The organism is Citrobacter sp. RHBSTW-00671, assembly GCF_014103415.1.
Taxonomy (GTDB): domain Bacteria; phylum Pseudomonadota; class Gammaproteobacteria; order Enterobacterales; family Enterobacteriaceae; genus Citrobacter.
Map to the genome: position 1 here is coordinate 4,777,494 of NZ_JABXPR010000001.1, position 54,396 is coordinate 4,831,889.

Consider the following 54,396-nt stretch of genomic DNA (forward strand, 5'->3'; position numbering starts at 1 on the left):
CGGATTCCAGAGCACTTGCCACCGTTAACCAGTCATTATTACCTTTGCTAATTTCAGGAATAATATGGTTCCACCATTCTGATTCATCGTCATTATAAAGTTCGTGTACAACGGCATTTGCTCCTTTTTCATTTATCATCTGCAGAAGCTGAGGTGCAGTATGCTCTGTAGCGCAGGAGGCACCCGAAAGCATAAATAGAAAGAAGATAATAATAAATTTCATTATCTTACCACCAAAATTGTATCACCCGAATCGTAAATGGTTTGGCGCTTATCTTGTCCATTCATAATGATACATCCTGCAGATGCCGTTCCCGGTGGCAGCCCTTTTTTATCACCATGAATTTCGAAATGATCTCTGCCAAAAGTATTGGTCCCTGCAATAGGTTCGAGGATAATAGCGGAGGGACTTTTGTGATTATTCCATCCTGCAATAAAATAAACACCTCGTGGAATGGGCCCCTTGTTACGAATGTGTTCACAGTTCGGTTTATCCTTTGATTCACCGGCACCACTGTAACAATAAGCAATTAACTTACCGTTATGACTCAGTATACCTGTCGATACTTTATATTCCCATGTCATATGATTTTACACCCTTTAAAATATAATAATCACGCTTATCATATTTAATCATAAAATTAAATTTGTTCATAAGGTCACAATTATTAAAATTCAGAATATTTATAATTTATATTTTTTCATTCCTCGAACAAATAAACCATATTCTGAATAATTAGATAAAGGTGAAGCAGCAGGCAATCCGAAAAACGCCCGGTGGCGCTACGCTTACCGGGCCTACAAATGGCACTTTCCCTTAGGCCGGATCAGGCGCAGCCGCCATCCGGCACTCACTGCCCACTCACTCGGTAATCACAAACCGCGTCGCGGCAAAGCAGTTCAACACCCGGTGCACCAGAAACACCATGGTGAGCGTTGCCACCAGCGCGACGGTGACGGAGGTGATGCGGTACAGATCGCTGAACACCAGGTCCTGATCCGGGTGCAGGTTCTGACCGAACATAATGCCAATGGTGGTGATACTGGCAAAACCCACGCCCGCGCCGACTTTTTCCATTACGTGCAGGCGGGCGCTGAACGCCAGCCCGAGACCGATCAGCGGCATCATCAGCAGCATATGGTTGCTGAAATCATAGATAAGCAACTGCACCAGCAGAATATACAGGCAGGCCAGCACCACGCCGACCACGCGCCAGACCGAGCTGATCACCGCCCCGCGATAGTGCATCGGAAACAGGATCAAAATGCCTGCCATCAGCGCCGACAGCGAATCACTCAAATCACAGATCTGGAAGACCACAAAAATCATCGTCGCCACTGTGCCGGAAAGCAGCGATTCATGGCGCACCCGGGCGGCATCTTTCTCTATGCGCGGCGGCGGCTGGCGCGGCTCCACGTCCGGGATCAGATAATGCAGCAGCGCGCTCAGCGCCACCGCCATGACGCAGGCTTCCATATTGGAGAACATCAGCGTATGCCAGTTGGTGGTGGGATAGCTCATAAAGTTGAGCATCGTGCTCTGACACACCACACCCATCGAACCAAGCAGAAACAGCGGCCCTTTGCTCATAAAACGAAAACGCATCACGTACAGGCCAAACACCACCAGCGTCATAATCAGCGGCCACTGTGAGAGATAGCCGACGATTAGCACCATTTCAACGCAGTTCACCGCCGCGCTGAACACGAACTGGGTTGCCACATGGCGGTTGAATACCGGCACCAGCGACAGCAGCATCAGCGGATAAACCACAAAAAACACGCCGTACTGCACGTTGTAAAAGGTCGAGATACTCAGCGCGATTGTCCCGGCAACGGAGATACGCAGGGTCTGGCGAAAATCATTGGCGGTGTAGACAATGTTCCCGTGCGGGGTAAAAACATGGGCCAGGGTGTTAATAGACATAGTGCAGCCAGCTAACGAGATGGATCTGCGCCCCGGCAAAGGTGCGGGCGAACATGCCCTCGCTGTTATACAGCTGTACCGTAGCGCGCGCCCCGGTCGGTAACGGCGTGTCGAGCGGTTCGTTCAGCGCCACATGAATACGCATACGCTGCGCATCGCGCACCCAGCGGGTGGACTGTTCCGGTTGCGACAACTGACCGTTAACCTGCTCCTGACCCGCCAGAGTACCGGCATCACTGCTGGTAACGCGAGCAGAGAAAACCTTGCCCGGCATGGCGTCAAACACCACGGCGGCATCAGTATCTACCCGAGTGTGACGCAGGCTTTTCTCACGAAAATCGGCCACGATATCCGTCTGATGGCTGACCAGCGCCAGCAGCGGCGTAGCCGCAGTGGCATACAGTCCGGGGTTGAGCTGGAGGTTGCTCACCGTGCCATCGGTTTCTGCATGCACCTTCGTCCAGCCGAGATTCAGTTGCGCCTCGTCCAGCGCATTGCGATATTTTTGCAGCGTCACGTTACGCTTGTCATCGCGCTCGCCGCGCTGGATCAGCAGGTTCTGAATACTGGCACTCAGCGCGGCAACCGACTGTTCACTGGTCTGCCAGGTGGTACGCACCTTATCGAGATCGGACTGCGAGACGTTCTGCATGGCGCTCAGGCGCTGATAGCGGTCAAAGGTGGTCTTATCGTTGCGGGCAGTGAATTGCGCGGTGCGCAGGTTGGCGCGGGCAGAGGCAATCTGCGCGTCCAGCTGTTGATTGCTCAATTTCGCCTGCTCAAGGGCAATTTGCGCGGCTTCGACCTTATTGATAAACGGTGTCGGATCCAGCTCGTACAGCAAATCGCCCTTCTTCACCTGGCTATTGTTATGTACATGCACCTGCGAGACGTAGCCGGAAACGCGTGAGGAAACGGGTGTTACCACACGCATTACCGTGGAGTCCGGCGTCAGCGGGATCCAGATATCGGCAACGATAAACCAGGCGAATATTACCAGGAAAGCGGCAATACTCACCCTTACCCAACGGGCAAATTTTTGTTCTGGGGTCATCATAGTTTTTTAGTGTTGATTGTCTTCTTCGCGGATTGTCCGCAAATTGCAGGCGAGTTGATTTAAGGTCGCGCTGAAGGAGGCAAGCTCCGCTTCAGGAATGGTGCAGGTGACGCGATGTTGATAGTTATCAATCACCCGGTTTAGTTCGTCCAGCCTTGAGCGGCCTTGCGCGGTCAGCGTTAGCAGGCGGATGCGTTTGTCATAAGGCGATGTAGAACGCAGCAGATAGCCCTGCTTTTCCAGCTGTGAGAGAGTGCGCATCAGCGGCGGCAGTTCAATGCCCTGCATTTGTGCCAGTTCACTGACCGAGACGTTGTCTCCCAGTTGATACAGCTGCATCAGTACCGTCCAGCTGGACTGCGTCAGGCCAGTATCGGTGATGGCAGCATCAATAATGGCCCGCCACTGGCGCACCACCATCGCCATGCGCATCCCCATTGGACGGCGGGCAAACAGTTCATCTTCAGTCATGTTTCTTTTCCCTCATCGCTGAGAAGAAAATAATACTTATCAGGGTAAGTATCAAGAAACGGACCAACCAGAAGCATGAATTGATAAATGTCGTGAATGTAAAAGAGGCCGGGGCGATACCCCCCAGCCTCTGTCGATAAAAGAAAATCACTCCACCTGATCGCGTCGTAGCCCGACGTCCCGCAGCCGCTCATCACTCATCTGATGCAACACACGTCGCGTTTGCGCCCGTAGTCGCCACCGTTTTATCGCCTGCCAGATCTGCACAAATCCAATAAACGGCTGCTTTGCTTTATTCTCGTGAAATTCCATACCTTGCCTCCCCGTCTTGCCAGAGGCTTTATCTTCACGGATTTGGCCCGGAACAATACAGACTCACAAAGTACTTTTATTTAACATACAGATTGGTTAAAAAGAGTTCTGCATCGCTATTTTCACGCCAGTCTGTACTGGTTTTTTAATCTGTATGGCACCCATGAGGGATACAGCATGACGCGTTACCAACATCTGGCCAATCTGCTGGCCGAACGCATTGAGCAGGGGCTGTATCGCCATGGCGAAAAACTGCCTTCGGTACGCAGCCTGAGCCAGGAGCACGGCGTCAGCATCAGCACCGTACAGCAGGCCTATCAAACGCTGGAGCAGCGACAGCTGATCACCCCGCAGCCGCGCTCCGGTTATTTTGTCGCGCCACAAAAAGTGCAGCCACCCGTGCCACCGATGTCGCGTCCGGTGCAGCGTCCGGTCGAAATCACCCAGTGGGATCAGGTGCTGGATATGCTAAAGGGCAACGCGGACAAATCGATAATCCCGTTTAGCAGCGGCGTGCCCGACATTGATCAACCCAGCCTGAAACCACTGTGGCGCGAGTTAAGCCGCGTGACGCAGCATAATCTGAAAGCGATTCTGGGCTACGATGAAATCTCCGGGTGCCGTGAACTGCGTCAGCAGATTGCGCGGTTGATGCTGGACGGCGGTTCGGTGGTCAATGCAGATGATATTGTGATCACCAGCGGCAGTCAGAGCGGAATGTCGCTGGCGCTGCTGACGGTCTGCCAGCCCGGAGACATTGTTGCCGTCGAGTCACCCGCCTACTACGGCACGATGCAGCTGCTGCGCGGCCTGGGGATCAAGGTGATTGAGATCCCAACCGATCCAGACACCGGGATCAGTGTTGAAGCGCTGGAACTGGCGCTGGATCAGTGGCCGATCAAAGGTGTGCTGCTGGTTCCCAACTGCAACAACCCGCTCGGATTTATTATGCCGGATGCGCGGAAGCGGGCGGTGCTCACCCTCGCCCAGCGTCACGACATCGTGATTTTTGAAGACGATGTGTATGGCGAGCTGGCAACGGAGTACCCGCGCCCACGCACCATTCACTCCTGGGACAGCGACGGTCGGGTGCTGCTGTGCAGTTCGTTTACCAAATCCGTCGCCCCCGGTCTGCGCGTCGGTTGGGTGGTTCCCGGTCGCTATTACAACAAGCTGCTGCACATGAAATACGCCGTCATCGGCACCAACGTTCCCGCTACGCAACTGGCAGCGGCTTCCTTTGTACGTGAAGGTCATTACCATCGCCATATCCGACGCATGCGCCAGATTTATCAGCGCAATATGGAGATCTACACCTGCTGGGTACGGGAGTACTTTCCCTGCGGCATCTGCGTCACCCGACCAAAAGGCGGCTTTATGCTATGGGTCGAACTGCCGCAGCAGGTCGATATGGTCTGCGTCGCTAAGCAACTCTGTCGCCTGAAAATCCAGGTCGCACCGGGTTCGCTGTTCTCCGCATCCGGAAAGTATCGCAACTGCGTGCGCATCAACTGTGCATTGCCGCCAAACGATAAGCATCAGGAAGTGATGCAGAAACTCGGCGAGGCGGTAAAGGTGGCGATAGAGTAAATCGGTACACCCGGCTACGCCTCTGCCTGGTGGCTTAAGCCCTGAATATCTTCAGCGGAAAGCCGGGTAATTTTTTGTACCGTGCTGATATCGATGCCATCTGCCAGCATGGTGCGGGCAATACGTAGCGCCTCATCACGTCGCCCCTCTATCAGCCCTTCCTGTTTACCTTCCTGTTTACCTTCCTGCTTTCCTTCCTGCTGACCTTTGAGCCATCCTTTTTGAAAACCTGCCTCATGCAATCTGTCCGCGATCGTCATCAAATGCTCCTTATGCTGCGGTGAACGTTCGGCAATTGCACTGATAAACGTATTGAAGCGAGGTGCATCGCCGGTTCGCAAAATATAATTAAACAGCGTCTTTAGCTGACTGTCATTAGTCGAGCCGTTAACTAACAGGGAAACAAGTTGCTCAACCAGCCCCATAAGATCGCGCTGGCGAATATGTTTTTGGATCAACTCCAGCAGCGCCATGCGTCGATGCTGCACAATTTCGTCATCTGGAATAACGGTAATATCCACCAGCGGAAACGCCGCAGCATACAGCTGACGAGCCAGCTTCGGGTTGGCAAACTCGTCCAGCCAGCATAGAGAATAAGGGTACGGGCTTTTAGCGCCGTGATAAAACAGCATCGGCACCACCAGCGGTAGCTGCTGATGCCCGGCATCTAAATGTTTCTGCATGGCCGCTACCGCGTAGCGCATCAGTCTGAATGCCATATGCGCATCCGGTGTGCTTTGGTGTTCAATCACCACATAAATATATCCATCCCCATCCGTTGTTTTCACCGACCACAGCACATCGGAGTAATACGCACGTAAATCCTCTTCAATGAAACTATCTGACTCGAGTTTCAGCGTCTGAAAATCGCAAAGTTCGCGCAGCGAAGCGGGAAGATGTATTTGTAGAAAATCCCGCGCTGTCTCTGGGTGGCGCAAAAACGTTTTAAAAACCGCATCATGCGGTGTGGAAGTCGGTGCTGTATTCATGGCGGTCCGTCACCTGGAAATAAGATGCGGTGACTGTAGCGCCGGAAAACCGCTCTCTCACCTGCGACTTTCTCTCTTTGCGAGACGTTATCAGAGATAAAAACGTCCCTTTGTAACGTCTGCATTTGTCTGGAATACCTCACGCAGAATCGCTATCTCAATGCGCATTCCCGCGTTAAGCCTCTTTAATTTCGGCGTATTAACCCGATAAACTCGTTTAATTATCATCCAATCCGCATTACACTGCGGGAGGTTATTTTCCATTCAACGTTCTCTTCCCGAGGTGTAATGTGCTGATTGTCACTTGTAATCGTTACGTTTTCTGACCTGAGCCAGAAAGACGTATTTCCTGTTTGCGCTTCACGCAGGCAGCGTTTTTGATTACATGAAATTCAGTACAGCTGCAGTCTGTTTTTTTTCTGTCACCAGCCTGACGTCTGTAAGACGGTATTGAATTTCGCTATTCCCGTTGAGGGTTTTCTCCCGACAAGGAGTTGTTTTATGCAACGGATTCTCGCGTTTTTCGCTCAACGCGCCACAACGCTATTTTTCCCTATCGCGCTGATTTTGTATGACTTCGCCGCCTATCTGTCGACGGACCTGATCCAGCCCGGCATCATCAACGTGGTGCGAGATTTCAATGCCGATGTCAGCCTGGCGCCGGCGGCAGTCAGTCTGTATCTGGCGGGGGGGATGGCGCTACAGTGGCTGCTAGGGCCGCTTTCCGACAGGATTGGCCGCCGACCGGTACTGATTGCTGGGGCGTTAATCTTTACGCTGGCCTGCACGGCGACACTCTTCACCACCTCGATGACGCAATTTCTGGTTGCGCGTTTCGTGCAGGGCACCAGCATCTGCTTTATCGCCACTGTCGGTTATGTCACGGTACAAGAGGCCTTTGGGCAAACAAAGGCCATTAAGCTGATGGCCGTTATCACTTCCATTGTACTGGTTGCCCCGGTTATCGGCCCGCTTTCCGGGGCGGCGCTGATGCACTTTGTCCACTGGAAGATCCTGTTTGCCATTATCGCCGTCATGGGGCTTATCGCCCTGATCGGGTTAGTCCTGGCGATGCCGGAGACCGTCCAGCGCGGTGCTGTGCCGTTCAGCGCGCTCGGCGTACTGCGTGACTTCCGCGACGTGTTCCGCAACCGGGTGTTCCTGTTTGGCGCCGCCACGCTGTCGCTGAGCTATATCCCGATGATGAGTTGGGTGGCGGTCTCGCCGGTGATCCTGATTGACGCGGGCGGCATGACCACCTCGCAGTTTGCCTGGGCGCAGGCGCCGGTGTTTGGCGCCGTAATCGTCGCCAACATGGTCGTCGTACGTTTTGTAAAAGATCCGACGAGGCCGCGCTTTATCTGGCGGGCAGCGCCTGTTCAGTTAAGCGGGCTGGTGGTGCTGATTGTGGGTAATTTGCTGTGGCCGCACGTCTGGATGTGGTCGGTGCTGGGAACCAGCCTGTATGCGTTTGGCATTGGGATGATTTTCCCAACATTGTTCCGCTTTACGCTGTTTTCCAACAATTTACCGAAAGGTACGGTCTCCGCATCACTGAACATGGTGATCCTGACGGTAATGGCGGTTTCTGTCGAAATTGGGCGCTGGCTGTGGTTTAACGGCGGCAGGATTTCGTTTCACCTGTTGGCGGTTGTCGCAGGTATTGTCGTGGTATTCACGCTCGCCGGATTGTTGAAGCGGGTACGTCAGCACGAGGCCACGACGTTAGCCACTGAGAGCTAATCTTCCATGAACGCCCCGACAGTTAAACACCAACATGAGAGTTGAACTGTCGGGGCAATCCATAATAAGACATCTACTTTTGGTCATCTGGCGGAATATAATGGGATTTCAGCATCGGGTTCATGTGTGATCCGATTACGCAGGTCGCGACGAATTATTTCAATCACCCAAAACCAAAAAATATGCCCCACAATTTCAGAAACGTATTCATCAAAGGGTAGCTGAGACAATGGCGGCGAAAGATGCAATGCAGGAATAAAGAGGCCATGAACCGCCACTGTCACGATCAACCCCGCTAACACACCTTGCCAAAGTTTAACTTTCGGAAAAATTTCAGCAGCAACGCAATAACCCACTGCAAATACTAATGAAAATATAATGTGCGTGACCATTACGGGATTGATCGCATGCTCAGAAAAGGTATAGACCGTTTGCGTGGGATCAATCCCTAAATAGTCCCTGAGAAAAAGATAGGGCGGGTTAAATTCATTTCGCCCCAGAGAAAATGTCCTTGGTGGAAGGGGCACCTCGGCGCCCCACTTAACAAATGCAGAAAGCACGCCAGAAACGATACCAATCAAGAGAGCGATACCATAATGACGGCGCTCGGGCGGCGTTCTTGTGAACAACTCATTCAACTTCATAAATTTATCATCCCTTATATATATAAAAGTAGCACTCAAAATCCGTGTCTATACCCGTCATACTTCAAGTTGCTTATGTGTTGGCTACGCTCGCTCACCCCAGTCACATAGTTATCTATGCTCCTGGGGACTCACTCCCTTGCCGCCTTTAAGCAACTCGAATTATTTAGGGTATATGCTACCCTGGAGGGATGATAAAAATTGTGACAAAGATTAATTTTGATAAAAAATGATCTAATTTGATATTTAATGACATGTTTTGATTTAATATCAAACCATAACTTATGCCTGATACCGCTGCTTTTTGTATAGGTTGCTGATTTAAAGGTTGCCGGATAAACATTCTGCGTCATCCGGCAGAGAACATTACGCGCTACCGCGTGGGACAACTGGATCCCAGGATGAGATCCCGCCATCTAAAAATGGGAGGCACACCACAAATTTTGCGCGATCCCGCCGTCTGGCTCTATTCTTAAGCCTATGAATAAAATTGCTGAACTCAAACGCGCCAAACGACTGGCGCTCTCTCTGCTGCTGGCCGCCGCCGCCACTTTCGTCATTACGCTATTTCTGCCACCTAACTTCTGGGTGCTCGGAGTCAAGGCGATTGCCGAAGCGGCGATGGTCGGCGCACTGGCGGACTGGTTTGCCGTGGTGGCGCTTTTTCGCCGGGTGCCGATCCCATTTATCGCGCAACATACGGCGATTATTCCGCGCAATAAAGACCGAATCGGCGAAAACCTTGGGCAGTTTGTGCAGGAGAAATTCCTCGATACGCAATCTCTGGTCGCCCTTATCCGTCGCCATGAACCGGCGTTGTTGATCGGCAACTGGTTCAGCCAGCCGGAAAACGCCCAGCGTATTGGCCAGCATTTGCTGCAAATCATGAGCGGATTTCTCGAACTCACCGATGATTCGCGTATTCAGCGGCTCATTAAACGGGCGGTGCATAAGGCCATCGACAAGGTTGATCTTTCTGGCACCAGTGCGCTGATGCTGGAAAGCATGACCAAAAATAATCGCCATCAGGTGCTGCTCGACACGTTGATCGCTCAACTGATCGCCCTGCTTCAGCGCGACAGTTCGCGGGCGTTCATCGCCCAGCAGATCGTACGCTGGCTGGAGACCGAACACCCGCTCAAGGCGAAGATCCTGCCAACCGAATGGCTGGGCGAACACAGCGCCGAACTGGTCTCTGATGCCGTCAACTCCCTGCTGGATGATATCAGTCACGATCGGGCGCATCAGATCCGTCACGCCTTCGATCGCGCCACGTTGAACTTGATAGACAAGCTCAAACACGATCCGGAGATGACCGTCCGTGCAGAAAGCCTCAAAAGCTACCTGAAAGAGGACGAGGCCTTTAACCGTTATCTCGGGGAACTGTGGGCCGACCTGCGTCAGTGGGTAAAAACTGACATTAACGCCGATGATTCTCGCGTGAAACAACGCATTGCCAGCGCCGGGCAATGGTTTGGCGAAACGCTGGTTGCCGATAGCGCCCTGCGCACATCGCTGAATGAGCACCTGGAGCAAGCTGCGCAAAAGGTTGCACCGGAGTTCGCCACCTTCCTGACGCGCCATATCAGCGACACGGTGAAAAGCTGGGATGCACGGGAGATGTCGCAGCAAATTGAGCTCAACATCGGCAAAGATTTGCAGTTTATTCGCGTCAACGGCACGCTGGTTGGCGGTTCTATCGGGCTGGTGTTATATCTGTTGTCGCAAATTCCTTCCCTGCTAACGCTGGCGAATTTTTAAGGAGAAAAATTCAATGACGATGAACATCCGCATTTTTTCCCTGCGCGAGACGCCGGAAAAACGGCACGAGGTCACCGCTTACTTTCAACAACAATGGGCCTCAGAAGACTCAATGAAGGTTTACGAGGATGCGCTGCATCGTTGCATTGGCGCAAAGAACCCACTACCGCAGTGGTATTGGTTGCAGGATGGCGACAGCATTGTTGGCTGCGCCGGATTGATCACCAATGATTTTATCAGTCGCGGCGAACTGTGGCCGTGGCTATGTGCGCTCTATATCGATCCTCGTTATCGTGGGCACGGTCTGGCATTTCGCCTGATTGAACATATTGCGCAGCAGGCCAGACAGCTGGGGTTTAAGCAGCTCCATTTGTGTACCGAGCTGGAAGGTTTATACGAGAAAGCGGGATTTTACTTTGACGGGCCGGGCTATCACCCGTGGGGGGAAGTGTCACGGGTCTACAGTCGTCATCTGTAAACGCGCAATTGTTGTACATCAACAAAGCCTGACATATTACAGGGTTATAATGCGGCGTCTTTTTACTGTCTCCCGTGTTACGGGGAAGGAAAATCATGTCGCTAATCACCGATTTACCCGCCATTTTCACTCAATTCTCCGACGCCCGTCAGAAAGGTTTTCTCACCGTAATGGATCTTAAAGAGCAAGGTATTCCGCTCGTTGGGACCTATTGCACCTTTATGCCGCAGGAGATTGCGATGGCGGCGGGCGCGGTCGTCGTTTCGCTATGCTCAACCTCTGATGAAACCATTGAAGAAGCCGAAAAAGATCTGCCACGAAACCTGTGTCCGCTGATCAAAAGCAGCTACGGTTTTGGCAAAACCGACAAATGTCCGTACTTCTACTTCTCTGACCTGGTGGTGGGCGAAACCACCTGCGATGGTAAAAAGAAAATGTACGAATACATGGCCGAATTTAAAGCGGTACATGTGATGCAACTGCCCAACAGCGCCAGTGATGCGGCTTCGCGTGCGCTATGGAAAGCCGAGATCCTGCGTCTGCAGCAGGCAATCGAAGCCCGTTTTGGCACCCCGATTACCGAAGCTGCGCTACGTGAAGCCATTATTCTCAAAAACAAGGAACGTCGGGCTCTGGCGAATTTCTATCGCGTTGGTCAACTTAACCCACCCGCACTTAGCGGCAGTGACATTCTGAAAGTCGTCTACGGTGCAACCTTCCGCTTTGATAAAGACGCGTTGATCGACGAGCTTAATAGCATGGCCGAGCGCGTACATCAGGAATGGCAGGCCGGGAAACGTCTGGCGTCACGTCCGCGCATCCTGATAACCGGCTGCCCCATTGGCGGCGCAGCAGAGAAAGTGGTTCGTGCCATTGAAGAAAACGGCGGTTGGGTGGTGGGTTATGAAAACTGCACCGGCGCAAAGGCCACCGAACAATGCGTGGCGGAAACCGGCGATGTCTACGACGCGCTGACCGATAAATACCTCGCCATCGGCTGCTCCTGTATTTCCCCTAACGATCAACGCCTGAAAATGCTCAGCCAAATGGTTGACGAGTACCAGGCTGACGGCGTCGTCGATGTCATTTTGCAGGCTTGCCACACCTACGCCGTTGAATCGCTCGCGATTAAGCGTCACGTACGCCAACAGCACAACATTCCTTATATCGCGATTGAAACCGACTACTCCAGTGCGGATATCGGCCAGCTTAGCACCCGTGTCGCCGCATTCATTGAAATGTTGTGAGAAACGCGGATGACATACTCAATAGGGATTGATTCCGGCTCCACGGCGACGAAAGGTATTTTGTTGGAAGGTAACGTCATCAGGCGCCGCTTCCTTTGCCCAACGCCTTTTCGCCCCGCAGATGCGATCGCGCAGGCATGGGAAACGTTGCAGGATGGGCTGGAGAACAGGCCATTTTTAACCCTCACCGGGTACGGACGGCAGCTCGTCGATTATGCCGACAAACAGGTCACTGAAATTTCCTGCCACGGACTGGGGGCACGATTGCTGGCTCCCGGCACCCGCACAGTGATTGATATCGGCGGTCAGGACAGTAAAGTTATCCAGTTGGATGACGATGGTAATCTCAGCGATTTCTTAATGAATGACAAGTGCGCTGCCGGAACCGGGCGGTTTCTGGACGTCATCTCACGCACCCTCGGTGCCAGCGTAGAGCAGTTGGATACGATTACTGCTGGCGTCGAACCGCATGCTATCACCAGCATGTGTACAGTATTTGCCGAGTCAGAAGTCATTAGCCTGCGCTCTGCGGGTATCGCGCCGGAGGCGATTCTGGCTGGCGTGATCAACGCGATGGCCAGACGCAGCGCAAACTTCATCGGGCGGCTTTCAGCCCAGGCACCGCTGCTATTTACCGGCGGTGTCAGCCACTGTCACGCCTTTGTCCGTATGCTCGAAGGGCATGTCGGCATCCCCGTACACACGCATCCCGACGCACAGTTTGCCGGTGCAATCGGGGCTGCGTTGATAGGTCAGCGTCAGGAGAAGCGTCAGTGAAGGAAACGCTGTTCTTGTTTCATTCCACCGTTGGTGTCATCAAAATGCGCAAGGCGCTACAGGCCGCAGGGGTCCGCTTTCGGGTGGCGGATATTCCCCGCGAGCTACGCGGTGGCTGCGGACTCTGTATCTACATCGACTGTGTTGCTGGCAGGGAGGAAGAATGGACGATCCCAGGGCATACCGAATCTATCTACCGTCAGGAAAACGGAGACTGGCGCTGTATAGCCGCGTTTCCCGCCTCCTGAACACGCCTGATTAGCACGAAACGCTGATATATACTCTCATTATCCAGGGTATAAACAACAGCTTATAGTCTGTATAGATCATCACGCCACTAACGCCATAAATATATTTTAATCAGATTGTTCTGCAATTGAATGTCAGCATTTAATAACCTGTAAATAACAGTCAAACATCTCTCTAAAAACTTTATAATTCACTTTTACGTATATACCTTTGCTGATAGCACATGCGTAAAAATGGACATATTAATTAAATTGCAACAACACTTCCGGGAAGAGTATATGTCGAGGTTAAAAAAACTCATACTTGGGTTGATTATTCTGGCTGGTTTAATTAGCACGGTAGGCGATTATAAAAATTTTGGTCTATTTGGTGCAGCAGGATTGTTTGTTATATTTCTGCTAACAACCGTTTTCTTGTGGCAGTGGGCTTCCGGAAAGTTTCCGGAGGTAGCCAAAATACAGGCCATTATTATTTTACTGGCCAGTGCTATTGCGTCTATTTTTGTTATCAACATGGCAATAGCCGGAAACTTGCATGTGGACCTGATGGAAGTCATGCGTATTTCCATTACGCACAATCCTCTTTTTTACCTCATTCTCTGTATCGTCGCATGGGTAAAAGTGGATATCTGGAAATGGCTATTTAGCGATCTGCAGTCGGCACAAAACCAACCGCTGTGAGCCTCAAAAGCATGTAAAAAAGGCGTCTTACTAAAGACGCCTTTTGCAATCATCACAAAAACTTAGAACTGGTAAGTCAGACCAGCAACAACCTGGTTATCGTCGTTTTTGCCATCAAGCAGGTTAATTTTATAACCTACATCGGCCACCATGTTTTTGTTGAAGTAGTAATCAGTACCCAGCGCAACGTATTCGGTCAGGTCAGTGTTGTTATTGTCACGCGCATGAACGTATGCCACGTTCGGGCGCAGGCCAAAATCAAACACATAGGCAGCCATCGCTTCAAAATGCTGTGCTTTGTCCGCATCCTGAATCAGGTTGTGGGACTCGCCGTACATGGTTGCAACGTAGATAGCATTCGCGTCATATTTCAGACCAGCGCCCCAGAACTCAGCGTTGTCACCTTCCCAGCCGCTACGTTTCTGCTCAGCAGTCACGGAGTTAGTGGTATAGGTCGCAATGGCAGAAACGCCGGAATCCGCAATATTGTCATAACCCAGCGAGAAGCCGTAGCCATTACCGTGCTGTTTTGCCGGGTTAGCGTTAGAATCATCCTGGCCCTGATACTGCGCGCCAACGTTCAGACCATCAACGGCACCAAACAGATTTTTGGTGCGGAGTGTTGCAACGCCAGAAGTGCGTGTAGTAAGGAAACGGTCAGTATCTTCAAAGGAGTCGCCACCGAACTCTGAAAGAGTGTCAGTGTAAGCTCCCACATCGTAAGCGATACCGTAGTTACGACCGTAGTCAAAGCTAACGTCATGGCCGTAATCCAGACCAGCAAACGCCAGACGTGTATTAACGCCATTCTGTGACCCTTCTGCCTTAGAAGCATCAAACTGACTCTCAAACTGGCCGTAACCGGTCAGTTGATCGTTAATTTGAGTCTCACCGCGAAAACCCAGACGCGCGTAAGTACCATCAGCATCTTTACCGTCAGTCCAGGAATGTACCGCTTTTACTTTGCCGTACAGATCCAATTTGTTGCCATCTTTATTATAAATTTCCGCTGCATGAACGGAGGTTACCCCTAATGCCATTACAGCTAATGCCACTACTGACTTTTTCATGTTGTTACTCACTTTTAATTGTGAATTTTGCTATCAACTTTGTTATGAAGGCAAAACGCCTGCATAAAAAAGTCCCCTATGGATTAAGGGGAAACACCAATAACACACCAAAAAACATACCGATAAAGGTAATAATGAAGTGGCAGGACATATTTCATTTTGGGTTTTAAATAAAACCCGAACAGAGAGATGCTACTTTGAACTTTCGCTTTCGCTCTCATTAATAGAGCGATGTAACATTAACGCTTCCGCAATAATGTCTTGTTTACTTTTACGCGTTTCAAATGCCAGTGTTCGGACATATTCCCAAAGAGAAGTATCAACACGGGCACTTAAAAGGACCATATCTTTAGATCGGGTACCCCTGGCTTTTCGGATATCGGGATAATCTCGAGAAGGCATATTTAACTCCTGACGCAATAACACGCTTATGGCGATGAAATATGCAGCCAGTGTAAAAACATGTCAACGGTAAAAAAAAATCACAATAGTAATGAAACTGTTAATAAACCAAAAAAAAGTGGAACGATATTTCAAATGAAAGATAACTTGATTGTAGAATAATGTGTAATTTTAACTTTACGAATATTTGTTCTTACTCATTTGATTAAAATGGGAGCGGCTGGACGAGTCATCAACCTGCACAATCAAAACATCATTCTGACCAATAGGTTACAGAGCGTGATTAATGTCTACTTTTATCTAAATCCTTTGTTTTTATACGCCTTTAAGTACATATTAACGGCACTAACCGTTGGACAAATCAGTGTGATTCTCACTTCGCATTGACCTGTTTTGTCGAAAAATAAGCACGAAAAGGTAAAGATAAGGTAAATGATGCATTTTTTTGCACGCGAAAATAAGTCGTTTTTAATTGATATATGTCAATTTTCGCCCCGCAATGACGCTGCAAAAAACGCCATCTGCAGTGATGGAAACATTATTTTACGTCGCGTCCAGACACGGAAAATAGTCAGAGGAAATCAGCGGGAAGTGATACGTGAGCCGGGATGGCCCACGTTGTAAAAGGGAAGAAAAATCAGGCGTTAACCGTATCTAACGGCCAGGATTCAAACAGATAACCATCAAAATCGATGTCATCAACGTTTGAAAACTCCAGCAGTCGCTGTTTAACATTTTCCAGATGCTGCCACATTGCCAGCTTGGCCGCGCGGGCATCTTTTTTAATGAGTGCCGCCAGGATCTGCTTGTGGTCGCCCATCCATTCTTTACGGTAATGAGTATCGTCAAGATGGCTGTGCAGTTGGATCCACATCGGGTTGTTCTCACGCCACTGCCATGACTGACGAAATAACTCGACCAGCATACTGTTGTGCGTGGCCTCGGCAATGGCAAGGTGAAACTGCATGTCGCCGCTTTCCGAGCCGTTTGGTTCGCTGGAGGCCAGCTCACGTTCTTCCAGTAGCAATGCCTGGCGCATTTTGACGATATCCTCGCGCGTGGCTTGCAATGCAGCAAACTCGGCGATATTGCTCTCTAATAGCTGGCGTGCCTGTAACAGCTCAAAAGGCCCCGCATCATTGCAATGGTTAATATCCGTGCTGTCGATTGTCTGCGCGTTCGCGTTGTCGAGGACGTAGATCCCGGCACCGCGCCGCACATCCACCAGCCCTTTAATTTCCAGCATGATTAACGCTTCGCGCACCACCGTACGGGTGACATTGAGCATCTCGGCTATTTCACGCTCCGGGGGCAGGCGCTCGCCGGGTTGGTATGGCGTCTGGACAATGAGATCGCGGATCATGGCACCCACTTCCTGGTAGGGTCTTTGCTGAGAAGTGTTCGATTTCATTATGTTCTATCCGTCAGATGCGTTTATTCAGATCCGTAGGTCGGATGGCAGGACGCACCTTATCAGGCCTACAAATAACCTTTATGTCGCCTGAACTATAGCATTTGCGGCAAGCCAAAAACAGAAAACGGGTCAACCAAACAGATATTTTGATTGACCCGTCATAGTTCGGGCGTTATGCGTCAGCGTGCAGTGCTGCGACACACTCGCGCGCGCCCTTCTCGCACAGTTGCTGATAAGCCTCGATAATCGCTTCCACAAAATCCGTGTTTTCCGCTAAATCATGGCCAAAGATCCCGCTTAATCCCAACAGGGCCATAACGCGTTCACTGCCCTGATACTGCTGATTGATGCGCTGGAATTCCGCCAGCATCGGGTCGACAACGTCAATGGTCTGCCCCTGCTCATCCACGCCTTGGGTATAGCGCATCCAGCCCGCTACACCCAGCGCCAGGTGCCGCCAGTCGCTGCCGTTTTGTAGGTGCAGGCGAACAGGGTCCAACAGGCGCTGCGGCAGTTTCTGGCTGCCATCCATGGCAATCTGCCAGGTACGATGGCGCAGGGATGGATTGCTGAAACGCTCGATCAGCAAGGTCGCATACGCATTGAGATCGGTGCCTTCCGGCATCGACAGTGTGGGCGCCTGTTCCTGCATCATCAAGGCAAACGCGGCTTTGCGGTACGCCGGGTTGGTCATGGTATCGGCAATCGTTTCATAACCACCGAGATAGCCCAGATACGCAAGGAAAGAGTGGCTGCCATTAAGCATGCGCAGTTTCATCATTTCAAACGGCACCACGTCGGCAACGAACTGTGCGCCGACTTTATCCCAGTCAGGACGACCGTTCACGAAGTTGTCTTCAATCACCCACTGCCGGAACGGTTCACAGGCGATGGCGCACGGATCGTAAACACCCAGTTGATCGGCAATCTCCTGCAACGTTTCTGGCGTCGCCGCCGGAACAATGCGATCCACCATGGTGCATGGGAAAGTGGCATTGGCTTCAATCCACTGCGCCAGCTGCGGGTCGCGTGCCTGCGCCAGCCCCAGCACCGCGACTTTCGCCACGTGGCCATTTTCACGCACGTTATCACAGGACATCACGGTAAAGGCCGGCAGACCCTGCTCACGACGCAGATGCAGCGCCTGCACGATATAGCCAATTGCCGATTTCGGCGCAGTCGGATTCGCCAGATCGTGTTTAATCAACGGGTTATTGAGATCTAACTGACCGCTGGCGGCATCCGTGCAGTAACCTTTTTCGGTGACCGTCAGCGAGACAATCGCCGTCTGCGGGCGCGCCATCGCACGCAAAATACCGTCGCAACCGTCAAGATCCGGGTGCATGGCTTCTTTCATCGAGCCAATCACTTTCAGAACGGTGTTGTCCGCGCCTTTTTCCGCCACGGTATACAGCAGCTGTTGTTTTTGCAGATTTTCAATCAGTACACAGTCGTTACCCGGCATCAGGTTAACTTCACAGATACCCCAGTCGCTGTCCGTGGTTTCAAGCAGATGGTGGGTGTACAGCGCCTGATGCGCCCGGTGAAAAGCCCCGCATCCGAGGTGAACAATACGGGATTGCAGGCGCGAATTATCCCATGCAGGGCGCGCAACCGGCAGGTTGCTATTGGCAATTGTCGTTGTCATCGTGAACTCCAGAACCCGTCGGAAATGCCGACGGGAAGAGAAAAGAAAAAGCCGGCCCGACAGATTGCCGGCCGGTCTGATTTAGCGGCTAAAGAAAGCGCGCTGGATAGCCATCTCAACGCCGCGCACTTCCGCCAGCCCTTTCAGGCGACCAATCGCGGAGTAGCCTGGGTTCGTTTTCTTTTTCAGGTCGTCCAGCATCTGGTGACCGTGATCCGGGCGCATCGGAATCAAATCTTCTTTACCTTCGGCTTTACGGCGATGCTCTTCTTCAACAATCGCTTTCACCACTTCATACATATCCACGTCACCATTGAGATGCGCCGCTTCATGGAAGGTTTTCGGGTTATCTTCACGCAGCGTGGAACGCAGGTGGGTGAAGTAAATGCGCGGGCCAAACTGTTTGATCATATCAACCAGATCGTTGTCCGCACGAACACCGTAAGAGCCGGTGCACATGGTGAAACCGTTCGCCATGCTGCTGACCGTATCAACCATCCACTGCATATCTTCCACGGTGGAAACAATGCGCGGCAGGCCGAGGATCGGGCGCGGCGGATCGTCCGGGTGCACCGCCATGCGCACACCAACTTCTTCAGCAACCGGAATAATTGCCTTCAGGAAGACGGCAAAATTTTCGCGCAGCGCGGCTTTATCGATATCTTTGTAGCGCTCAAGGTGCTGACGGAACTGGTCAAGGGTATAGCCTTCTTCCGCCCCCGGCAGACCGGCGATGATATTGCGGGTCAGACGCGCTTTATCTTCTTCGGTCATGGTGGTGAAGCGTTCCTGCGCCTGGGCGACCTCTTCAGCGGTGTAGTCTGCTTCTGCACCGGGACGTTTGAGGATATGAATCTCAAAGGCGGCAAATTCAATCTGGTCAAAGCGCAATGCTTTGGAGCCGTCCGGCAGGACATATTCCAGATCGGTACGCGTCCAGTCGAGTACTGGCATGAAGTTGTAGCACACGGTGCGAATACCGCACTGCGCCAGGTTGCGCAGACTCTGTTGGTAGTTGGCAATCCACTGCTGATAGTTACCGGAACGGGTTTTAATGTCTTCGTGGATCGGCACGCTTTCGACAACCGACCAGACCAGCCCCGCCTGCTCAATGATAGCTTTGCGTTTTTCGATTTCCTCAACTGACCACACTTCCCCGTTCGGGATATGGTGCAAGGCGGTAACAACACCGGTAGCGCCTGCCTGACGCACATCAGCTAAAGAAACCGGATCGTTAGGACCGTACCAGCGCCATGTCTGTTCCATGCTTTTAACCTCTTCACATTGTTGGCCCCCGGCGCAAACACCGCGAGCCACGACTTACTCAACTGCCGGAGTGCTCAACGCATTACGCCAGCAAACCGGACGACATGGCGCATAAATTCTACCTTTCGCCCCCACATGTCAACCTAAACAGCAAAATTGGTTAACCAAATCACAAAAACTGTATCAGTGGTCTGGCACGAATAATGAGGTAAGGTGATGAAGTTAAGGGGAAAGAGCCTGCAGGGCGCGGCCTGAAAGGGAACTGTCTGTTATCAATGTCAACATTGAATATGGATTGTGACATTCATCGCATCAATGGTTAACCAATATGTGTAACATCTCAACCAAAATCATAATGGTTCAACCAAAACAAGGTAGACGTTTTATGCACGTTCTCAATATTCTGTGGGTTGTATTCGGCATCGGCCTCATGCTGGTGCTCAATTTGCGTTTCAAAATAAACTCAATGGTCGCCCTGCTGCTGGCGGCACTCTCCGTCGGCATGTTGGCGGGAATGGATTTAATGGAGCTGCTGCACACCATGAAATCCGGCTTCGGCGGTACGTTGGGTGAACTGGCAATTATCGTGGTGTTCGGTGCGGTCATCGGTAAACTGATGGTCGATTCCGGAGCGGCGCATCAGATTGCCCATACGCTGCTGGCGCGACTCGGCCTGCGCTATGTGCAGCTGTCGGTGATCATTATCGGCCTGATCTTCGGCCTGGCGATGTTCTACGAAGTGGCCTTTATTATGCTGGCGCCGCTGGTGATCGTCATTGCCGCAGAAGCGAAGATCCCGTTCCTGAAACTGGCCATTCCTGCCGTTGCCGCAGCGACCACCGCACACTCACTGTTCCCGCCACAGCCGGGCCCGGTGGCACTGGTAAACGCCTATGGTGCCGACATGGGTATGGTCTATATCTACGGTATTCTGGTGACCATTCCGAGCGTTATCTGCGCGGGTCTGATCCTGCCGAAATTCCTCGGTAACCTTGAACGCCCAACGCCTTCATTTATGAAAGCCGATGTACCGGTTGACCAGAACAACCTGCCGTCTTTCGGCGTGTCGATTCTGGTACCGCTGATCCCGGCGATCATCATGATTTCCACCACCATCGCTAACATCTGGCTGGTGAAAGGGACGCAGGCGTGGGAAGTGGTCAACTTCTTAGGCTCTTCCCCAATCGCAATGTTCATTGCCATGGTTGTCGCCTTCGTGCTGTTTGGTACCGCACGCGGCCATGACATGCAGTGGGTGATGAACGCCTTTGAAAACGCAGTGAAAAGCATCGCCATGGTGATCCTGATCATCGGCGCGGGTGGTGTACTGAAGCAAACCATTATCGATACCGGCATCGGCGATACCATTGGCATGCTGATGTCACACGGCAATATTTCTCCGTATATCATGGCGTGGCTGATAACCGTGCTCATTCGTCTGGCAACCGGCCAGGGCGTGGTCTCCGCCATGACGGCGGCGGGGATTATTAGCGCAGCGATCCTCGACCCGGCAACCGGTCAACTGGTGGGTGTCGATCCGGCGTTACTGGTGCTGGCAACGGCGGCGGGTTCTAACACCCTGACGCATATCAACGATGCCTCCTTCTGGCTGTTCAAAGGTTACTTTGACCTGTCAGTGAAGGACACATTGAAAACCTGGGGTCTGCTGGAGCTGGTGAACTCCGTGGTTGGCCTGATTATCGTGTTGATCATCAGCATGATTGCATAACGTCGATACCGCTCTGGCCTGTAGCGCCAGAGCGGTTTTCCATCCTGCCTCAACAATCTTCAATAATCAGATACACCGCCTTCACCGGGCCATGCACCCCAACCACCTTGATAAGCTCAATATCCGCCGTTGAACTGGGTCCACTGATGATATTAATGCACGATGGCATACGCTCACCGGCCTGTGCTTTCTGATGCAGTTTTTCTGCCAGTTGCGCCACCCGCGGCAGGATGGTGCTTTTACGTAGCACGAATATCGAAGACTCCGGCAACAGGCTCAGGGAACGCCCCCGCTCGGGTGCAGAAAACAGCACCACGCCGCCGGACTCGGTCAGGCCATATTCGGCATACACCACACCGACTTTCGCCTGCTCGGCCAGGGTAATATTCTCTGCCCCGCGAGCCGGGTCCCAGACCACGGCATTGCATTCCTGCTGCAGGCGTTCGGTAATGCCCAGCGCCACCAGCCGGCTGTCGCCGCTCAGCACCACCGGCTGCTGACCCAATTCTTCGCACAGGCGGAGCGCCGCGTCTGCGGCCTGGTCCTCGCGAGTCAGCTCACAGCGGGCCAGCATCACGTCGCTGGCAAACTGAATAAACGCATCGCAGCGCTGCTCGGGACTAAGTTCGGTCAGGCGCTCGTTGGCATAGTTGTTCACCGGCGCGGCATCCGCTTGCGGTTCGAAGCGCAACGGGCGGCCCAGCGCCTGGGCGATGGTGTTTAAAAACGTGGTACGGTTATCCATTCTTTTTCTCCTGCGCCTGATGTTTCTTAAACCAGCTGCGGAAGCTCTCGCCGTCAGCATCAGGCAGATCGCGCGCCTCCATCCAGTCACCAATCGCGCCAACCTTGAGCGGCGTTTTGCCACCATTGATAAACCAGCTCGCCGCATGCGCGCCCGCCATCATCCCCACTTTCCACAGCCCTGGATGACTATTGGCATAGGCGAACATTTTGATCGCCCGGCGCTCGGCTTTCGGGGTAATGCCCTCTTCCGCCATAACGCGACGATGGCGCAGGATCAGTTTTGACAACGGAATGTGTACCGGGCAGACGCTGTCGCAGGCCGTGCAGAGCGAACAGGCATACGGCAGATCTTTAAAATCTTTATAGCCGCCGAGCAGCGGAGAAATCACCGCGCCGATAGGACCGGGATAGATTGAGCCATAGCCGTGTCCACCAATGTGGCGATAGGCCGGACAGGTGTTCATACAGGCTCCGCAGCGGATACAGCGCAGCACATCGCGAAACTCTGAACCGAGCACCTGCGAGCGACCGTTATCGACAATCACCAGATGGAACTCTTCCGGTCCGTCAACGTTATCCGCCTCACGCGGGCCGGTCAGCCAGGTGTTGTAGCCCGTCAGACGTGCGCCCACGGCGCTGCGCGCCAGCATGGTGATCAGCACATCCACCTCGGCAAAGGTCGGCGCGATACGCTCCATGCCCATCACCGCAATGTGCGTTTTCGGCAGCGTGGTACACATCCGCGCATTGCCTTCGTTGGTCACCAGACACACCGAGCCGGTTTCCGCCACGGCAAAGTTACAACCGGTAATGCCAATTTCAGCACTCAGGAAATCCTCACGGATCTTCTGACGAATGAACAAGGTCATGGCTTCCGGGGTTTCCGGGCCATCGTAACCCAGGCGCTCGTTCAGCACGCGGCGGATCTGATAGCGATCTTTATGAATCGCCGGAACCACGACGTGCGAAGGCGGGTCCTGATCCAGTTGCAGGATATATTCCCCGAGATCGGTTTCGATCACCTGAATTCCGGCATCCTGCAGCACATGGTTGACGCCTACCTCTTCGGTCACCATCGACTTGGACTTCACCACCTTCTTCGCGTTTTTACTCTGCGCGACCTGCAAAATGTAGCGGGTGGCCTCTTCTTTGGTTTTGGCGAAATAGACGTGACCGCCGTTTTGCGTCACTTTCTCGGAGAGCTGATACAGGTAAGCGTCGAGGTTGCTCAGAACGTGATCGCGGATCTGGCTGGCACGATCGCGCCAGTCTTCCCAGTGGCCTAATTCATCGACCATTTTCTGCCGATTCGCGCCGATACGCTCCTGCGCATTGGCCACGGCTTTGCGCATGATCGGATCTTCTATCTGCTGACGAATACGCAGTTTAAATTCTACATCGCTGGTTTTTATCGACATCTCATTCCCCTCAGCGGCTCATCAGCACTTCAGCAATATGCATCACTTTGACCGGCTGGCCTTCCCGTTGCAGTCGGCCGCCAATGTTCAGCAGGCAACTGACGTCCGCGCCAATCAAATACTCCGGCTTCGCATCCATCAGATGTAAGACTTTCTCTTTCACCATCTCGCCGGATATCTCGGCCATCTTGACCGAGAACGTCCCGCCAAAGCCGCAGCAAGTGTCCTGATCGGCAAACGTCAACAGCTCCAGTCCGCGCACGTTTTTCAGCAGCGTGAGCGGCTCTTCCTTCACCCCCAGCTTGCGGGTCAGGCTACAGGAAGGATGATACACGGCGCGGCCCTGCAGGCTGGCGCCGACATCCACCACGCCCAGTTTGTTGACGATAAAAGAGGTCAGATCCTGCATACGGGCGGCAACTTTCTCAGCACGCAGCGCCCATTCCGGTTCATCGGCCAGATAGGTCGGGTAGCTTTTTACCGCGTAGGTACAGGAGCCTGCCGGGGAGATAATCGGGTCGTCGTTGTCTTCCAGGGCGGCGATCAGGTTTTTCATCCCCGGGATCGCTTCTTGGATATAGCCGCTGTTGATGGCTGGCTGACCACAGCACCCCTGTTTTTCAGGGAAATTCACGCGGCAGCCCAGTTTTTCCAGCAGCAATACGGAGTCTCGTGCCATCCGTGATTTCAGTGCATCACCAATACAGGTGACAAAGAAATTTACATTCACAATAACTACTCCATTGCTTCATTTCTGTTTATTGCGCTTGATATCGCGATATCAAGCAAAGGTTCAGCCGTATATCACGCCCAGTTTTTCGTTTTTTGGTTTTACTCATGCCTGGATTCATGGTGATGTTCGGATCGTTTTCCGTTGCTGGCGACTCTCCGCGTCTTATATCAGGACAATCGCAAATGTCTGTATTTTCATTTGTATGACAAAAACAAATAATCCTCTAATCGACTCGCGCATGCAACACCCTGGTTTATTTCTTTCGGCCTTGCTCACATTTTTATATTGAAAACCACCGCGTTATTAACACCTTAAAAACAGTTTCAGGTGAGTACTACTCTCGTCATTACCATTATTAAAAAGGTTATTAAATAACTACTTATAGGTATTAGGCTTACTCTTAAGTATATTTATCTGACAGCGGGTTTTAATTAAAAGATTACAATAGTTACAAAAGCATTAATCATAATTACTTTATTCACTGAAGCGATTCAGTTTACATACTTTATTAGAGCAGCAATGTAGCCTCCCCGTCATAAATATAAATCAGGTTTAATGAACCAATCGGGAATAGCAATGAACGAATATTTTATGTTTGCCCTGGCACTCTCTCCGTTACTACTGATGGTATTTTTAATATTGAAATTGAAAATGCCCATCCATTATTCTGTGTTGATCTCTTTAGTATTCACCGCCGCGCTATCAGCGATATTCTGGGCGATGCCGGTACAGAATCTGCAAGCCGCAATAGGCTATGGCGCACTGAAGGGATTATGGCCGATTGTGATTGTGATCCTCGGCGCTATCTTCAGTTATAACGTCATGCAGGCGACCAAAGCGCTGGATATTCTGCGCGATATTCTCGCCAGCATTAGCGAAGATAAGCGTATTCAGGTGTTGCTGATTTCATGGTGCTTTGGTGGATTTCTTGAAGCCGCGGCGGGTTATGGCACGGCGGTCGCCATTCCGATCGGCATTCTTATCGCACTGGGATTCAACCCGCTGAAGGCGGCGATTGCCTCTCTGGTGGCAAATACCGTACCTACAGCGTTTGGTGCGGTGGGTATTCCCGTCTCCATACTGGCGGAACAGGTTAACCTGCCGGTTTATACCCTCGGCGGAACCATTATTCTGCAGCTCGCGCTGTTTAATATCCTGCTGCCATTTGTGATTATTTGCATTATTGGCGGCGGTCTGAAGGCTATTCGCGGCGTATTTCTGATCACGCTGATTTGCGGCATCACCACGCTGGTTCCGCAATATTTTGTCGCTATCCATCTTGGCGCGGAATTACCCGCCTTTGCCGGAAGCCTGGTCAGCCTGTTTGCCGTGGCCATTGCCAGTCGCCTGCGCAAAGGGAAAACCGATCCCGAATGGCGCATTGAGGTCAGCCATACCCGCGAAACCACACCGCGCTCGGCAAAAGTGTTGTTCCGCGTGGGCTCTATTTATCTGTTTATTTTCGTGTTTATCCTGTTGTGCTCACCATTATTCCCGTCAGTAAAAGCCGCGGCGTCCCAACTGGCCTCGGTGCTGCATTTCACGCTGGCCGATGGCCAAACGCTGGCGCTGAAAGTGGAATGGGTAACCACGCCGGGGATGCTAATCATCTTTGCGACCATCATCGGCGGTTTTATTCAGGGAGCATCTGCACGCGGGATGCTGGAAGTGTTTATCAAAACCATTTTCCAGCTTAAAAACTCTATCGTCGCGATTATGGCGATCGTCGCGCTGGCCACAGTGATGGATCTCAGCGGGATTATCTCCACGCTGGCCCAGTCGATTGTCGATCTGACCGGCAGCTCGTACGTCTTCCTCGCCCCGGTCATCGGCGCGCTGGGCACGTTTGTGACCGGCAGCGACACCAACTCGAACATTCTGTTCGGCAAGCTGCAAACCATAGCTGCCAGCAAGTTACATATCGATCCCAACTGGCTGGCGGCGGCCAATACCTCTGGCGCAACGGGCGGGAAAATGATCTCGCCGCAAAGCATCGCCATTGCGGTTTCGGCCACCAAAATGGACGGCCAGGCCAACCAGATAATGTCCGGCACCATGAAATACTGCTGTGCCTACATCGTGATCCTTGGTTTAAAAGTTGGCCTCTTTTACTACTGGTTTATGGCGTAACGTATTGTCAACCCCGTCAAATTTGCGGCAATCGTTTTTGACGGCATAGTGACCAAAAAGGTTTACACCGCCTTAAGATCGGAACAACGCCGTTGGCTTTACGATTTGTCGGCGCTGACTAAAATAGCGCCGATGTTTCAAATCGAGGATTGTTGTTATGTTGTTCTGGAAAAAGATGGTGAAGAAGTTCGACGCTTTCTCTGCGTTGATTCCACCACGCTACTTCCGCGTGTAAAACCTGGCACTTATGCCTGATGGCGCTTCGCTTATCAGGCCTACATTTCACACTTATTTGTAGGCCTGCATTTCACGCTCATTTGTAGGCCGGATAAGGCGCGAGCCGCATCCGGCAGCGACAGCGGCGTAAAATGCTCACCCCTTTCTCTTACGCAGTCCGCACGCTCTTAACATCACGACCCAAATACGCAGCCACGCAAAACGGTAGACCAACGGATGCTGAAGCCGCAGCAATGTCAGAAACACAGAGCCCCCTTGCGGCGTCAGATCACCGTTGCCTGATAGCGAACCGGTGGGTCCATAATCTGATGACGCGCGTCTATCAGCCGCAGTTCATACGAGTCGCGCTCTTTCGTCAGCCGCATCACCGCATCGACAACACTGGTCGTCCGCTCCAGCGCCAGCTTGTCCTCATAGCCATTGAGCAGTGAGGCCAGCATCACGCTGCAAATCAGATCCCCAACGCCCACCGGCATTTTGGCAAAGGTATACAGCGGCCGGGCGATGTGTAACGTCTGTTCCGCCGTCACCAGCAGCATTTCAAACGCCTGCTTATCACGTGAGCAGTCGCCGAGATGCTTCACCAGCACCTTCTTCACACCCCACGCCACCAGCTGCTGCGCCGCTTCCACCACCTCGTCAAAACTACGCAGTTGTCTGCCCGTCAGCACGCCCAGCTCATACAGATTCGGCCCCATTATGTCGGCCAGTTGAATGGCGTCATCGACAAAAAAGGACTCCACGCCCTGCGCGACAATGCAGCCTTTTTGCGGGTCGCCCATTACCGGATCGCAAAAGTAGAGCGCCTGCGGGTTACGCTGGCGAATGGTGGTGACCGCGTGCTTTACCTCTTCGCAATGACGTTTATCACCGAGATAACCCGACAGTACGGCATCGCATTGCGCCAGCTTTTGCAGGTCGTCCAGCCCGCTGATGATGGCGCTCAGCTCGCCGTGCGGCATCGCCATGCCCTGCCACATCCCGTACTGGGTGTGGTTGGAAAACTGTACGGTGTAAAACGGCCAGACATCGATCCCCGAGAGCTGCATCGGCAACACGGCGGCTTTATTTCCGGCATAGCCATAAACGACTGACGACTGAACAGACAACACGTTTTTCATTTTGACTCCGTCTAACGAAACGTTGGCAGCAGACCAAATACGTCGAGAACAACCGTCAGATAAACAACCGCCCCACAGACAATCACCAGATTGAGCACGGTGTTATTACACGGCGCGGTATAGCTGGCGGTCGGAAAACGTTTTCGCGCCGCTTTCACCAGGAACGGCGGCAGGATCACGCTCCAGATGGTAAAGGCCAGGCCGGCGTAACCAATCGCGTGCACAAAACCGTTCGGGAAGAAGAAGCACACGGCGGCTGGCGGAAAGTAGGTCACCAGCGCGGTTTTCAGGCGGCCCATGCCGTCATCCGGGAAGTGAAACAGGTCGGCGATATAATCGAACAAGCCAAGCGTCGCCGCCAGCAGGGAACTGGCTACTGCGAAGTTGCCGAAGAAGGTCAGGATCAGATCCATATAGCGGCTGGTGAACAGTTCGCTGATCGCCTCGACAAACACGTCAATATTGCCGCCTTTGGCGATAATCGGCGGGAATGAGGAACGGCTGATGTTACCCATCGTGACGCCCAGCCAGAAGATGTACAGCAGCAGGGCAAACAGCGTGCCGATGATAATCGAACGCGTAATATGTGAGACACCGCCCTTGCCATACAGCTTGACCAGGCTCGGCACGTTACCGTGAAAACCAAACGAGATAATACAGAACGGCAGCGTCATCAGAATGTACGGCAGGTACTGCGAATTCGGCAGCGCTACCGCTACGCTGTCCACGAGTTTCGCCACTTCGATATGACCGACCAGCCCGGAGAAGGTGGCAAAGAACGCGATAAATTTACCGATAATCAACACAGTGGTGATGCGCCCGACCAGCAGTGAGCTGTACCAGGCAATCGCCCCGACCAGCATACTGACGATCACCACCGAGATATTCGCCGGAAAGCGCACGCCGCTGTATTTGAACACGGTTTGCGCCATCACCGCCGACGAACCAGAAATATAAGCATAGGTCAGAATATACAGCACAAAGCCGAAAGCGATACCGACCACGATATTCCACTTTCGGCCTAATAAATCCTGGGTAAAGGTATTAAAACTGGCACCGGCGCCATAATGCAGGTTAACTTCAACCAGCATCAGACCGGTTAATAACATCATGATGGCGATAAACAGAAGAATAACAGAGGCGCCGGGAAACCATACGCCGGCCATCGCAATCGGCAGGGAAAACATCCCGCCACCCACAACGGTTGCGATAACCAACATGGTTCCGCTAATCAGTCCGGGGGTACTACTCTGTCGCTCAATGGCATTAATATCCATGATAAATGTTCCTGTAGACTATTCGTTATAATTACAGCTGTCATTTGTACATCATGCGGATAATAAAAATGTCGGAGTCAGGGTTTGCTTCTTTTAGTTATGTCACGGTAACGGGCACCGCAAAGGCTTCCTGTTCATGGAAAAGAAAGACAAAAAAGCCCCATCTGATGATGGGGCCATAAAAATAATTTAGATATAATCAAAGCGTGCAGTAAAGAAGCGCAGCTGCTTCGGCTCGTAAATAAACTTCAGCCCGCGAATATCTTCTTTGTGCTGGTAAAGTTTAATAATACCGTCAGCCACGACATCCATATGTGCGTAGGTATAAACACGACGTGGAATAGTCAGACGCACGGTTTCCAGTTTCGGTCTGTGGTGTTCACCGGTCATATTATTACGGCCCGCAGAGATAATTCCGCGTTCCATACTGCGTACGCCAGTTTCCACATAGATGCTGGCAGCCAGGCTTTGCGCCGGGAACTCGTCCTGCGTCAGATGCTCGCAGAAGCGACGCGCATCGAGGAATACCGCGTGACCGCCAACCGGTTCAACAATCGGTACACCAGCGGCTTTCAGCTTGTCGCCCAGGTAGCGAACCTGCTTCACGCGGTGCTCGATGTACTCATATTGCATGGCTTCGCGCAGGCCAATCGCCATGGCTTCCATGTCGCGTCCGGCCAGGCCGCCGTAAGATGGCATCCCTTCATAGACCACGACTAACTCTTTGGCAGAAGAGAACATTTCGTCATCGTTCATGCACAGGAAGCCGCCGATGTTCACCAGACAGTCTTTTTTACCACTCATGGTACAACCGTCGGCGTAGCTGAACATCTCATGCACGATCGCGGCGATGCTCTTGTTCTCAAAGCCCTGCTCTTGCTCTTTGATAAAGTAGGCGTTTTCCACGCAGCGGGTGGCATCGTAGAACACTTTAATGCCGTGTGCTGCCGTCAGTTCACGCACCGCACGCATGTTCGCCATCGAGACTGGCTGCCCGCCCGCGAGGTTCACCGTCACCGCCAGGCAGATATAGGCAATATTCTCAGCGCCTTTTTCATCAATCAGCTTTTGTAATTTTTTAAGATCGATATCACCTTTAAATGCAATATTCAGACCGGCATCGTGCGCTTCGTCACGCACGATATCGACAAATACCGCACCATTTTTTTCCTGGTGATAACGGGTGGTGGTGAAATACATATTCCCGGCAACATATTGCCCTGGTTTAATAGCCAGTTGTGATAATAAGTTTTCTGCGCCGCGCCCCTGGTGAGTCGGAACAATATGTTTAAAGCCGAACAGTTCCTGCACGGTTCTTTCCAGATGATAGAAGTTTTCGCTGCCCGCGTAGGCTTCATCACCCATCATCATTCCGGCCCACTGCTTATCGCTCATCGCGTTGGTGCCACTGTCGGTCAGCAGGTCAATATAAATATCTTTCGAGTTTAACAGGAAAGTATTGTAACCCGCTTCCTGCATTTTCTTAAGGCGCTCATCACGCGGGATCATAGATACAGTTTCAACGCTTTTAATACGGAAGGGTTCTGCCGGATAATTCATTTTGTTTCTCCAGTAACAGTGGTCATGTACGTATTAATGTGAAGTAAAGCATATCGGGTTCATCAGTAAGCCTTGATGAAATATAACTATTCGCCTCCTGATCCAGGGGGAGAAATAATGTGCAGGCACTATGCAAGATTTGATTGATTATGGAAATAGCCCGGTCAACATTAATCACTGGCAATAATTTAAAAAGCTGTAAATGTGAGTGATACAAATCACACGTCATTTTTTTACCCGTTCATATTCAACAAGTTTTTTTTTGCGTGTTGATTTGCCGTTCGCGGTAGTGCGCCCGTGGAGAGGGGAAATACTGAAAACTTAACTTTCCAGGCTGTGCTCATTATGTATTGGTGAATGAGTACACCCCGTTTTGTGAGAGTCGGATCACTTCATGAGATTATATTTGTGATTCACATCACTAAAAGTGTAAAGCAAAGTGTACAAAATGGTGTTGTTTCAGAGTTTGCTATTTGCTTCCGTGAGTTAGATCGCATTTTTTGCCCGATGCCGACAGGCGTTGTTTTCTGGAACGCGGGAATATTTGGGCGTGTAAAAGGTGATGAATTTATATGGTGAATAATACGGAATTATTGGGATGAAGGAGTTTTCTATTTATTCCAAAAGCGTGCTATTCGCGCTTATTTCATTGTATTTACATCTGGACTTCACCCGAGGTACTGGCGTAATTTACAGGGGTTTTATTAGCGCGATGCGAAGGTGCTACCAACACCCCCGCATCGCTGATCGCAGTCACTATTTACAAGGAATAGTCACCATGACTGATACGCATTGTATTGCAGTTTCGTTTGATCCAGAAGTGCACGCCGCAGATAACCGTCGCCTGAAGGTGGGTTATGCGAGCCGTTATCCCGATTACAGCCGTTTGCCGGTGAAGTACGTCCAGTTTCCGTCCATTGTGATGAAGGGGATGTGGCTGAAAGCCGCCGGATTCGACACCGGCACCCGCGTCGATGTGCGCGTAATGCAAGGCTGCATCGTGCTCACCGCCCAAAAACCCCAGCCCGAAGAGTCAGCGCTGATGAAATCGCTGCGCAAAGTGGAAAAACTGTCGGCACGCAAACAAAAGCAGGTGCTGGAGTTTATCGCGGTGATAGCGGGGAAAGCGTCGAAGGGGTGAGTGTGTGATTGTCATTGAGGCGCCTGCGGGCGCCTTTATTGGTGACGAATTTTCATGTGATTTTTTATATCAGCACCAGAATATTTAGTTTAAGAATAAATATCTCTAATTAATAATACATATCGATATTCTTAATGTTATTTGAGAAACTGTTAGTTAGGTCAACTATTTCACCATCAATTTTTGTTATTTACATGTTATCGTTTCCAGCCATCTTATTTTATTAAGGGATTGCCATGGCCGATATAGAAGGCATTGCAAGAAGGATCTATAACATTATCATTTCACCTGATACAGTCACAGGACTTATCAATGGTGGTCTGTCTGTTCCTTTAGATTATGGATATATGATTTACGGTGTCTTTGATACAGACAGCAGATTTAAACGAGAAACAGAACGTATTCGCATCATGACAGCCATAAAAAATGACATTCTAAATTATGAGAATATCGTCAATGCTGTTTCTCGCATCTTTCATCTTTTTAACAATTTCTTATCCGAAAAGGCACAAGAAAAAATATACAGAGTCGTTATTACATCTATAGCTGGAAGGATTATTGCAAATACAATCGCCTCAAACATTGCGAAAGCCGTTATCGAAAAAACATCTTTCACTTATGTTGTCTTTGAGGGTAAAGGTAATCCCATAACACTGTTAAGCACCTTCCTTTTATTGGGAGGTATGACCGAACGTTCTATCAGGACATCAGATGGCCTCAGTACAGATGCACCCGAGATATACGCGTTATTAAGACCTCATGATTACGATCTTCTTTATTTTCTTTTCATTGATGCAGTACAACCTTTCGTTGATGCTATACATGCTGGATATACAGAAGGAAAACCTGTTTTTATAAAAATAATTGAGTTAGTGGGAGAGCATTTAAACAACAAATCTAAGGTCTGGTAACATGAAAAAACTTATCACCCTAATAATAAACTTATTGTTTTGTGGTTATATTGCCAGCCTATGTTTAATTTCTCTTCTGGAGTTCGATTTATGGCAAGATAAAATCCTTGCCATTATTATCATCGTTGGAAGTGCTTATATCATCGCCTTTATAGTCAATAGGTTCTTACCAACAAAGATATGCCTGATGGGCGGAGTACTTGACCTATTATCCGGGCCATTGCTAATCGCAGGGGTCCTCGCCTGTTTCTCTTTTCTTGACCCCTGGCCCATAAAAATTATTGGAACGTTCATTTGGATTATCATCATGCTTTATTTCCCTTCCCATATAAATATAGATAAGGACTAATCATGTCAAACCCAGCCTATCTGTGGTTAACCGATGCAAATGGTTCCCCTGTAATGGGAAACTCACAAGTCGCTGGACGCATTGGTGCTATTGAACTGAAAGCAGTCACTCATCACCTGTCTGTCCCTGTAGATGGAAATACAGGTAGACTAACAGGAACTCGTGTGCACGCACCGATTACAATACAGAAAGAGTTTGATAAAACAACGCCCCTTTTGTATAAGGCGTTAAGTGAAAACCAGACATTAAAATCAGCCACAATAAAAATGTATCAAATTCTGGAGGTTGGTATTGAAAGTGAATATTTTAATATCATTTTAGAAAATGTAAAAGTGACAGGCATCACACCAAATTTATTCCCCGGTTCGGGAACAGGAACCCATAATGAAACTATTCAGCTAAGATATGAAGCTATTACCTGGAAGCACTGTGATGGGAATATCATTTATAAAGACGCCTGGAATCACAGAGTAATTTCGTGACTGTTATTGAGTATCTCACCAGCACAGAAAGCATGTGCTGGTGATGAAAGCATATATTCCGTGGACAAGCGAAGCAATCCCTCTTTAATAAACAGCGAGATCAACCTATAAACTTTTAGTAAACTGATATTGCCATTATTCTCAGGATAGTAAAATTCAATCTTAAAATTCCCTCTGGCTACCTGAAAATCTTTAAAAAACTCATCCATTAGGGAAGGTGCGAATAAGCAGGTCATTTCTTCCCAAGCTGACTCGCTGATTAAAATTTCGCGGATCTGGGCCGATTTTTTTCCCGCAAACACATCGAATCAGCCTATTTAGGCTATTTTTTCCACCATTTCTGGCGTTATTTCCGGTTTTTACTGAGATCTCTCCCACTGACGTATCATTTGGTCCACCCGAAACAGGTTGGCCAGGGTGAATAACATCGCCAGTTGGTTATCGTTTTTCAGCAGCCCTTTGTATCTGGCTTTCACGAAGCCGAACTGCCGCTTGATGATGCGAAACGGGTGCTCCACCCTGGCACGGATGCTGGCTTTCATGTATTCGATGTTGATGGCCGTTTTGTTCTTGCGCGGATGCTGCTTCAAGGTTTTTACCTTGCCGGGACGCTCGGCGATCAGCCAGTCCACATCCACCTCGGCCAGCTCCTCGCGCTGTGGCGCTCCTTGGTAGCCGGCATCGGCTGAGACAAATTGCTCCTCTCCATGAAGCAGATTACCCAGCTGATTGAGGTCATGCTCGTTGGCCGCGGTGGTGACCAGGCTGTGGGTCAGGCCACTCTTGGCATCGACACCAATGTGGGCCTTCATGCCAAAGTGCCACTGATTGCCTTTCTTGGTCTGATGCATCTCCGGATCGCGTTGCTGCTCTTTGTTCTTGGTAGAGCTGGGGGCCTCAATGATGGTGGCATCCACCAAAGTGCCTTGGGTCATCATGACGCCTGCTTCGGCCAGCCAGCGATTGATGGTCTTGAACAATTGACGTGCCAGTTGATGCTGCTCGAGCAGGTGGCGGAAATTCATGATGGTGGTGCGATCCGGCAGGGCGCTATCCAAGGATAATCGGGCAAACAGGCGCATGGAGGCGATTTCGTACAGGGCATCTTCCATGGCACCGTCGCTCAGGTTGTACCAATGCTGCATGCAGTGAATACGCAGCATGGTCTCCAGCGGATAGGGCCGTCGGCCATTGCCCGCCTTGGGATAAAACGGCTCGATGACAGCGGTCATATTCTGCCATGGCAGAATCTGCTCCATGCGGGAGAGGAAAATCTCTTTTCGGGTCTGACGGCGCTTAGTGCTGAATTCACTATCGGCGAAGGTGAGTTGATGGCTCATGATGTCCCTCTGGGATGCGCTCCGGATGAATATGATGATCTCATATCAGGAACTTGTTCGCACCTTCCATAGAGTACCCGGTTTTTAAACACCTGATATTGAGTTAATTCCAGGGAGGCAAGCAGCTCTTCATCATCAAATTCCAGGCACACGCCCTGAGAGCTGCCATAACCCCGCCACTGGCTTAACAGGTCGGGTTCGAGACAGAACGACAGGTTATAGACATGAGCAGCCCGGTGCATTCTGAAGTGTGTCAGTGCCTGTTCGATGAACTTCAGGGTTTTCGGGTTAAAGTCGTCCCTCAGGTACTGCAGGGCATTCTCAAGGCAGTTCATTCCGTGAGTCAGCTCATTGCTGTCATTGAGGAAGGAAAAGTGCGTCGCCCACAGTGAGCCTGATTCGATGATGCCCTTCAGTCCGTTCAGGTCAGTGTAATGATAAATCTTCATCTGGCAGCCTCCTGACTGTCCGGGCCCTGTTCGCACTCAGTTTTCTGCATGTCAGACAGAAACGGGAACGCCTTAAAAGCGGCTTCCCTTGCTTCTTCTATGGACTGTTCCCAGGCCTGCCATTCCGGGTCCGCAGCCAGCACTTCGTCGGCGGTATCGCGTAACCAGGCATACAACTTTTCGCCACCATTGAGATCAACCCGACGGGTTTTTACCGGGTCTTCATGCTTCATGATATTGCGCAGAAGTTTTCCCAGTGGGCCACCTGACTCGACAGCTTCAGCCGGGATATACTCCGGATATTCTGGAAACTGATCCAGCGTCAGATCTATATATTCCCCGTCCAGCAATACGATGACATGCCCGTGAACCGTTGAGTTTTCCGCTTCCTGAAAGCCTGCGTTCCCTTCCATAAAAATGATGCACGGATGGCATCCCTCAGTATCTGTCAGGTACTTCGCCAGTGTGTTGCTGGCTAAATCGCAGCTGCCGTGCGGGAAATTCCTCAGTTCCTCTTTCCATCGAGGAAAATGACGGCACCCGTCAGCCCGTTCACCGGCGCCAAGCTCCAGCGCCCGCCGAAACGCCTTTATACGTAATGTTCTTTCCTGTCTCATTTCTTCACCTTCCCGTCATGGCGGGCCAGGGCCAGCAGTTCGGCCTGAAGCTGACGACCGTCCTCCCGGGACTCCTTCAGCTCCGCTTTCGTGTCCTGCAGCTGCGCCGCCAGGTGTTCGCCGGTGGCGGTCAGGCGGGCCACCTGCTCACGCAGCGGCAGCGCCTCCGCGCGCAGCTCGCGCACCTCCTGCAGCAGGCGGTCACGTTCGGCTACCACCTCGCGCAGCACCGCCAGCTCGCTCTCCAGGGCAGCCACCTTCGCCAGGGCCTCATCCCGCTCCTGGTCGGCACGGGCTATGTCGTCGTCAGCCTGCTCACGCGCCGCCAGGACCCCGGCTTCAGCCTGTTTCACGGCCGCCTGCCACAGCAGCCCCAGCTGGCCGGTCAGCAACTGCGCCAGCTCCGGCGGCAGGGGCGCGGTCTGCTCAGCGGCCTGCTCGCGCTGGCGGGCGCGGAACGCGCGCATCACCGGGGAGATGTGGGACAGGGAGCCGCCGCCGAGGTACTGACGGACCTGCTCGTTGGTCGGGTTCAGGGTGCCGGCGGCGATCAGGGCGGCAGCGGCGTCTTCAATGCGGCGGACGGTGTCCGGGGAGAGGGTGGTCATGGTCTGGCTCCGGTTTTACAGGGAATGACATCATGGTACGTCCGGTGCAAAAAAATAAACAATACATAAAATACAAATAATACATACAATACATTTGATACATATCGTACATACAGTACAGAACCTACATACAGTTTCTCTCCTGTCTCGTTGAGATCCGAAAACCCCTGAAGTCGGATCTTTATTAGCTGCCGGTTCGGAGGGATGTATGAGACAGTAGCTGGTAAGAACCTTCGTGCGAAGGGTTATCTTTCACAACTGGCAGAAGGTTCGCTTTGAGCGAATAGTGCACATTATGAATATGCAGTCGTTTTGAGATTATACAGGATGATAAAATGAGGGTGTCTGCCCCGTAACGCGGCGGAACATCGTCGCGAACGATGAGGCATTGTCGTATCCAAGAGAGAGCGCCACGTCAAACACCGGCCTGCCTGTTATCAACAACGCCAGCGCGCGGACCACACAAGCTCGCTGGCGCCAGGCCGAAAATGACATGCCGATTTCCCGTAAAAAAAGGCGGCGAAATGTGCTGGCGCTCATAAACAGCGCCCTGGCCCAGCGCTCAGCAGGATCGTGAACAGACGGGGCGATTAAAAACGCCTGACAAAGCGCCAGCAGAGCCGGATGTCGGGGAAGCGGAATGTCGAACTCGCGAACCGGCATTGCCGCCAGTTCCAGTAATAGCAACTTTACCAGCGCACAATCGCGTGCGCTTTCATATAGCGGCGGCAAATCCACCGCTTCAAGCAGTAACTGACGTAGTAATGGCGATACGCTTACCACTTCACAGCGACGGTGTTTAATAAACCCCATCGTGTATGTGGGTTCAATATATAAGCTACGGGTGGTAACGCCCACAAACCGGACCGCGTGTATGGTGTCGGGTGGGATCCATACCGCATGCTGTGGGGGAACCACCCATTCTCCGTCACAGGTTGAAACGTGCATCAGTCCTGTTGCGCCATACAGAAGCTGCGCGCGGCGGTGCTGGTGTGGTTGCAGGAAAAATCCCTCCGCATAGTCGTTTCCTAGCGCTACTACCTCCCGATTCAGATGATCTAAATCGTCAATTTTTCTGTTTCGCACATTCGCCTCCTTCTGACCGATTTGAAAGGATAATTGAGCGCTATGCAAATGGGAAGCGTGGCACCGGCGCGATAAGCTGCTGGCTCATTTTCACAACGAGATACTTCTTTGAACGATCTGATGATTATCGCACTGGCCGGTTTTACTACCGGCACGACAACAGTGCTTTTTGGCTTTGGCGGCGGCTTTGTAGTGGTACCGTTTGTTTACCAGCTGCTGGTGCGGCAGCCACCGCTGGCAAGTGATGCGATGCATATCGCCGTGGCCACTTCAACGGCGGTGATGATTTTTAACGCGGGCTGGGTCAGCTTTCAAAACTGGCGTGCGGGCAGGCTTTCTTTGCCCATCTTATTCCCGCTGTTGTGGTTTATCGCCGTGGGCGCAGTGGCCGGTTCGTGGTTGGCGGGAATATTAAGCGAGGTGTTGATTCGCGAGCTGTTTATTTTTTATATGCTGATTACAATTGGGGACTGTCTGTTGCGCAAAGGTTTCTTCAGCGGCAATGCTCCGCGTCGTTTGTCACTTTTGACGGTCACCGGTGGCGGTATGCTAATCGGCACAATTGCCGCATTGCTGGGCGTGGGTGGCAGCGTAATGACGGTGCCGTTGTTGCGGCGACACGGTCATACGATGCGAGAGTGTATTAGCGCGGCTAATCCGCTTTCCCTGCCGGTGGCGTTGTGCGGTGCGGTGACCTATGCGATAAGTGGTTGGCACAAAATTTCGGCAGGCGGTTTTGTGGGTTTTATCAGCCTGAAGATTCTGGGCCTGCTCCTGGTGGCTGGCTGGGCGGGTATAGTATTTAGCCGCCGGGTGATTCCCGCCGTCCCTGATGTCTGGCACGCGCGAATCTACGTGATGCTGTTGTGCATGGTACTGGTGGCTATGTTGCTTTAAGCAAATCCTGCTTTGCAGATTTAGTTGCTTTTACAGCGGCAATATCTGCATAAACGTCCGTTTCTGGCACAAAGTGGAGGGCCGCACTCAAGGTCCGCTTAGAGCGAGAAGCAGACTGTTACGCGTTGAAGTTAATTGTATTACTTAGGTAAACATTATCATTTTCCTGACGTTAAGTTGTATCTTTGATAGGATTAAAAAAGGTAAAGATAGCTTATGCTACTGAAGGAATAAAAATGACAAAAATTAGTGAACGATGGAAGCACAATGGCGTTACTAAAGGTTATTGCAATATTTGTGGAAAATTTGACTTGCTCACAAAAGATCACGTCCCTCCAAAGTGCGCCATAATCTTAGGTCCTGTCCTTCAGAAAACAGTTAGCGAATTTTTTAATGCCCAGGAACCAGTTAAACCATTAAATGCTAAAAACGGATCTTATTTCAGAACCATTTGCAGTCACTGCAACAATAAGGTGTTAGGTGGGTTCGATGTTGCAATTGAAAATGTAGCAAACTCCTTTAAAGAACAGTTGAGTCAATATATGAATGGTATGAATGTATATCCATTCATTAGAATACCTTTTGATAGCATATCTTTCACTAAGGCTATGATTGGACACGTGCTATCAGCAACTTCAGTTGAAGATTGTAAAAAAGAACCCGTAGATAGCCCCTTCTATACACCTTTAAAGGATTATGTTTTGGGTAAAAATCCAAGTTTTGAGGAGACTCATGATATTTACTACTGGTTTTACCCACACAGAATGCACATATCCGCTCAAAGCGTAGCATTTATGAACGAAGGACATGTGGCATTTATTTGTGCTTTACATTTTTTCCCTATCGGTTTTATTATCACAATGAAAAATGAAGGAACATACCCTGCCCACTCAACAAAATTAGATCTTGAAGATAAATTCCTTACATTTAATATGACCTCTATAAATTATGAGTATACGACATTTCCATTTGTAAATCTTAAGGGAAACCAAATGTATGCTATAAGCAACGGCCATACTTGTGTTAGTTATCCAATAATTAAGTGACTGCTAAATTATACAATCGACGCATGTTCACTTTCTACATATACCATCTATAATGTCCGCTCTTGGCACGCAGCGGACGAGCTAACAAATCTGAAGGTCCGCTGTGAGCGAAGAGCGGAAGTGAGAATTTGTCATGATTACCCTGATGCGGGACTAACATTGGCCTCTGATAATCAATGGAGAGCAGGTCAGGGTGACCAGTTCCATCTGAAAGAGATCGAAATTCACTGGCGTGAAGTGCTGCGCCTGGCAACCTCGATAAAGCAGGGAACCGTGACGAGCCAGCTACCCCAAGCAAAACGGACTTGCCAAAGCACTGAGGAAAATTGGCCGTATTGAACGAATGCTGTATATGCTCGACAGGTTCCGCGATCCGGCACTTCGTCGGCGGGTCCAGGCGGGACTGAATAAAGGAGAAGCCCGTAACGCGCTGGCGCGCGCGGTATTCCTTCTCCGTCTGGGTGAAATCAAGGATCGTAAACCGGAAAATCAGAGCTACCGCGCCAGCGGACTGACGCTGCTGACGGCAGCTATCTCGTTGTGGAATACCGTCTATATGGAAAGAGCGGTCGATGCCCTGAAGCGTAAAGGGATGAAGATCAACGAGCAACTGCTATCGCATTTGTCCCCGCTAGGCTAGGAACATGTTAAGTGAGAGAACCTCTACAAGTAAGGTTATTAATTGAATGATTTAAAGGGTCCGGCGCCACGGTCATCTCGGTGACGTCTGTCCGGAGACCTTTGAATAGGCCTCGTCACGAGGCCAAAATTATTCAACGGTTGTGAGGGTTGTCCACACCGGAATACCTATTCATACATAAACATCAATAGTATTTTCGAGGTTCTTATCTTCCCTTTTACCTGACTGAGTCTGCGTTTCCTTGTCCTGCTTCTCAGCCTGCTGTTTTAGTAACTGTTGTAATTGAGCAGACAAACTTTGAATTTGCTTTTGTATGATAGCCACCATCTCTTTCTTCTGATCTGTTGTCATACCATCTTCTGACGACACCTTACCAAGTTTTTCTGTAAGTGACTGTATCTTCTTTAAAATTTGTGATATCTGAGATGATTCACTATTAGCTGAACTGTTAGAACTTTTTATACTTGTATTAGTTTGTATTGATATAGACATAGAACCTCCATGGTAAATATATAGGTGTATCGGCATATACGCAGATATACTTTAGAATTCTTATGATTTATTTTTTCATTTTTTTCAGGCTGTTATATAGACTGGCTTGTTGCGGTGTTTAACGTATTACCAGACATGATTTTGAACGCGCTGGACAGCGTGGTGAGTGAATATCTTTTGGCTGAAGGCCGGAAAGTACATACTCTTTTTGGCTTTGTTGAATAAATCGAACTTTTGCTGAGTTGAAGGATCAGATCACGCATCTTCCCGACAACGCAGACCGTTCCGTGGCAAAGCAAAAGTTCAAAATCACCAACTGGCCCACCTACAATAAAGCCCTCATCAACCGTGGCTCCATAACTTTCTGGCTGGATGATGAAGCTATTCAGGCCTGGTATGAGTCGACAACGCCTTCATCACGGGGAAGACCTCAGCGCTATTCTGATCTCGCCATCACCACCGTTCTGGTCATTAAACGCGTGTTCAGGTTGACCCTGCGGGCTGCACAGGGTTTTATTGATTCCATTTTTACACTGATGAATGTTCCGTTGCGCTGCCCGAATTACACCAGTGTCAGCAAGCGCGCAAAGTCGGTTAATGTCAGTTTCAAAACGTTCACCCGGGGTGAAATCGCGCATCTGGTGATTGATTCCACCGGGCTGAAGGTCTTTGGTGAAGGCGAATGGAAAGTCAAAAAACACGGCAAAGAACGCCGTCGTATATGGCGAAAGTTGCATCTGGCAGTTGACAGCAACACACATGAAATCATCTGTGCAGACCTGTCGCTGAACAATGTGACGGACTCAGAAGCCTTCCCGGGTCTTATCCGGCAGACTCACAGAAAAATCAGGGCAGCATCGGCAGACGGCGCTTACGACACCCGGCTCTGTCACGATGAACTGCGGCGTAAGAAAATCAGCACGCTTATCCCTCCCCGAAAAGGTGCGGGTTACTGGCCCGGTGAATATGCAGACCGTAACCGTGCAGTGGCTAATCAGCGAATGACCGGGAGTAATGCGCGGTGGAAATGGACAACAGATTACAACCGTCGCTCGATAGCGGAAACGGCGATGTACCGGGTAAAACAGCTGTTCGGGGGTTCACTGACGCTGCGTGACTACGATGGTCAGGTTGCGGAGGCTATGGCCCTGGTACGAGCGCTGAACAAAATGACGAAAGCAGGTATGCCTGAAAGCGTGCGTATTGCCTGAAAACACAACCCGCTACGGGGGAGACTTACCCGAAATCTGATTTATTCAACAAAGCCCTTCAAATAAAAAAAGCGGTCCGGCGACATCCCCCGGACCGCTTCAATAAACTGTCTGATGTTATGTATTCATCAGTTTGCAAATATCATACCAGCTTATGGTTCAGATAGCCACGTTGCTTAATTGTTGTGCAATGTAACAAATGTGAGGTATGTGTAGGTAATCGTTATTTTTAGGACTTAATGCACCGGTATTCTGGGCTTCAAATTCATCGGGGTAATGGCAAGTTAATGAAAAAAAGACCATTCCTCACGGGGGAAAAATGGTCGAATAATAGTATCCTGGTTCTGTGTACGTCAGGGTTCCAGTAGGATAGCGTCTATTGTCATGAACGAAACGACAAATAAGGGGGTAAATATGCCTCATTTTTGTTAAGGAATTGTCTATATGAACTGTTACTCAGTTTCTGTCCGTGAAATGGTCAGTATCAGGTATCAGACAATCATATCCTTTTATCTCACTGAGATTCCGGGCTGGACTTGATATCATCTTGTAGTGGCATAGTGAATTTGGCCACCTGAATAGAGGTGATATCATCACCTCATAGTCAAAACAGGTGACATTATGACCGGACGTAACAGACGCAATTTTAGCCCCGAGTTTCGCCTCGAGGCTGCCCAGCTTGTACTCGATCAGCATTACACCGTTGCCGCCGCTGCCACTGCGATGAATGTCGGCAAATCCACGATGGATAAATGGGTTCGACAACTGAAAGAAGAGCGAGCGGGAAAATCACCCATAGCTTCACCCATGACACCTGAGCAGATTGAGATACGTGAGTTGAAGAAAAGACTTCAACGCGTTGAAATGGAACGGGATATATTAAAAAAGGCTACTGTAGATTCAATCTGTCAATGCAACACCCCTTTCAATTATCTCTTTCGGTGTTTTGAACTTCAGTGTCTTTCTCGGTCTGTTGTTTAGCTGAGCAGCAACCAGATCTAGTTCATGTTGAGTATATTGGGCAAGACATGTCTTTTTAGGAAAGTACTGCCGAATTAGCCCATTTGTGTTCTCATTTGTTCCCCGCTGCCAAGGACTCTGAGGATCGCAGAAGTAAACTTTAACGCCGGTGCTGACAGTAAATTCTAGATGTCTGGCCAGTTCCATTCCTCTGTCCCATGTCAGTGATTTTCTGAGTTCTGACGGTAAACTCAGGAATTTGTCGGTAAGAGCCTGATTTACTGAGACAGAATCTTTGCCCCTGAGTCTAAGGATGATCGTATAACGTGATTTTCGGTCTACAAGTGTGGCTATATGAGAGTTTTTTGTACCTGAGACTAAATCGCCCTCCCAATGCCCCAGAGAGCGTCTGTTATCGATATTTCGGGAACGTTCGTGAATTGGTGTTCCGTTCACTATGTTAATCGTACCTCTTTCGCCTTTGCGGGTATGACGCCTGCCATGGCGAAGGCTATGCGACCGTCGCAGATGCTGTATATTCAGGTGGTGTAGCGCTTCACGGCTACGAAAGTACAGCGTTTTATAAATTGTCTCAGGTGATATTCGCAGCGTTTTTTGACGTGGTTTTGTTCGCCTTAACCATCCTGATATTTGCTCTGGAGACCATTTCATCTCCAGCTTTTCCAGAACAAGCTTTCGCAATGGTAAATTTTGATCCAGTAAGCACGGTTTTGGCCTTTTCGCCATTCTGTTGGCTCGGTTATTAGCATCAACAGCTTTGTAATAGCGTCTGCCCCGATTACGCTGAACTTCACGTGAGATCGTCGAAGGACTGCGATTCAGCGCAGTAGCTATCGCACGAATGCTCATTTTGGCTGACAAACCAGCTCGTATCTCCTCGCGCTCAGACAGTGTCAGGTGAGCTACAGCCCGCTTACGCTCATGGGGTTTTATGCCGCCAGTATCCCTTAACATAGTGAAGATCGTTCCGGGTTTTGAACCCAGGATATTCGCTATTTCACTGAAGCCTGTTCCGTTCTTCCATAGTTCAAAAACAGAGGCTTTTTCCTCTGCTGTAAATGTTCGTCTCATTCAAAAAACCTCCGCAACCCCATGTTTTCACATAACTGTTGCGTTGACCAATTGAATCTACAACCGCGCTCTTGATGTCAGACTCCCTGAACAATTCTCATTAGTTGAGAAACTCAGGGCGCGGTTTCCTGTTGCCGTTGTGTGCAACGTGTTTGGGGTTCATCGCAGCAGTTATAAATACTGGCGGCAGCCCAGGAAGCCTGACGCCACGAGAGTGGCATTACTGAGCCTTGTGCGTGAAGTTTATCGCGAAAGTAACGGTTCAGCAGGAGCGCGAAGCATTGCCGCAATGGTCACCACCAAAGGTATAAAACTGAGCCGCTGGCGGGCAACAAAGCTGATGAAAGCGCTCAATATTATCAGCTGTCAGCAACCTGGCCATCGTTATAAGAAGGCGTCTAAGGAACACATTGAGATCCCTAATTATCTGGATCGCCAGTTTGCTGTTACCGAGCCTAATCAGGCCTGGTGTGGTGATGTGACTTATATCTGGACGGGAAAACGCTGGGCTTATCTGGCTGTTGTACTCGATTTGTTTTCCCGTAAACCGGTTGGCTGGGCGATGTCATTTTTCCCTGATTCCGCACTGACAGGTAAAGCCCTGTCGATGGCCTGGGAAGCACGGGGAAAACCGGCTAATTTACTGTATCACTCGGATCAAGGCAGTCACTATACCAGCAGGAATTTCAGACAGTTACTGTGGAGATATCAGATAAAGCAAAGCCTGAGTCGCCGGGGAAATTGCTGGGATAACAGCCCAATGGAACGGTTCTTCAGAAGCCTGAAAACAGAGTGGGTACCGGATAATGGCTACGCGAATTTTAGCCAAGCCAGCACGGCAATAACGAATTACATCACAGGATATTACAGCCAGCTCAGACCTCATCAATATAATGGTGGTTTGACGCCGAATGAATCAGAACGATTGTTCTGGAAAAACTCTAAAGCTGTGGCCAGTTTTTGTTGACCACTACAGGTAAGCAATATGAATACTCAGTCCCAGTTCGAATATAGAAGGCCATAATGTTGCTACCTGCTCTCCCTGACATAACGAATTTGTAGCTACCAATGCCAGCTCAGCACGGCTATTCTGGATATATTGCGCTCCCTTCCAGAACCAGCAGGCAACAAAATCCAAACCGCCTAATGACTTAAAACCTCTAAATACCGCCTGCATATCAGCACGCTGTTCATCAGAGCGGCCTAACGTCCCTAAAAACGGCGGGTTACCAATCACATAAACTTCATCATCAGTCCCCTTTGGACACACTGCCTGCCAGTCTTTTTGCAGGCTATTACCGCTCCAAATTTTACCTGATGATCGCAACGGCAACGCTGGTGGTGCTGAACCAATATGTTCTTCCCACTGCTTATTTAGTTGATGCTCCGCAAGCCAGAGAGAAAGCCGAGCTATTTCACAAGCAAAATCATCAATCTCAATGCCGTAAAACTGGTCGAGATGGATACCGCTCATAAAAATGGATTGTGGGTCGCATTGTAAAAGAGCCTGAATCACGTCCATTTCTAAAAGACGTAGTTCTTTATAGGAGACAATCAAGAAGTTCCCTGAACCACACGCAGGATCAAAAACCTTCATTTTCCCCAGACGGAGAAGCAACCGTTTGAGACCATTCGTGTTTGTGCGTTGTTTTTCAAGCTCTGAACGCAATGGCTCCAGAAATAATGGTTGTATAACTTTCATGATATTGCTGTATGAAGTGTAATGCTGTCCTAAGCGGCTACGCTGCTCCACATCAATCACAGCTTGGAACATGCTGCCGAAAATGTCAGGGTTAATCTCACTCCAGTCCATTGCACTGCATTCAAGTAAGATACGTCTGCCCTTCAACCCCAACTCTGGAACAGGCTCATCACTGGCGAATAAACCACCATTAACATAAGGGAATGCGGCTAAATGAATCGGAAGTGACAGGCGTAATTTGCTATTCGGTTTGCTGTTCATCACGGCAAACAGATCTGTCAGAAACTGATCTAAATCACTGCCATCTTCGGCGGTGTAGCTCTTAACTGCGGAAGTAAACTGACCTTTTTCAAAGATGCCCGTGTCTTCGGCAAAAAAGCAAAACAACAAACGAGTGAGAAAAACATTAAGCGCGTGAATATCTTCTGCTTTGCTTAAATCATTACGCTCCTTGATAAGATCAAACAGCTTTCCCATCTTCTCAGCGGCTTTCACATCGGCCGGGTTTTCACTATTGAGAATAGCCTTTTCCAACCCTACCAGCGGTAAGAAAAAACCGTAGTTACGTGGTAACTCTTCAAACTCAATATCGAGACGTTCCTGTGTCAGTGTGTCCCAGGCTAAAAAACGAACAAAATTTGTTATTAGAACAAAGCGGATCTTATTTTTTACAACTGCCGCATCGGCAATACGTTGGTCAAAAGCAGATTCAAGATCATCATTATCCGCTACTGGCTGGTAGTAGAGTTTATTTTTTAATGCAACGTGTCCTAGCTCTTTCGCAACATTACGCGCCCCACCTTGCCGAATCTGACTCAGGGTAGATTTAGGGAACTCAAAAGCAGTTAAAAAGCCGTATATAAATTCATTTTTCTCAGTGCCTTCAAGTAGTTGCTCGAGATGCTCAAAAATTTTCGCCTGATTAACAGCCATTATTTTTCCTAAAAAATACAGTACCCGTAGAGGATGATGCACTCATTCTAACCGAAGAAAATTTTATCAAGTAGTTCCAATGCGTTACCTAGGTTGTATCAAAAAAATAGAAAACTTAAGCCCTATGCCTGCCACCGCAAGGCGGCAGGCTTCGCTCAGAGTACTTAATCGTCAGCGGAAATTTATCCTCAAGACAGCCGTTACTACCGCGTAGACTCTAGTTTCCCAAAATCAAACGGACTAACCCCTTTCTCCCGATTAGCATCCAGATAATCCGCCCACCATTGCAGCATCAACCGGCGCTCCCCCAGATGCTCCGCTTTATGGATGTAGGCAGCCCTAACAGAGCTACGCTCCTGATGGCTCATCTGCCTTTCTACCGCATCCCTCGACCACAATCCTGATTCAATAAGTGAACTACAGGCCATCGTCCTGAAACCATGCCCACAGACTTCTGTTTTGGTGTCATAGCCCATAACTCGCAAAGCCTTGTTCACCGTATTCTCACTCATCGGCTTATGCGGATCGTGATCGCCCACAAAAATCAGCTCTCGATTTCCATTCATGCTTTTGATCTTTCCCAAAATAGCTAAGGCCTGCCGCGATAAGGGTACAAGATGGGGAGTTCGCATCTTCGAACCACGCTGAGAATGTTTAACACCGTCCAACGGTTCACGCTCACCGGGGATCATCCACATGGCCGTTTCAAAATCCACTTCTGACCAACGGGCAAAGCGCAGTTCGCTTGAACGGATGAAAACTAACAAAGTGAGTTCGACAGCCAGTCGAGTTAACGGCCTGCCGGAGTAATGATCAATGCGGTGAAGTAATTCAGGTATGCGGTTAAGCTCCAGAGCCGCACGATGCTGTCTTTTAGCAGTGGCAACCGCACCGGCAATCTCTTGCGCGGGGTTGTAGTCGATTAAGCCGCTCTGAACGGCAAAGCGCATAATCGCGGTAGTTCGCTGCTGTAAACGGGCGGCGACTTCAAGACGTCCGGATGACTCCACCGCTTTAATGGGTACAAGAAGATCCCGAGTCTTAAGCTCTGCAATGTTCCGCTTACCGATAGCAGCAAAGAGATTATCTTCTAGGCTTTTCAATACACGAGCACTATGCGATGCAGACCACTTCTGATTACTGGCATGCCAGTCTCTGGCGACCACTTCAAACGTTATCGCCTCTTGCTCCTGTTCTACCTTAACCGCTTTCTTGTTTTCACTGGGATCGACGCCGTTCGCTAAAAGCTTACGCGCTTCGTCTCGCCGCGATCGAGCATCAGCTAACGAAACTTCAGGATACTTCCCTAGCGCCAGCATCTTCTCTTTACCACCGAAACGATAACGAAACCGCCAGTATTTGGAGCCGTTAGGGTGAACCAGCAAAACCATGCCTTCACCATCAGTAAGTTTATAGGCTTTTGCTTCAGGCTTTGCCGAACGAACCTTCACATCACTCAGAGCCATGATGAATATCCTTTCAAGGGTTCTGTGTGGGTACAAACATTATCGAACCGGGATATACCCGCAGTTGTACCCGCATCAATAAGTTGATGTAGATTGAATCAGGTTGACTTAGGTTGAGTGAAAAAGCGAGGAAAGCCTTGCGGATACTGGATTTCAGGCACAAAAAAAGACGTCTGTTGACGTCTATTGATGTTCCGATGGTGCGAAGGCCGGACTCAAAATACAATGTAATAACTTGAAAACAAAGAAAATAAACAAGAACACATGCTCATATGCCCCCTTTTGTGCCCCCATGGTTTTTTAAGCCCCTTAAGTTCACAACTGATTGGTATTCAAGAGGAAATTGATATTTTCTCCATCGGTTAGGTTCCGATATACGGATCCTAACCGGGGTAATATTGAACATCAGTAAAATTCTTTTTTTCCATATAAACTGTTCACACTGTTCACCTTTGAATTTTTCTCTTTAATATCATGGCGATAAGTGGTGAATGGTTGGTGAATAGTGAACAATCGACTCTTCACCTTTGTGATTTTTGCTCGTTCTGGAACCGTCCGGTCAGGCGATGCGCGGGGGGATAAAAAGTTTTTTCAGGTTTTACTGTTCACACTGTTCACCTCTGGTTTTTTATTAATAATTTCATGGTGATACAGGGTGAATATACGGTGAAGGGTGAACAGTGGATTGTTCACCCTGTGGCAATGAGCAGAAAGAAAAAGACCGGCTGTTGCCGGTCTGAGTGAGGTTATGTTGCTGCGGGGTCGTCGCACTTCGGCAGCCAGTCGCCGTAGCTTTCCTCTTTCAGCGACAAATTGGTTTGTATCCCCTGCTTTGTGTGCCGCTTCTCATAATTCAGGCCGTACTCTTTCAACATCATGGGCAGCCCCAGCCCGAACATTTTCAGGCTGAGCACGTTCCTGTAGCCGTTAGCCTCCATATAGGCCAGATACGCGTGATAGAGATATTTACGATAATTACGCGGGATGATGCTGGCATTTCCCATAAACATCCCGTTGGTCTGCGGGAGCATTTCCAGATAGCCGCAAAAATCAAATGTCGGGTCAGCATCGCGCTTAATGCTGAGCGCCTCGTCGGAGTTCTGCTGCGACTGGAGCAGTGCGCGCGCGGTCATCGGGTCGCTGAATTTCTGCATAAGCTGGCGCACAATGACGGCCAGCTCGCGCGCAATTTTATCCCTGAGCTGCGGGTCGCGTTCTTCCGGCGCAATCTGCTCCGGAAAGTGAATAATCACCCGGCGACGTGACACCCCGCCGCTGCGGTCGGTGAAGCGCATCGGGTTGTTGTTCACGGCCAGAATCACCGCCGGAATATGCGTTGAGTACGGATTCTGGTATTTCGGGTCAACCGAGACCGCATCGCCGCCGGTGATGGCCTTGAGTCCTGCCCCGTCACCACTCCATTTTTCCTGGTCAGGCAGACGGATAAGCGAGAAGCCAATCAGGGAGGCACGCTTGCGCGGGTCTTCCAGCGTGTCGATGTCGGCCGACGTGGCGTTATCTTCCCCGGCAAGCAATGTCGCGATTTCGGCCAGAATACTTTTACCGCTCCCGCCGGGACCGGTCACTTCGAGAAAGAGCTGCCAGTCGTAACGGTTCGCCAGCACCATAAACAGCGCAGCCAGTATCACGTCGCGTTTTTGGGGACTTTTACCGGCCGCACGGTCGAGCCAGCGCCAGAAGTTCGGCGCGTGAGTCTCCAGCGTTTCCCCGCCCACCGGTGGGGTAAAATCCACGTCGCACAGCGTGCGCAGCCAGTGCGATTTGTGGTGCGGGCTGAATACGCCGCTTTGGGTATCGAGTACCCCGTTGCGAAAACCAATCAGACGACGCGCCGGTGTATCCTGCTGCGGAATAATCAGTTTCAGGGTCTCCACCACCGAGGCAATTTTCCCGGATGAGAACGGGGCGCGTAAGCGCTGGAATAAATCGGCCACATTCCGTGAAAAAGTGGCGGCAGGGATATTTTTCCAGATGCCGTTTTCATAGCGGGACAGGAGCTGGCCATTCGCATCCACCGCCAGCGCTTCGCCGTAATGCTCATGCACCCGCAAAGCCTTGTCGCTGGCGCTCATGGCGGTAAATTCCGCCTCGCTCATGGTATCGAACGGACTTTGCGCCGGTGGCCGGATGGCGTCATAAATGGCTTTGCGCGTGGCTTCCTCGCCGTACTGTATAAACGCATCATTCCAGTCACCGAACACCGGCGGCAGGGCAACAACGCCCTCACAGGCGTCTGCGGCCTCTGCGGCTTTACTCTGGCCGTCGCCGTTCAGGTCACGGTCGGCGGCGAGGACAATCTGACAGGCCGGATATTTCTGACGGGCAAGGCTCGCCAGAGAAAGGAGGTTCACGGAGGACAGCGCCACCATGACGGTTTCCCCGGTCAGGTGATGCACGGTGAGTGCGGTCGCATAACCCTCTGCAATCCACAGACGTTTTCCGGCCTGTTTTTTCCCTTCGATGACATGACATGTCCCTTTGACCTGACCGCCTTTCAGGGTGCGTTTGAGGCCGTCAGCATTGATAAGCTGAAGGTTAACCAGTGTGCCGGTATCCTCATACAGCGGGACAACCACATCCCCGGCGCGGAACGTCACGCCGCCGGTTTTATGCATGACGGTGAGCGTCAGACATTCCAGAGCGGGGAAACCCTTGCGGGTGAGGTAGGCGTTGCCGGTGGCCGGTCGGGTTTTCTCCATGAGCCTGACGGCCAGCGCGGCCGCCGCTTTGCGGTCGGCCACAGTTTCGGCCTCTGCGGCCGCAATCACTTCCGGGGCAACCGGCGACAGACTGCCGGTCACGGCGTTCACCTTCCCGGCGGCCTCAGAGGCTGATACACCGAACACCTTCTCGACCAGTTTCAGTCCGTCACCCGCGCCGCACTGGTTACAGAACCACGTGCCGCGCCCCTCTTTATCGTCAAAGCGAAAGCGGTCAGAGCCACCGCACACCGGGCAGGACTGATGGCGGTTTTTAATCACTTTCACACCCAGCGCAGGGAGAATGCGCGGCCAGTGGCCGCACGCCTGTTTTACCGTTTCTGTTACGTTCATTTTCATGGTTATTTTCTCCCTCAGTGCAGTACCGGCGATGTGATATGACGGGCGCAAAGCTCATCCATCACGGCCAGCCCGAGAAAGGACAGCGACGGGGCAGCTTTCAGTGGTCCGGCTTCCATTAAATCTTCCAGCAGGGCACAGGCAATCTGACGGCCTTTTTCCTCTCCGTGCTGGCGCAGGTAGAAGCCCTCCAGCTCGGCGGCAATGGCGCTTTCCAGCGCGTCGAGGGTGAGGTGCGGGTAGCGGTGCTGGCGTTCGCACAGGGTCAGCCATGCACAGGCCACGGCGCGACGATACAGCGCGGCGCGTAATACGGGCGGTAATGGCTGTTTCATACGTTACCCTCCCCGGTCAGCCACTGCTGATTGCAGCGTTCGACCACGCCGTCGAGCTGGGCGGTCATGAGGTAAATCACGGAGGTGAGCTGTAACTGCTGCGCCGGGTCACGACGAACGGTGGCGCAATCCTGCACCTGCATCAGGTCGCCGACGAGCTGGCCGACATTGCGCATATGCTCCAGACATTCGAGGTCACGGGCGGTAATGGTGGTGTGTCTCATGCGCGAACCTCCGCAACCGGCAGACGGCCAGCAAACGAGAGAACGTAATCGCGAACGAGGGAAAGGCGTGCGGCGTGCTCATCACCGGCAACGGTGCGGAGCATACAAATACGGGGGGTACGGTCTGCGCGACGAACAGCGGCAAACACAAAGACAAACTGCGGGTGTGACGGGGTGAGGGTCGTAGCCATGATGGCAACCTCCTGTGAATAGCGGTTATTGCCACCACCGGAGTTCCTACGCTCATGGGTGGTGACCCGAACGGGGGTAGGAATACCGGCTTCACAGAATACCGGCCAGCCCGAAAGCTGCCCCGCCCGGACCACCATTATCTGACAGGGGCTATGGAATAAGCACCACAGCCCGAAAAATGGGTGTACCTGAGCAACGACGTAAAAAAAGACGCATGGCGCGTCTGTTGTCGCCTGTGAATTACACGGGTTCCTACGCCCGGCTGCCGATTTTGCGGCAGCGGGAAAACTATACCTGGAAACGGCGAAAAGAAGCAAGCCAGAAAAAGAGGCTGTTTGCTGAATGGTCATCATCATGCGTCATAACCCCGGTTGCGTTCGGCGATGCGATCCGCCATCCATGCGGTGATTTCAGACTGCGCCCACGCCACGTTTTTACCACCGAGGGAGATTTGTTTCGGGAAGGCTTCCCGGCTGATGAGGTCGTAAATGGTCGAGCGGGACAGGCCGCACAGATGCATCACTTCGGGCAGACGGATAAAGCGCTCGTGAACGGTATCAGAAACCGGCATCAGCGGCGCGGCAGGGGCAGAAGACGGGGAAGAAAAAGCAGTGTGCATCGGGCTACCTCACAAAGTCCATACAGTGCCGGTCGTGTCCGTCCGGCTTCGGGTAGCTCTCTATTTTGTGAATATTTTCCCTCAGGGCAACAAGTCATTTTGTACTGCTCCACCACACAACAGAGCGTTTTTTATACAGTGGCAAACGTTGGCCGTTTTTTGGCAAACGTTGGCAAACCGGTGGCCCATTGCTGATTACTTTTGTTTATATATTTATTATTTTTAATCACTAAAAAGTCTAAGTGGCTGACTGGCTGAAAAAACTGAAGGGTGAACAGTGGTGAACAGACGGTGAACAGTCAGACCTTCAACTGTTCACCCTTTAACTTACTGTATTACTTATCTTTTTATTTAAGGTGAACAGTGGTGAATAGTTATAAGTAAAAAAACAAACGGTGAGTAAGGTTTTCCTGCGACCTTTCTCTGGCCAGCCTGATTTTAAGGTCTGTTTGTGCCAGCACTCTGACAACGGCAATGAATCGTGTTGTTGTGCAGGAGGCGTCAGAATCATTTCAGGTTGAACACACGGAGAGCCTGAACATGAAACCCGAACTCATTATCAAAGCCATGCAGACCGTTATCAGTAAACAGGATGAAGGCGCGGAACAACGTATTGCCGGTGCGCTGGCCGCACTTAACGAGGCAAAAGACGCACACACGGCCAGCATGGGAAAACTCAGCGACATTGAGGCTTCCATTCAGCGTTGTGAGCAGGAACGACAGACCGCCCTCAGTGAAAGTGCACAGGCCGAACAGGACTGGCGATGCCGCTTTCGAACTCTGCGCGGCAACCTCACTCCTGAACTGAAAGCTGAACACAGTAAACGTATCGCCAGCCGCGAACTGGCTGATGAGTTCACCGGTCTGATTACCGAGCTGGAGAAAGACAAAAGTCTCGCCATGCTTGGCGCATGCTCCTCCGGTAAGGCTTATATCAGCGCCCATGAAAAAGCGTTCACCACTTACGCCAACAGCGAGTGGAAGAAGGCGCTGGCCGGTATCAGCCCCGCACTGTTACGTGCCTTTCTGTTGCGTATACGGTCGCTGGAAATGAGCGGAGAAACCTCGCCGCGTGCGACCGTGACCTGTGAGCTGGGTGATGCCCTGAATCTGCAGTCAGCCCTGTATCATTTCGATATGAAGCAGGAGCCGGTCCTGTCCGTCACGGGCATGAATCGCCCGGTCATAACCGGGGTTGATATGGCGCTGTTAAGAAGCCCGGCCAGACGGATGAAGCTTGCCGCTGAACTGGCCGCAAAAGACCACGAACAGGCAGAGGGCTGAATTATGTTTCACTGTCCGTTCTGCAAAAAGACCGCGCACGTCCGTACCAGCCGGTATCTGTCGGAAAACGTCAAACAGCGTTATCACCAGTGTACCAATATCGAATGTTCGGCCACTTTCCGCACCATCGAGTCGGTTGACGGTGTGATACGTGCCGCACCGGAGAAACCCGACCCGGCCCCGGTGACGCCACCGGCGCCGCGTAAAGTACAGGGCTGCTACAGCTCGCCGTTCCGGCATTAATCAGGAGAGAGACACGTGACCATTTTGACATTGCAGCAGGCCTTTGAGGCCTGTCAGACGAACAAAAATACCTGGCTGAAACGTAAAGCCGAACTTGCAGACCTTGAACGGGAATACCGTGAACAGCTCCTTGCCGGTGACGAACAAATCCCGCGCAGAATGCAGGATTTGCGCGACAATATCGATGTGAAAAAATGGGAAATTAATCAGGCCGCCGGTCGCTATATCCGCTCACATGAGGAGGTGCAGCACATCAGCATCCGCAACCGTCTCCATGACTTTATGCAGCAGCACGGCGCGGAGCTGGCCGCCACGCTGGC

At 50.8% G+C, this 54,396-nt stretch carries 54 protein-coding genes and 5 pseudogenes (1 of these 59 cut by a window edge); 23 read left to right on the forward strand and 36 right to left on the reverse strand.

The annotated features are described in order from the left end of the window. The 6 genes from HV261_RS22860 to HV261_RS22885 all read right to left on the reverse strand — a co-directional run. On the reverse strand, nt 1-223 hold the 5' portion of the coding sequence (locus HV261_RS22860; protein ID WP_137383834.1) for a hypothetical protein. 284 nt of this gene lie to the left of the window's left edge; only the first 223 of its 507 coding nucleotides appear in the window; it begins with the start codon at nt 221-223; its stop codon lies off the left edge, out of view. Then, nucleotides 223-585: a tlde1 domain-containing protein gene (locus HV261_RS22865; protein WP_202039602.1), complete on the reverse strand. Its 363-nt coding sequence runs from the start codon at nt 583-585 to the stop codon at nt 223-225. Before HV261_RS22865 ends, HV261_RS22860 begins: the two co-directional genes overlap by 1 nt. A gap of 277 nt (nt 586-862) precedes the next feature. Next, on the reverse strand, nt 863-1,927 hold the full coding sequence (locus HV261_RS22870) for a DUF2955 domain-containing protein (protein WP_202039603.1): 1,065 nt from the start codon (nt 1,925-1,927) through the stop codon (nt 863-865). Further along, nucleotides 1,917-2,984 (reverse strand): HlyD family secretion protein, encoded by a 1,068-nt coding sequence (locus HV261_RS22875; RefSeq protein WP_202039604.1) that lies wholly within the window; start codon nt 2,982-2,984, stop codon nt 1,917-1,919. The genes HV261_RS22870 and HV261_RS22875 overlap by 11 nt, the downstream gene beginning before the upstream one ends. A gap of 6 nt (nt 2,985-2,990) precedes the next feature. Continuing rightward, nucleotides 2,991-3,455 (reverse strand): MarR family winged helix-turn-helix transcriptional regulator, encoded by a 465-nt coding sequence (locus HV261_RS22880; protein ID WP_202039605.1) that lies wholly within the window; start codon nt 3,453-3,455, stop codon nt 2,991-2,993. A gap of 147 nt (nt 3,456-3,602) precedes the next feature. Then, nucleotides 3,603-3,767 (reverse strand): DUF1127 domain-containing protein, encoded by a 165-nt coding sequence (locus tag HV261_RS22885; protein WP_202039606.1) that lies wholly within the window; start codon nt 3,765-3,767, stop codon nt 3,603-3,605. Nucleotides 3,768-3,944: 177 nt separating this feature from the next. On the opposite strand from HV261_RS22885, the gene HV261_RS22890 reads away from it, so the two are divergent. Next, nucleotides 3,945-5,357 carry an aminotransferase-like domain-containing protein gene (locus tag HV261_RS22890; protein ID WP_202039607.1) on the forward strand — a complete coding sequence of 471 codons (1,413 nt, stop codon included), beginning with the start codon at nt 3,945-3,947 and terminating at the stop codon, nt 5,355-5,357. Between the two features lie 14 nt (nt 5,358-5,371). Here the strand turns inward: HV261_RS22890 and HV261_RS22895 are convergent, their stop codons facing one another. Further along, complete coding sequence (locus tag HV261_RS22895; protein ID WP_202039608.1) at nt 5,372-6,346, reverse strand: Rpn family recombination-promoting nuclease/putative transposase; 975 nt, start codon at nt 6,344-6,346, stop codon at nt 5,372-5,374. Nucleotides 6,347-6,847: 501 nt separating this feature from the next. On the opposite strand from HV261_RS22895, the gene mdtM reads away from it, so the two are divergent. Next, nucleotides 6,848-8,089 carry a multidrug efflux MFS transporter MdtM gene (gene mdtM, locus HV261_RS22900; protein WP_202039609.1) on the forward strand — a complete coding sequence of 414 codons (1,242 nt, stop codon included), beginning with the start codon at nt 6,848-6,850 and terminating at the stop codon, nt 8,087-8,089. Between the two features lie 83 nt (nt 8,090-8,172). Here the strand turns inward: mdtM and HV261_RS22905 are convergent, their stop codons facing one another. Further along, nucleotides 8,173-8,733: a YagU family protein gene (locus HV261_RS22905; protein WP_202039610.1), complete on the reverse strand. Its 561-nt coding sequence runs from the start codon at nt 8,731-8,733 to the stop codon at nt 8,173-8,175. Between the two features lie 480 nt (nt 8,734-9,213). Here HV261_RS22905 and HV261_RS22910 point away from each other — a divergent pair, with 480 nt between their 5' ends. From HV261_RS22910 to HV261_RS22935, 6 genes are all read left to right on the forward strand, one after another. Then, nucleotides 9,214-10,494, forward strand: a complete 1,281-nt coding sequence (locus HV261_RS22910) for a DUF445 domain-containing protein (RefSeq protein ID WP_202039611.1) — start codon at nt 9,214-9,216, stop codon at nt 10,492-10,494. Nucleotides 10,495-10,507: 13 nt separating this feature from the next. Then, complete coding sequence (locus tag HV261_RS22915; protein ID WP_202039612.1) at nt 10,508-10,972, forward strand: GNAT family N-acetyltransferase; 465 nt, start codon at nt 10,508-10,510, stop codon at nt 10,970-10,972. Nucleotides 10,973-11,067: 95 nt separating this feature from the next. Next, complete coding sequence (locus tag HV261_RS22920; RefSeq protein ID WP_202039613.1) at nt 11,068-12,219, forward strand: double-cubane-cluster-containing anaerobic reductase; 1,152 nt, start codon at nt 11,068-11,070, stop codon at nt 12,217-12,219. A gap of 9 nt (nt 12,220-12,228) precedes the next feature. Continuing rightward, the gene (gene yjiL / locus HV261_RS22925; protein ID WP_202039614.1) at nt 12,229-12,996 is read left to right on the forward strand and encodes a putative 2-hydroxyacyl-CoA dehydratase activator YjiL; all 768 of its coding nucleotides are present in this window, start codon (nt 12,229-12,231) and stop codon (nt 12,994-12,996) included. Then, complete coding sequence (locus HV261_RS22930) at nt 12,993-13,244, forward strand: putative Se/S carrier protein (protein WP_202039615.1); 252 nt, start codon at nt 12,993-12,995, stop codon at nt 13,242-13,244. Before yjiL ends, HV261_RS22930 begins: the two co-directional genes overlap by 4 nt. A 279-nt stretch (nt 13,245-13,523) precedes the next feature. Beyond that, entirely contained in the window at nt 13,524-13,925 is a 402-nt protein-coding gene (locus HV261_RS22935; RefSeq protein WP_202039616.1) for a hypothetical protein, read from the forward strand. A 62-nt stretch (nt 13,926-13,987) separates the two neighbouring features. Here HV261_RS22935 and HV261_RS22940 read toward each other — a convergent pair whose 3' ends face one another. The 5 genes from HV261_RS22940 to uxuA all read right to left on the reverse strand — a co-directional run bounded on the left by HV261_RS22940 (nt 13,988) and on the right by uxuA (nt 19,725). Beyond that, a complete protein-coding gene (locus tag HV261_RS22940) occupies nt 13,988-14,995 on the reverse strand; it encodes a porin (protein WP_137383850.1) in 1,008 nt (335 codons plus the stop codon). A gap of 192 nt (nt 14,996-15,187) precedes the next feature. After that, complete coding sequence (locus HV261_RS22945; RefSeq protein WP_137345740.1) at nt 15,188-15,397, reverse strand: hypothetical protein; 210 nt, start codon at nt 15,395-15,397, stop codon at nt 15,188-15,190. 637 nt (nt 15,398-16,034) lie between these two features. Further along, the gene (uxuR, locus tag HV261_RS22950) at nt 16,035-16,808 is read right to left on the reverse strand and encodes a Uxu operon transcriptional regulator (protein ID WP_202039617.1); all 774 of its coding nucleotides are present in this window, start codon (nt 16,806-16,808) and stop codon (nt 16,035-16,037) included. 175 nt (nt 16,809-16,983) lie between these two features. Then, entirely contained in the window at nt 16,984-18,459 is a 1,476-nt protein-coding gene (locus tag HV261_RS22955) for a fructuronate reductase (RefSeq protein ID WP_202039618.1), read from the reverse strand. Between the two features lie 81 nt (nt 18,460-18,540). Next, nucleotides 18,541-19,725: a mannonate dehydratase gene (uxuA, locus tag HV261_RS22960; RefSeq protein WP_202039619.1), complete on the reverse strand. Its 1,185-nt coding sequence runs from the start codon at nt 19,723-19,725 to the stop codon at nt 18,541-18,543. Between the two features lie 385 nt (nt 19,726-20,110). Between uxuA and gntP the strand changes: the two genes are divergently transcribed. Beyond that, on the forward strand, nt 20,111-21,454 hold the full coding sequence (gene gntP, locus HV261_RS22965) for a gluconate permease GntP (RefSeq protein WP_137383854.1): 1,344 nt from the start codon (nt 20,111-20,113) through the stop codon (nt 21,452-21,454). A gap of 49 nt (nt 21,455-21,503) precedes the next feature. Here gntP and HV261_RS22970 read toward each other — a convergent pair whose 3' ends face one another. Genes HV261_RS22970 through HV261_RS22980 form a run of 3 tightly spaced genes read right to left on the reverse strand, consistent with a single transcriptional unit; the run spans nt 21,504 to nt 24,349 of the window. After that, nucleotides 21,504-22,199, reverse strand: coding sequence for a LutC/YkgG family protein (locus HV261_RS22970; RefSeq protein WP_202039620.1), 696 nt, complete (start codon nt 22,197-22,199; stop codon nt 21,504-21,506). Beyond that, entirely contained in the window at nt 22,192-23,619 is a 1,428-nt protein-coding gene (locus HV261_RS22975; protein ID WP_202039621.1) for a LutB/LldF family L-lactate oxidation iron-sulfur protein, read from the reverse strand. Before HV261_RS22975 ends, HV261_RS22970 begins: the two co-directional genes overlap by 8 nt. Before the next feature lie 10 nt (nt 23,620-23,629). Continuing rightward, on the reverse strand, nt 23,630-24,349 hold the full coding sequence (locus HV261_RS22980; protein ID WP_202039622.1) for a (Fe-S)-binding protein: 720 nt from the start codon (nt 24,347-24,349) through the stop codon (nt 23,630-23,632). A gap of 579 nt (nt 24,350-24,928) precedes the next feature. On the opposite strand from HV261_RS22980, the gene HV261_RS22985 reads away from it, so the two are divergent. Beyond that, complete coding sequence (locus tag HV261_RS22985) at nt 24,929-26,482, forward strand: L-lactate permease (protein ID WP_202039623.1); 1,554 nt, start codon at nt 24,929-24,931, stop codon at nt 26,480-26,482. Nucleotides 26,483-26,982: 500 nt separating this feature from the next. Here the strand turns inward: HV261_RS22985 and pdxY are convergent, their stop codons facing one another. The 3 genes from pdxY to HV261_RS23000 form a co-directional block, all read right to left on the reverse strand. Further along, nucleotides 26,983-27,840 (reverse strand): pyridoxal kinase PdxY, encoded by an 858-nt coding sequence (pdxY, locus tag HV261_RS22990; RefSeq protein ID WP_202039624.1) that lies wholly within the window; start codon nt 27,838-27,840, stop codon nt 26,983-26,985. 11 nt (nt 27,841-27,851) lie between these two features. After that, nucleotides 27,852-29,117: an aromatic amino acid transporter gene (locus HV261_RS22995; protein ID WP_137383860.1), complete on the reverse strand. Its 1,266-nt coding sequence runs from the start codon at nt 29,115-29,117 to the stop codon at nt 27,852-27,854. Nucleotides 29,118-29,306: 189 nt separating this feature from the next. Further along, complete coding sequence (locus tag HV261_RS23000; protein ID WP_202039625.1) at nt 29,307-30,677, reverse strand: tyrosine phenol-lyase; 1,371 nt, start codon at nt 30,675-30,677, stop codon at nt 29,307-29,309. A 778-nt stretch (nt 30,678-31,455) separates the two neighbouring features. Here HV261_RS23000 and symE point away from each other — a divergent pair. The 4 genes from symE (at nt 31,456) to tssD (ending at nt 33,560) form a co-directional block, all read left to right on the forward strand. After that, the gene (symE, locus tag HV261_RS23005; RefSeq protein WP_202039626.1) at nt 31,456-31,818 is read left to right on the forward strand and encodes an endoribonuclease SymE; all 363 of its coding nucleotides are present in this window, start codon (nt 31,456-31,458) and stop codon (nt 31,816-31,818) included. Nucleotides 31,819-32,054: 236 nt separating this feature from the next. Then, nucleotides 32,055-32,729 (forward strand): Ssp6 family T6SS pore-forming effector, encoded by a 675-nt coding sequence (locus tag HV261_RS23010; RefSeq protein ID WP_202039627.1) that lies wholly within the window; start codon nt 32,055-32,057, stop codon nt 32,727-32,729. A 1-nt stretch (nt 32,730) separates the two neighbouring features. Next, complete coding sequence (locus tag HV261_RS23015; RefSeq protein WP_202039628.1) at nt 32,731-33,078, forward strand: hypothetical protein; 348 nt, start codon at nt 32,731-32,733, stop codon at nt 33,076-33,078. A 2-nt stretch (nt 33,079-33,080) separates the two neighbouring features. Further along, nucleotides 33,081-33,560, forward strand: coding sequence for an Hcp family type VI secretion system effector (gene tssD / locus HV261_RS23020; RefSeq protein ID WP_202039629.1), 480 nt, complete (start codon nt 33,081-33,083; stop codon nt 33,558-33,560). Here the strand turns inward: tssD and HV261_RS23025 are convergent. The 7 genes and pseudogenes from HV261_RS23025 to HV261_RS23050 all read right to left on the reverse strand — a co-directional run bounded on the left by HV261_RS23025 (nt 33,542) and on the right by HV261_RS23050 (nt 37,660). Continuing rightward, nucleotides 33,542-33,862, reverse strand: coding sequence for a DUF1493 family protein (locus tag HV261_RS23025; RefSeq protein ID WP_202039630.1), 321 nt, complete (start codon nt 33,860-33,862; stop codon nt 33,542-33,544). The genes tssD and HV261_RS23025 overlap by 19 nt on opposite strands. 57 nt (nt 33,863-33,919) lie before the next feature. Further along, on the reverse strand, nt 33,920-34,900 hold the full coding sequence (locus HV261_RS23030; protein ID WP_000019445.1) for an IS5-like element ISKpn26 family transposase: 981 nt from the start codon (nt 34,898-34,900) through the stop codon (nt 33,920-33,922). After that, entirely contained in the window at nt 34,897-35,142 is a 246-nt protein-coding gene (locus HV261_RS27780; RefSeq protein ID WP_239670530.1) for a DUF2971 domain-containing protein, read from the reverse strand. The genes HV261_RS23030 and HV261_RS27780 overlap by 4 nt, the downstream gene beginning before the upstream one ends. A gap of 15 nt (nt 35,143-35,157) precedes the next feature. Further along, nucleotides 35,158-35,349 (reverse strand): annotated as a pseudogene (locus tag HV261_RS27785) (hypothetical protein); the annotation flags it as partial. After that, nucleotides 35,346-35,966 (reverse strand): hypothetical protein, encoded by a 621-nt coding sequence (locus HV261_RS23040; protein ID WP_042201102.1) that lies wholly within the window; start codon nt 35,964-35,966, stop codon nt 35,346-35,348. The gene HV261_RS23040 and the pseudogene HV261_RS27785, both read right to left, overlap by 4 nt. Beyond that, entirely contained in the window at nt 35,963-36,574 is a 612-nt protein-coding gene (locus HV261_RS23045) for a DNA-binding protein (protein ID WP_042201100.1), read from the reverse strand. Before HV261_RS23045 ends, HV261_RS23040 begins: the two co-directional genes overlap by 4 nt. Before the next feature lie 318 nt (nt 36,575-36,892). Beyond that, a complete protein-coding gene (locus tag HV261_RS23050; protein ID WP_042201098.1) occupies nt 36,893-37,660 on the reverse strand; it encodes an AraC family transcriptional regulator in 768 nt (255 codons plus the stop codon). Between the two features lie 108 nt (nt 37,661-37,768). Here HV261_RS23050 and HV261_RS23055 point away from each other — a divergent pair, with 108 nt between their 5' ends. The 3 genes and pseudogenes from HV261_RS23055 to HV261_RS23065 all read left to right on the forward strand — a co-directional run. Beyond that, nucleotides 37,769-38,557 carry a sulfite exporter TauE/SafE family protein gene (locus tag HV261_RS23055; protein ID WP_049040622.1) on the forward strand — a complete coding sequence of 263 codons (789 nt, stop codon included), beginning with the start codon at nt 37,769-37,771 and terminating at the stop codon, nt 38,555-38,557. Between the two features lie 236 nt (nt 38,558-38,793). Further along, nucleotides 38,794-39,603 (forward strand): chaperonin, encoded by an 810-nt coding sequence (locus tag HV261_RS23060; RefSeq protein WP_202039631.1) that lies wholly within the window; start codon nt 38,794-38,796, stop codon nt 39,601-39,603. Nucleotides 39,604-39,798: 195 nt separating this feature from the next. Further along, nucleotides 39,799-40,240: pseudogene (locus HV261_RS23065) on the forward strand (Tn3 family transposase); the annotation flags it as partial. Between the two features lie 174 nt (nt 40,241-40,414). Here the strand turns inward: HV261_RS23065 and HV261_RS23070 are convergent. Further along, nucleotides 40,415-40,735, reverse strand: coding sequence for a FlxA-like family protein (locus HV261_RS23070; protein ID WP_049040620.1), 321 nt, complete (start codon nt 40,733-40,735; stop codon nt 40,415-40,417). 242 nt (nt 40,736-40,977) lie between these two features. Between HV261_RS23070 and HV261_RS23075 the strand changes: the two genes are divergently transcribed. Beyond that, nucleotides 40,978-41,946, forward strand: coding sequence for an IS5 family transposase (locus HV261_RS23075; RefSeq protein ID WP_166465259.1), 969 nt, complete (start codon nt 40,978-40,980; stop codon nt 41,944-41,946). Nucleotides 41,947-42,567: 621 nt separating this feature from the next. Then, nucleotides 42,568-42,834 (forward strand): annotated as a pseudogene (locus tag HV261_RS23080) (transposase); the annotation flags it as partial. 12 nt (nt 42,835-42,846) lie between these two features. On the opposite strand, the gene HV261_RS23085 reads toward HV261_RS23080, so the two are convergent. Together HV261_RS23085 and HV261_RS27790 are read right to left on the reverse strand one after the other, a co-directional pair. Next, a complete protein-coding gene (locus HV261_RS23085) occupies nt 42,847-43,998 on the reverse strand; it encodes an IS30-like element IS30 family transposase (RefSeq protein WP_001254932.1) in 1,152 nt (383 codons plus the stop codon). After that, nucleotides 43,995-44,075, reverse strand: a pseudogene (locus tag HV261_RS27790) (hypothetical protein); the annotation flags it as partial. The gene HV261_RS23085 and the pseudogene HV261_RS27790, both read right to left, overlap by 4 nt. On the opposite strand from HV261_RS27790, the pseudogene HV261_RS23090 reads away from it, so the two are divergent. Then, nucleotides 44,066-44,965, forward strand: a pseudogene (locus HV261_RS23090) (IS3 family transposase); the annotation flags it as partial. The pseudogenes HV261_RS27790 and HV261_RS23090 sit on opposite strands and share 10 nt — an antisense overlap. A 3-nt stretch (nt 44,966-44,968) precedes the next feature. Here the strand turns inward: HV261_RS23090 and HV261_RS23095 are convergent. From HV261_RS23095 to HV261_RS23125, 7 genes are all read right to left on the reverse strand, one after another. Further along, nucleotides 44,969-46,633: a DNA methyltransferase gene (locus tag HV261_RS23095; RefSeq protein ID WP_202039632.1), complete on the reverse strand. Its 1,665-nt coding sequence runs from the start codon at nt 46,631-46,633 to the stop codon at nt 44,969-44,971. Nucleotides 46,634-46,836: 203 nt separating this feature from the next. Then, nucleotides 46,837-48,099: a tyrosine-type recombinase/integrase gene (locus HV261_RS23100; protein WP_137400471.1), complete on the reverse strand. Its 1,263-nt coding sequence runs from the start codon at nt 48,097-48,099 to the stop codon at nt 46,837-46,839. Between the two features lie 746 nt (nt 48,100-48,845). Continuing rightward, on the reverse strand, nt 48,846-51,179 hold the full coding sequence (locus HV261_RS23105) for a primase-helicase zinc-binding domain-containing protein (RefSeq protein ID WP_202039633.1): 2,334 nt from the start codon (nt 51,177-51,179) through the stop codon (nt 48,846-48,848). Between the two features lie 14 nt (nt 51,180-51,193). Beyond that, nucleotides 51,194-51,514, reverse strand: coding sequence for a DUF5375 domain-containing protein (locus HV261_RS23110; protein WP_032937151.1), 321 nt, complete (start codon nt 51,512-51,514; stop codon nt 51,194-51,196). Beyond that, nucleotides 51,511-51,738 (reverse strand): hypothetical protein, encoded by a 228-nt coding sequence (locus HV261_RS23115; protein ID WP_001216599.1) that lies wholly within the window; start codon nt 51,736-51,738, stop codon nt 51,511-51,513. The genes HV261_RS23110 and HV261_RS23115 overlap by 4 nt, the downstream gene beginning before the upstream one ends. Beyond that, complete coding sequence (locus HV261_RS23120; protein ID WP_202039634.1) at nt 51,735-52,286, reverse strand: host cell division inhibitor Icd-like protein; 552 nt, start codon at nt 52,284-52,286, stop codon at nt 51,735-51,737. Before HV261_RS23120 ends, HV261_RS23115 begins: the two co-directional genes overlap by 4 nt. Beyond that, entirely contained in the window at nt 52,283-52,549 is a 267-nt protein-coding gene (locus tag HV261_RS23125) for a helix-turn-helix transcriptional regulator (protein WP_000556587.1), read from the reverse strand. Before HV261_RS23125 ends, HV261_RS23120 begins: the two co-directional genes overlap by 4 nt. A gap of 540 nt (nt 52,550-53,089) precedes the next feature. Between HV261_RS23125 and sid the strand changes: the two genes are divergently transcribed. The 3 genes from sid to HV261_RS23140 all read left to right on the forward strand — a co-directional run. After that, nucleotides 53,090-53,833 carry a capsid size-determining scaffold Sid gene (gene sid / locus HV261_RS23130; RefSeq protein ID WP_181899078.1) on the forward strand — a complete coding sequence of 248 codons (744 nt, stop codon included), beginning with the start codon at nt 53,090-53,092 and terminating at the stop codon, nt 53,831-53,833. A 3-nt stretch (nt 53,834-53,836) separates the two neighbouring features. Then, on the forward strand, nt 53,837-54,076 hold the full coding sequence (locus HV261_RS23135; RefSeq protein WP_016809961.1) for an STY4826 family bacteriophage gene regulatory protein: 240 nt from the start codon (nt 53,837-53,839) through the stop codon (nt 54,074-54,076). A 15-nt stretch (nt 54,077-54,091) separates the two neighbouring features. Further along, nucleotides 54,092-54,396, forward strand: a 305-nt coding sequence (locus HV261_RS23140) for a phage polarity suppression protein (RefSeq protein WP_326929170.1), incomplete at its 3' end; no start/stop codon positions are given.

What these genes read in the sequence shown, in the direction of transcription:
- HV261_RS23000 (WP_202039625.1), bottom strand. Translation starts at nt 30,677, where the DNA reads ATGAATTATCCGGCAGAACCCTTCCGTATTAAAAGCGTTGAAACTGTA.
- gntP (WP_137383854.1), top strand. Translation starts at nt 20,111, where the DNA reads ATGCACGTTCTCAATATTCTGTGGGTTGTATTCGGCATCGGCCTCATG.
- HV261_RS23135 (WP_016809961.1), top strand. Translation starts at nt 53,837, where the DNA reads ATGTTTCACTGTCCGTTCTGCAAAAAGACCGCGCACGTCCGTACCAGC.
- uxuR (WP_202039617.1), bottom strand. Translation starts at nt 16,808, where the DNA reads ATGAAATCGAACACTTCTCAGCAAAGACCCTACCAGGAAGTGGGTGCC.
- HV261_RS22915 (WP_202039612.1), top strand. Translation starts at nt 10,508, where the DNA reads ATGACGATGAACATCCGCATTTTTTCCCTGCGCGAGACGCCGGAAAAA.
- HV261_RS22870 (WP_202039603.1), bottom strand. Translation starts at nt 1,927, where the DNA reads ATGTCTATTAACACCCTGGCCCATGTTTTTACCCCGCACGGGAACATT.
- yjiL (WP_202039614.1), top strand. Translation starts at nt 12,229, where the DNA reads ATGACATACTCAATAGGGATTGATTCCGGCTCCACGGCGACGAAAGGT.
- symE (WP_202039626.1), top strand. Translation starts at nt 31,456, where the DNA reads ATGACTGATACGCATTGTATTGCAGTTTCGTTTGATCCAGAAGTGCAC.
- HV261_RS23085 (WP_001254932.1), bottom strand. Translation starts at nt 43,998, where the DNA reads ATGAGACGAACATTTACAGCAGAGGAAAAAGCCTCTGTTTTTGAACTA.
- HV261_RS22865 (WP_202039602.1), bottom strand. Translation starts at nt 585, where the DNA reads ATGACATGGGAATATAAAGTATCGACAGGTATACTGAGTCATAACGGT.
- HV261_RS22970 (WP_202039620.1), bottom strand. Translation starts at nt 22,199, where the DNA reads ATGGATAACCGTACCACGTTTTTAAACACCATCGCCCAGGCGCTGGGC.
- HV261_RS23040 (WP_042201102.1), bottom strand. Translation starts at nt 35,966, where the DNA reads ATGAGACAGGAAAGAACATTACGTATAAAGGCGTTTCGGCGGGCGCTG.
- HV261_RS22995 (WP_137383860.1), bottom strand. Translation starts at nt 29,117, where the DNA reads ATGGATATTAATGCCATTGAGCGACAGAGTAGTACCCCCGGACTGATT.
- HV261_RS22920 (WP_202039613.1), top strand. Translation starts at nt 11,068, where the DNA reads ATGTCGCTAATCACCGATTTACCCGCCATTTTCACTCAATTCTCCGAC.
- HV261_RS22975 (WP_202039621.1), bottom strand. Translation starts at nt 23,619, where the DNA reads ATGTCGATAAAAACCAGCGATGTAGAATTTAAACTGCGTATTCGTCAG.
- HV261_RS22910 (WP_202039611.1), top strand. Translation starts at nt 9,214, where the DNA reads ATGAATAAAATTGCTGAACTCAAACGCGCCAAACGACTGGCGCTCTCT.
- HV261_RS22985 (WP_202039623.1), top strand. Translation starts at nt 24,929, where the DNA reads ATGAACGAATATTTTATGTTTGCCCTGGCACTCTCTCCGTTACTACTG.
- pdxY (WP_202039624.1), bottom strand. Translation starts at nt 27,840, where the DNA reads ATGAAAAACGTGTTGTCTGTTCAGTCGTCAGTCGTTTATGGCTATGCC.
- HV261_RS23060 (WP_202039631.1), top strand. Translation starts at nt 38,794, where the DNA reads ATGACAAAAATTAGTGAACGATGGAAGCACAATGGCGTTACTAAAGGT.
- HV261_RS23125 (WP_000556587.1), bottom strand. Translation starts at nt 52,549, where the DNA reads ATGCACACTGCTTTTTCTTCCCCGTCTTCTGCCCCTGCCGCGCCGCTG.
- HV261_RS23010 (WP_202039627.1), top strand. Translation starts at nt 32,055, where the DNA reads ATGGCCGATATAGAAGGCATTGCAAGAAGGATCTATAACATTATCATT.
- mdtM (WP_202039609.1), top strand. Translation starts at nt 6,848, where the DNA reads ATGCAACGGATTCTCGCGTTTTTCGCTCAACGCGCCACAACGCTATTT.
- HV261_RS23110 (WP_032937151.1), bottom strand. Translation starts at nt 51,514, where the DNA reads ATGAAACAGCCATTACCGCCCGTATTACGCGCCGCGCTGTATCGTCGC.
- HV261_RS23095 (WP_202039632.1), bottom strand. Translation starts at nt 46,633, where the DNA reads ATGGCTGTTAATCAGGCGAAAATTTTTGAGCATCTCGAGCAACTACTT.
- HV261_RS27780 (WP_239670530.1), bottom strand. Translation starts at nt 35,142, where the DNA reads ATGCACCGGGCTGCTCATGTCTATAACCTGTCGTTCTGTCTCGAACCC.
- HV261_RS22890 (WP_202039607.1), top strand. Translation starts at nt 3,945, where the DNA reads ATGACGCGTTACCAACATCTGGCCAATCTGCTGGCCGAACGCATTGAG.
- HV261_RS22945 (WP_137345740.1), bottom strand. Translation starts at nt 15,397, where the DNA reads ATGCCTTCTCGAGATTATCCCGATATCCGAAAAGCCAGGGGTACCCGA.
- tssD (WP_202039629.1), top strand. Translation starts at nt 33,081, where the DNA reads ATGTCAAACCCAGCCTATCTGTGGTTAACCGATGCAAATGGTTCCCCT.
- HV261_RS23030 (WP_000019445.1), bottom strand. Translation starts at nt 34,900, where the DNA reads ATGAGCCATCAACTCACCTTCGCCGATAGTGAATTCAGCACTAAGCGC.
- HV261_RS22895 (WP_202039608.1), bottom strand. Translation starts at nt 6,346, where the DNA reads ATGAATACAGCACCGACTTCCACACCGCATGATGCGGTTTTTAAAACG.
- HV261_RS23070 (WP_049040620.1), bottom strand. Translation starts at nt 40,735, where the DNA reads ATGTCTATATCAATACAAACTAATACAAGTATAAAAAGTTCTAACAGT.
- HV261_RS23045 (WP_042201100.1), bottom strand. Translation starts at nt 36,574, where the DNA reads ATGACCACCCTCTCCCCGGACACCGTCCGCCGCATTGAAGACGCCGCT.
- HV261_RS23105 (WP_202039633.1), bottom strand. Translation starts at nt 51,179, where the DNA reads ATGAAAATGAACGTAACAGAAACGGTAAAACAGGCGTGCGGCCACTGG.
- HV261_RS23015 (WP_202039628.1), top strand. Translation starts at nt 32,731, where the DNA reads ATGAAAAAACTTATCACCCTAATAATAAACTTATTGTTTTGTGGTTAT.
- HV261_RS23120 (WP_202039634.1), bottom strand. Translation starts at nt 52,286, where the DNA reads ATGATGATGACCATTCAGCAAACAGCCTCTTTTTCTGGCTTGCTTCTT.
- HV261_RS22935 (WP_202039616.1), top strand. Translation starts at nt 13,524, where the DNA reads ATGTCGAGGTTAAAAAAACTCATACTTGGGTTGATTATTCTGGCTGGT.
- sid (WP_181899078.1), top strand. Translation starts at nt 53,090, where the DNA reads ATGAAACCCGAACTCATTATCAAAGCCATGCAGACCGTTATCAGTAAA.
- HV261_RS22940 (WP_137383850.1), bottom strand. Translation starts at nt 14,995, where the DNA reads ATGAAAAAGTCAGTAGTGGCATTAGCTGTAATGGCATTAGGGGTAACC.
- HV261_RS22955 (WP_202039618.1), bottom strand. Translation starts at nt 18,459, where the DNA reads ATGACAACGACAATTGCCAATAGCAACCTGCCGGTTGCGCGCCCTGCA.
- HV261_RS22885 (WP_202039606.1), bottom strand. Translation starts at nt 3,767, where the DNA reads ATGGAATTTCACGAGAATAAAGCAAAGCAGCCGTTTATTGGATTTGTG.
- HV261_RS22880 (WP_202039605.1), bottom strand. Translation starts at nt 3,455, where the DNA reads ATGACTGAAGATGAACTGTTTGCCCGCCGTCCAATGGGGATGCGCATG.
- HV261_RS22875 (WP_202039604.1), bottom strand. Translation starts at nt 2,984, where the DNA reads ATGATGACCCCAGAACAAAAATTTGCCCGTTGGGTAAGGGTGAGTATT.
- HV261_RS23115 (WP_001216599.1), bottom strand. Translation starts at nt 51,738, where the DNA reads ATGAGACACACCACCATTACCGCCCGTGACCTCGAATGTCTGGAGCAT.
- HV261_RS22905 (WP_202039610.1), bottom strand. Translation starts at nt 8,733, where the DNA reads ATGAAGTTGAATGAGTTGTTCACAAGAACGCCGCCCGAGCGCCGTCAT.
- HV261_RS23100 (WP_137400471.1), bottom strand. Translation starts at nt 48,099, where the DNA reads ATGGCTCTGAGTGATGTGAAGGTTCGTTCGGCAAAGCCTGAAGCAAAA.
- uxuA (WP_202039619.1), bottom strand. Translation starts at nt 19,725, where the DNA reads ATGGAACAGACATGGCGCTGGTACGGTCCTAACGATCCGGTTTCTTTA.